The sequence below is a fragment of the Salipiger sp. PrR002 genome, from assembly GCF_010500775.1.
Classification (GTDB): Bacteria; Pseudomonadota; Alphaproteobacteria; order Rhodobacterales; family Rhodobacteraceae; genus Salipiger.
On record NZ_JAAGOU010000010.1, the window covers coordinates 1 to 54,927 of the forward strand.

The following is a 54,927-nucleotide window of genomic DNA, read 5'->3' on the forward strand; positions in this document are numbered from 1 at the left end:
ATCCTATCGGATTTCCGGCTTCGTGGGTGGACCACTTCAAAGGGGCTGGCTCAATTGTGCTTGGTGTCTCGAGCCGCACCACCGCGGCCATCACCGGGGCCACGTCTTACGAGGTCGGCATCGTCGGCGAGACGTCAAAATTCGGCGGCTCGCTCGGTGTGTCTCTGGGCTCTACCAACCTCGGCGTGATCGGGCCGCAGGCGTTCTATGCCGATACGCCCATCCGGCTGACTGCCTTGGGGTCCGATTTCACCGGCGGCTCTGTTCGGCTTGCCATTCACTATCTGACCGTGGGGGTACCGTCATGAGCCATGAGCCAAACCTGTTTAGCGAAATCTTCAACGAGCGCGGCGCCCTGCTCGCCCTCTTCGGCGCGCTGGGCGGCACGGTGCGCTCTGCCGCGCTCAAGACCACATGGCGTGAGGGTCTGCGCGTTACCTTCATTGGCAGCTGCACCAGCTTCGGCGTCGGCGCCCTCGCGCCCACGCTGCTGAAGCCTTGGATTGGCGAATTGCCCGAGGAGATGTCAGGCGCGCTGGGCACGCTTTGTGCCGCGGCGTTTCTGGTCGGGCTCGTCTCGGTGACCATCATCGAGCGGTTCATCGAAGAGCAAAAATCCGAAAGGGATAGCGAATGAAGAAGACCAAGATTTGCCGGCGCCCGAAGCGATCACCCTGTGAGGACTTCTGGTACATGATCAAGCTCGGCGCTGTGTTGTTCGGGGCCTTGCTCGTCATCCTGCCCCCGGTTTTCGTACTGGTGCGCTGACACCCTTCTCCTTGCCGCTCCCGGCCCGCCCCTCGAGGCGGGCTTTTTCGTTTTCACAGGAGGCTACCCCCCATGAAGATCTCCACTCGGGACTTGCAGGCGCGCGTCGCCGCTCTCGGCTTCTCGCCGGGCCCTATCGACGGGCTTTGGGGCCCGCGCACCCAGCAGGCGCAGCGCGCGGCCATGGCGGCGCGCAAGGTCGGCTCCGTTGCGGAGCTCTTCCACTGCTCCGGCCTGCACCGCATCCATCTGCATTGGACCGCCGGTGCTTCGGGGGTGATCGAGCTTGAGCGGCAGCACTATCATCTGCTGATCGGGCAGGATGCCCGCGCCTATGCTGGCGCTCTGAAGCCCGAGGCCAATGCGGATTGCACCGATGGGGTCTATGCCGCGCATACCCGGGCGATGAACACCGGCGCCATCGGCGTCGCGCTCGACGCCATGGCGGGCGCGCTCGAGACGCCCTTCCATCCGGGGCCCTATCCCGTCACCCCCGAGCAGGTCGCCTTGCTTGCCGATGAGGTCGCCGATCTGTGCCTGACCTACGACATTCCGGTCACGCCCTTCTCGGTGCTGACCCATGCCGAGGTGCAGCCCACCCTCGGTGTCTGGCAGCGCCGGAAATGGGACATAACGTGGCTGCCGGGCATGAAGGCGCCCGGCAAACCGCGTGAGGTCGGCGACTCCCTCCGCGCCCGCATTTCCTCCGCCCTCGAGGCGCGGGCCGCATGATCCGCTCCGCGCTCCGGCTCGCGCTCTGCGCCATCGTCGCCTGCGGCCTTTGGTGGTTCGCGCGGCAGGTCAAAGCGCGGGCCGATCTCGAGGCGGAGTTGCGGGTCTCGAGAGCCGAGCTCGTCGGGGCGCGCACGGCACTGTCGCAGGCGCAGGAGGCGGCGCGGGTTCACCGCGTCTACCTCGAGCGCGCCGAGCGCGACCGCGAGCGCTGGACCGCGCTCGAGCACGAGTTGCAAACAATGGAGGGCCGCGATGCGCCTCTTTCCGATCTTCTGCGCGCTACTGCTGGGCGGCTGTATGGGCCGTGATGAGCTTGTGGTTGTCGCCCCGCCACCGGCGGTTCCTGCCGACCTTCTTCTGCCTTGCCCGGGGTATCCCGGGCCCGCTCCCGCCACCGAGGGGGAGCTTTCCGACGCATTGATCGCCGAGGCGCGCGGGCGCACCTGTGCCAATCGCAAACTCGAAACCATCAACGAGGTCTTGGCGCCCGAGTGACGCGGCGCCTTTCATCCACAGGGGGATGCACCCATGCCCAAGTTCCACAGCACGTCCGATTTCCCGACCATGCTCAGTCTCGACGCTGCCCTGATGGCGGCTGCCGCGGCCACCGCCACCGGGCCGTTCAAACTGGCGATTTGGGGCCAGTCGGAGGACGATCTGATGATGGCTGCCTTCTACGATCAGCTGGCTGCGGAGCCGCTGGTGGCCCAAGACAGGGTGACTTTCTGGCGCCATGACCGCACCAACGGCGGCGCGGCTGGGGTCGAGAGCCTTGCGGTCAACGACGCGGCGGTCACCGCCGGGACCGTCACCGGGCCGATGGTCGCCCTGGCGAATGTCTTCATGCGCCATCTTCCGGGGCGCGAGATCATCCTCGTCATGCACACGCAGGCCGGCACCGGCGTGCAGGAGCTCATGGACGACAGCTATGCCGGCTTCGGGCGTCTCTGGGCCGACGATCTGGCGCTGCATGAGGCCGCCACCGCCGATGGCGTGCCGGTGCAATACCTCTGGCACTCATGGTTCGCCGCGCCCGGCAGCTATGCCGAGGCCTATGGCGAGGCCTTTGCCGCCTTCCTCTTCGGGCGCGATCTGACCGGGGCGGCGCTGAGCTATTCCGAGGCCGCGCCCTTCGTGCTCGGTGATATCGCCATTTCCCACACCCTGCGCGATCTCTACGGCGATGCGATCACCGTGGTGCCCTGTGCCGGGGCGCATCGCTTTTCGCCCGCGGTGGATCTGCAAAGCGCCACGCTCGATGCCGCGGGCAATGCCTATGTCAGCTACTCGAGCAAGCAAGCCTGCACCACAAGCTGGCGCGCGCTGGTCGCCAGCAGCGCCTTCGCCGGGCGGTTCGCGGCGCTGACCTTCAACCTCAACGCCTATGCCAATGGCTATGACGATGGCGCCGGCGGCTGGACCGACAGCGCCCATCCGGCGCGTGATGTCGAGGGCGGGATGATCAACCGCGCGCGGATGATCGGCCATGCGGTGCTGCGCGGCATTGGCGTCACCTCCTGGGCGATCCCCGCCTTCGACATGTGCGCGTGGCAGAGCGATGGCTCTTATGTCGAGGTCTGGTCCACGGCGGGCGAGATCACCACCACGCGGATTGCCCGCGGCGAGGCCGCCCTCGATGAGAGTTTTGCCCATTGGACCGAGGTCATGGGCTGGCAGATCGACGGCGCCCCGGCGCAGCGCGCCGAGATCGTCGCGGGCCGGGTGCGGATCTACCCCAATGATGGCGGCAGCTTCACCGATGCCACGCTGCTGGGCTTTGGCGAGGGCGGTGCCAGCGGCATGCTGGAAAACCCCGAGGACTACCAAAACGAGATCTGGAAGAATTTCCCCATCGTCGACGTGGGGCTGAGCGATCTGCTCGGCGTGCCGCTGCGGCATCTGCCGGATCCGGCGGTGCTGGCCAGCACCATCCCCGGCAACCCGAGCTTCACCACCACCGATGCGGGCCCGTCTTTCCTCGATCCCGCGATGATCGGCAGCGGCGTCACAGGCTTTACCGCGCATCTTGTCGGCGCGCCGGATTTTTCCGGCAGCAACGGCTCGCCGCTGCTGGTCTCGGTCTCGGACGGGGTGTTGACGGTGGAATATTTCACCTCGAGCGGGCTCTTGCGCATCGGGCTGCGCGACGCCGACGGCAGCTATCCGGCGCTGGCCAGCACCACCGCGCCGGCGGGCACGCTCTCGGATGGGGTGGAGGCGGCGATCACCGTCTCGCTCGATCACGTGGCGGAGCTTCTGCGCGTCTGGGTGGATGACGTGCTGGTCTTCGACGAGAGCTTCGTCTCGGTCTCCGGCGTACTCAACGAAACCCGGTTCATCGGCTTCCTCGACGATGCGGTCGGCACTTGGAAAGAGCTCACCGCGTGGAAGGAGGCCACCTCCGATGGCACCCTGCCGAGCGGCGATCCTTACGTGCAGATCACCGGCCCGGCGGCTACCGCCAACGCTCACCCGTGGAAAACGGGCGACGACGCGGCAGCCTGACGCTGCCCCGCCACCGCGCTAGGGATGGCGGAGGGGTGACGGCGTGTCACCCCGCACCGCGCCATATTTTTCTGGGGTGTCCGCAAACCGCGTTGGTCCGCTATGCGAGACTTTCAGCCGTTCGCCGCATGTGCTCGATTTACGCTGCGCCACGAAGTCAGGAGGGAGAAAGGGCGGGGAGCGGTCGTTCGCTGCATCTTGGACGAACGGCAGGAATGCGCAGTAACCGGACCTTGCCGAGCACGGTTCACACCTCGAAAGCTGCCGTTCAGGCGGAGTGCAGCGATCGGCCCCTCCGAGCCCAAACTGACCGAGATTGAGCCGGAGCTTCGCTGCGGGTGCATTCGTCCGCTCCCAGCCCCTTTGCAGACGCATGTGCCCGCGCCCTGCTCAGGGCCAAAGCTGTCAGTCCCCTTGAATTGCCAAACCAGAGGTAGTGGACCTGTGCGCGCCTAGACCCAATTGACTGCCTTCCGGTCATTTGCTCGTAGTCGGATGAAGACCGCCAAGGAACGGACTTAGTGCAGCTACTGCTGGATTGAGGCCAAGTAGTAAACGAGAGACAGGATACGGCCTCTGGCGACCATCTCTGAGGTTTCACCACGCTGGCTGGTGGCTGAAGCCTGGAATCGCTCGCCCCATACCGGCATCGGCTCACCATGAGCCCTAACGCCGTCGCGGCCGTCGATGGTCGCTAGAACCGCTTCGAAGGGAAATGTCCCGTTGTTTGCCTGAGCAAGCTGCAGCAGGCCCGGAGTTGAGATGTTCAAGAGGCCCGCAAGCGGCCCATCGCCCATCGCGCTTTCTCCATGGCAACCCGCGCAAGCAACGAGATATTCCCTCTCGCCCGCTTCATCCGCTAGAGCCGGTGCGGAACCTCCGAACGTCACAAGACCAGCTCCGAAGACGGCAAAGAATGCAATTTGGTTGGTGCTCAACATGACGATCCCTCTCCTGGCGAGCAATCAGTGCCCAGGTGGCGATCATAGTGTGCGTATACTCAGTCCGTGTCATTGACGATGAACAAGAAGAATCCTTTGGGCTCACGGTACCAAGAGGTTTACGCGGCTTTAACTGACATAGCGTGGAGCTCTGAAAATGCACTTGCGCGGAATATTTCAGGCGATCATCGTTAGCTATATATCTGACCTATATTTTGCATATCCCCTGTCCGCTGAGCCAGCGCGTAACTTGAGTTTACCCATTGCGGAATTGCGAGACTCCCATTCTCCTTATACCTCGTACTGCATCCGGAATCCCAAACATTGCGACCTGTCAGGACCGCACGAGATCTCCTATCTGCCAGATACCATCTTGCTCCTTGAGGCCGCTAATGAAGCAGCGAGGCGGGCCATAGACTGCAGCGTGACAGACTTAGAACTCTACGGGGTCGAGGAATACTGGGCTTTCCCCGCAGCCGGCTTCGGTGATTGCGAGGATATTTCCTTATACAAAAGAGAATGGCTCGTTCAGCAGGGCCTTCCCCGTGGAGCGATGACTATCGCAATTGTACAACATCGTCGCACTTTAAGCTCCCACGCCGTGCTTCTTGTAGAAACGACCTACGGGACATACCTCTTGGATACGCTCGAAAATGAAGTCGATGTTTGGCATTCGTCCCCTTATAATTTTGAGAGTAGAGAGCGCCCTGATGGCAAATGGGAAAGGTATGACCAGGGGATTTGGAGTTATGATTAAATTGAAAGATGGTTGTAAGGTGGAACGGGGAAGGTCGGTTATCCCGCACCATGGCTTTCATGCGACGTGCGACTGGAAGTGAGCCCAAGCGGCTCGATCAGTGCTCCTGCCGGCCGGCCAGGCAACGCACAAGTCCGGAGTCAGCTCAAAGGTCACCATTGAGTCATCCAGCGGGTTTAAGTGAAGCCGACCTTCGCCACGCGACTCCGCTCGACCAGTTCGCCCGACGAAGTGGAGCTTCGTCGTAGGTACTGGTGTCGTGCCTTTATGATCTACAATTTGGGGAGCGACCTCTTGTACCAATTGCGAGTTACCGAAGGGATCGGCGGACGCCGACCCCTTCCCATCGCACATGCCCAAAACTTGTGTCGCAGTCGGAAGGCCCTTCACGGCGTGCATTCGTCAGAAAATGAAATCGTCGACGCTGAGATCAGCGGCCACGACGTCAAGGAGAAGGACTTGCATCTCCGCAGGGTGGTCCCCTTCGAGACTTCCGTTCGTGTCGACGTAAAGCATCGTGTTCGAGCCCTGCTGCACTGCCCAGACGGCGCCCTCCTGCGGTCCTTCCGAAAAGGAAGCTACGGTTCCTATCGCACTGAAATCGAAGACGTCTGTCCCGACGTGGAAATCCGTGATCGTTTCGGGAGATCCGTCGTCGCTGTCCTCTTCCTCTTCGTGATTGCCGTGGCCCGAAGCTTCACTTGCGGAACGGTAAACGAAAACATCGCGGCCAGGGCCTCCTGTTAAAACGTCGGCAGCGGCACCGCCGATGATCGTATCGTTTCCCCGTCCGCCGTCTATGGTGTCTGGGCCGCCGCCTCCATCGATGAAGTCATTACCATTCCCGCCCCAGACCTTGTCCGGACCGCCTTCGGCGAATACCTCATCATCGCCGTTTCCAGCTTCGATGATGTCAGGCCCGCCGCCAGCCCGAATGGTGTCCCTGCCGTTGCCGGCAAGGATAAACTGCGGTCCGCCGCCTGTGATTATCTCGTCTCGATGGTTGGTTCCCTCAACGAGAAGCGGCTCTTCGTCGTGTCCATCGTCATGTCCGAACGGCACAATTTTGTTTCGAGAATTCATAGGGTATTCCTCCCTCCCGGGACATGTCCGTGAAGACGCGGCACCGGCTTAGGCGCCGCGTCGTTCCAGAGCTTCAGGCGATCTCAAGTGCGAAAGCATTGTACTCGTGCATGAAGAAAATGACGGCGCGGGCATCGTCAGCAGCCTGAGCGAAATCATTCGCGCCCGAGCCAGTGGCATCCTCTTCGGTGAAGGACTGGCCGCCATCGGCCAAGACAAGATAGTTGTCGTCCCACCCTTCGCCGCCGAACACGAGGTCCATGATGAACCCTTCTTGGTACTCAAGATCGGGATCGTCATCGATGTTCATGTAATAGCCGACCTCAACTCCGTCATACCGAGCGTTCCGGTCATAGTTGTAGGTTTCCCCGCCCGCATCGCTGAATTCGAAATAGTCGATGTCGACTCCTGACTGCGATTGCGAAACTGCGTTTACTCCCAGAACGCTGTTCTCATAGAGCATCCCGTCCAGAGTCACCTCACCCTCCTTGGAGAAGGCCGCACCCAGCAGGCTAGACGGATCCCATGCCGGGTTTTCTGGATCATCACCGACAAGAGCCTGCAGAGGCTCGGGCCACGCGGTGATCAAGTCAATTGACCATCCTCCGGCGTCGCTTCCATCAGCATCTTGAGTCATCAGGTATCTGTAGAGCGCGAGGTTCTCCACTGGCGAGTCTATGGTCGCCTCGGTCCCGTCGATTTCATAGGTAATGCGCCCCGCCAAGTCGGTTCCGACACTTCCGGGATCTGCCGTCGCGATCTTTTCGAGGGCGGCGTCCAAGGCTTTTTCCATGACCTTGTCCGGTGCTCGCGCAACGTTGGCGCGCTCCAGTTCGACCTCCAGGGTGAAGGCTTCCCGGTCAGGATCGAGAATCCAGTCAGGATTGGCCGGGTCTTCAGAAGCCGGGTCGGCGACGTAGAAGATCGGATCGCCATCCGAACCCACCAGAATAGGGTTACCATTACCGTCGAGTACGGGCTCGCCGTTTCCTCCATCCCCATCGGTCGGATCAAGGTCCCTCAGCAGGACATACATGTCACCAAAGAGTTCGCCCTTTTTGACCCCGGCCCCGGTTGGCCGACCTCCACCGTTGCCGCCACCGACACCAGCTCCATTTCCGCTTCCACCTCTTGCCATCGTCTCATCCTCCATGATGACGAAAATCGGATAGCCCCAAACATACTAGTTTTGGAATGCGTATGCCTTGACGTGCGTCAAGGCATAGTTGGGTTTCGAACGCCGCATTTGCGCTCAGAGGGGCCGATCGCTGCGCCCGCCTGAAAGGCAGCTTCCGGTGGGTTAATCGAGCTCTGAAAGGACCGCTTCCTGCACATTGCCGCCGCTGCTCGCGACCAACGTTGCGCATGCAGCGAACGGCAGGAAGGTCCGCTCCTTGGTCGCCCCGGCCTTTCTGGACGGAGGTCCGCTTCGCCAGAAGGGCACCGCAAGGCTGACGGCGAGTTTGGGCTGGGACCGGTCATCCGCTGCGCCTGGCGCGAATGACCGGAATGGGCCGGTAGGGATGGGCGCGCCCATGCCGCAGGTGCGAAATCCCCTGCGAGCAACGCGGTCAGATAGGGGCTCGAAGCGGACCTCTGCCATGTCACCGGATTTACGATGCCTGGACAAGCTCCGCAGGTCGCATCCCCGCCAGCCGCACCTCCATCCAGCGGATGTAGCCGCTGAAGTTCTTCGCGGCTGGTCCGCAGAAGGGCTTGATGAAGCTCTTGTACCGGGCGTGGAGCGAGTTCACGTTCTGGATGTAATAGCAGCCTGAGGTCACGCGCGTGTTTGGCTTGCTGCCGACAACGGAGTGCTCGAAACCGGCTGCCGCTGCGAGGTTCTTGCAGCCGTTGGCACCGTCGGAGAAGAGCACGGCATCATCCGGCACCAGAGGCGTCATGGCGCGCTCCGCTGTGGCACACTTGCGGTTCGGTAGCCGCCGCAAGAGGCGAGAACTGAACCGCCACGGTCGGCGACCGTGAGGATGGAGAGTTGCCATTTAAAGAGACCCTGCTTCATCTTCATCCCTTGCGTCGTGAAGTCTTCCCAGCGAGGTCGCGGCGGCCGCGGGACACTCTGTGGATCGGCGAAGTGGCGGACCAATTCTCGCGCTCCCTTCCGCGACTCTCGCTTCTAGGTCTCATCCGCCTCGATGATCCCGGAGAAACTCGGCGATGACCTCCTGCTCCCGATGATCAAAAACACTAGCATCCGCCGGCGTCAGACCATGTATCTGTTGGGCCCGAGCCGTCTCGCGAGCTTGCGCACCGACTGCGGTGCAGTGGTGTCCAGCACATCCCGTAGCGCCACCATTAACAGGTCTGGGCGATGGATGCGGCCGATGGCGCTGCCGGTTCGGCCCGAATAGGTCTTCTGGCAGCCGGTGCAGCGGTAGCGCTAGACCTTGGTCCGCGTGCGGCCCCACTTCTGGCGGCTCTCCTCGCCGCAGAAGGGGCTCTTGTGATCTTGGTTTGCCCGTGCTTCGACCGCCGGGATCGTTTCCGTCTTTTGTCGGAGATCTTGCATCTTCGTCTGGGCGCCTTCGATTTGGGCCGGGTTAAGGGCGTCGAGGGCGTCGAGGGCGTCGAGGGCGTCGAGGGCGTCGAGGGCGTCGAGAAAGCGGCGAAAGCGTTGGTGTAGCAAGGGCGTCCTCAGAAGGAAAAGCTAAGCAATATAGGCCCTTCAGCGAAATGACGAAGCGCACATACACGGTATGCGGACATCCCTATTTTATCTGGGTGGCACAGCCCCGGCGTTTGGAATCCGGTCGCTGCCACCCTGCCACCCCTGCCCCCGATTGCACGCTGACCTTGGCTGAAATGGTCAGCCTGCAATCTGGTGTTTACCCATGTCTGAAATCGCTAAATGCGCCGCAAAGCGCTTCCGCTCGGAGCGCGGCTATGGCTTCGTCACTCTGCCCGAGGGCGACGATATCTTCCTCCACCTCTCCATCCTGCGCGAGTGTGGCTTCGAAGCGCCGCCGCAGGGCGCCACTGTCGAGGTCGAGTATCGCCCCTCGCCAAAGGGCCTCGAGGCCATCCGGGTGCTCTCCATTGAGGGCGGCACGCCCGAGCCGGAGGTGCCCATTCCCGACCACATCGTCGCCGCTCGGGTGAAGCTCTTCGACTTCCGCCGCGGCTTCGGCTTTGCCATACCCTTCGGCTATCCGGGGCGCGATGTCTTCTTCTCCATGGACGCGCTGGACGCTCTGCCGACCGCGCCTGCGCCCGGCGAGGCGGTCGTGCTCGTGCTCGAACCCGGGCCGCGCCCGCGCGCCGCGCGCGTCCTGCGCTGGGATCAGGCCACACATAGTGGGGAGGCACTCGATGTCGCTTCCTGATCCCATGACGCCCGAGCAGGTGCAGGCGCTGGCGCGCTCGCTCTCGCGCATCGGCGAGATCGACACCTCGATCAACAAGTTGGGCAAGCTGCTCTCCGACTCTCCGGTGCTGCCCGACGAACTCGGCTCAAAGTTGCGCGCGATCGTCGGGGCGCGGGTGATGCCGCATTTCACCGACGAGCGGCTCGGGCAGGTCATTCTTGCCGCCGTGATCAATGCGCTGCTGCATGAGCGTGGGCTCATCGAGGCGGTCGCGAAGGGCTTTGCGCTCGTGCCCGACGCACCCTGCCCCCGCCAAGAACTCGAGGCTATCTGGGAGACGCATGAATGCGGAACGACCAACCTGTGACCGAGGCGAGCATCGATTTTGGCTGCGGCTGCACCAAGTGCCGCGCCCTCGCCCTGCTACAAACCGCCCGGGTGATCGCGCCTGAAAGCCACGAGGAGGCCCGGCTGCTTCTGCTGATGGCAGCCGCGCTCGATACCGAGGGCACCGCCGGGTGGCTTGCCGCCACCGCGCAGGCGTTCTCGATCTCGCGCCGCATCCTTCGGGACGCGCCACCGCCGCGGAGGATGCACTGATGGCGGTCTGGATCGCGCCGCCCTGGTGGCTCGGCGATGAGGCGCATGCCTATGCCGACACCGCGCTCGAGGCGGAGCGCGCCTCCATCTCGCGCGTGCTGGGCCCGGATGGCTGCCCCTTGCCCTATGAGGCGCGCCCCACCCTCGGCTTCGATCTGCGCCCGCAGGAGCGGCGTCATGGCTGATCTGCACCGCAACCCGCGCCCGTCTCGTGCGGCGATGAAACACGCGGCGCATCGCCAGCTGTGGCGGCTCGTCGAGGGCGCGGTGACCGACGCCTTCCGCAGCCATCCTGATTATCTCACCGACCGGGGCAGCCGCCTTGCGGTCGAGAGCGTTACCAAGCGCGTTGTCGGCACCCTTGTCGGCCACGCCATCCAGACCCGCGAGGGTGGTCGCTTCGGCGGCTCTCGTCGCGCGGCCTCGCTAACAGGCCGCGCAGGCTCCGGCGATTAACGGAGCCAATCCGGGGCGACTTCCTGCGCCCCGTAGCCCGCTCGGCATGCAGGTGCCGGGCGGGCTTTTTCGTGCCCGGCGCCGGGGGTGGCAAGCCTCCGGCGTTTGGATTCCGGTCGCTGCCACCCTGCCACCCCTGCCCGCCGTTTCAGGGTGTTGCATGTCATCGCAACGAGGAGTTTCCAAAATGACCGCATCAATCAAGCCGCTCTACGTCCGTCTGGCGCAGGCTCAGGAGGTTTTCGGCATCCACCGGGTGACCTTCTACCGATGGGCGGCCGCGGGCCAGATTCGCATCCATAAGAAGGGTGCGATGTCGCTGCTCAAAGTCTCGGAGGTCGAGGCGTTCCTCGAAAACCGTACCGAAGCGTTGCAAGACGTTGCGTCGTAATGCGCGTGCGCTTGGGGGGCTACTTGGGGGGCCGCCGTAGCGGCCACCTTTCACTTTCCTGTCTTTTCAAACACTTAGGCAGGAAAAGTGGTGCCCCCACACGGACTCGAACCGCGGACCTACTGATTACAAATCAGTTGCTCTACCAGCTGAGCTATAGGGGCACCGTGGGCGCAGGGATATGCCAGCTTGGCCACCGGGTGCAAGGGGGATTTCACCGATTTGCCTTTGCCAGAAGTCCAACCGCCGCCAGACCGACGCCGATCACCAGCACTGCGGCGGGGGCGGCGCCTCCGAGGTTCTCCAGCGATGCCTGATCATGCACGCGGGTTGCCAGCGTCTCGTAGTTGAACGGGCGCAGGAGCAGCGTTGCGGGAAGCTCTTTCACGCAATCGACGAAGACCAGCAGCAGCGCCGAGGCGACCGAGCCGCGCATCAGCGGCACATAGACCTCGCGCAGGGTCTGGCCTTGTGTGCGACCGAGCGACCGGGCTGCTCGTGCGAGGTTGGGCGAGACCCGGCCCATTGCGGCGTCCGCCGCGCCTTGGGCGATGGCGAAGAAGCGCACGAAGTAGGAGAGCACCAGCGCAAAGGCCGAGCCGGTCAGCACGAGGCCGATGTCCACGCCGGTGAGCGCCTCGACGCCGTCGGCGAGCATGTGATCCACCGCGGCGAGCGGGATCAGGATGCCGACGCCCAGCACGGCGCCGGGTGCCGCGTAGCCGATGGTGCTGACCGGCAGCAGCAGCCGCGGCAGTTGCCGCCCCGACAGGCGCACGCCATAGACCAGAAACACCCCGCCCAGCACGGTCAGCACCGCAGCGATGCCGCCAACGCTGAGCGTGTTCGCTCCGGCGCGCCAGAGATCCGGGTCCGACCAAGCGCCCGCGTTGTCGAGCGCGTGCCCGAGGATCACCCATGCCGGCAGCACAAAGCCCATGGCAAAGGGAATGACGCAGGCCAGCGCGGCCCCCCATGCCCAGCCCCCCGCGAGCCGCGTACGCGGCACCGGGCGGTGGCGCGACGAGAGGTTGAAGAACCGCATCTTCCGGCGCGAGCCCTTCTCCAGCAGCACCAGCAGGATCACCAGCGCCAGCACCGTCCCGGCGATCTGCGCCGCGCCGCCCGCGTTGTTGCTCTGCAGCCAGACGCTGAAAATGCCGGTGGTCAGCGTCTGCACCGAGAAGTAATCGACCGTGCCGAAATCATTCACCGCTTCCATCATCGCGATCGCCATGCCCGCGGCGATCGCGGGCCTCGCCAGCGGCAGCCCCACCCGCCAGAACCGGGCAAAGGCGCCCTGCCCCAGCGAGCGCGCCACCTCATCGGCGCTGCCCGGCTGCTCGCGGAAGGCGTTGCGTGCGAGCAGGTAGACATAGGGGTAAAGCGCCGCAGAGAGCACGAGGATCGCCGCGCCCATGGATCGGATCTCGGGGAACCAATAGTCGCGCGAGGTCTGCCAGCCAAAGATCTGCCGCAGCCCGGTCTGCACCGGCCCGGCGTATTCCAGAAAATCCACCAGCGCATAGGCGCCCACATAGGCCGGGATCGCCAGTGGCAGCAGCAGCAGCCATTCGAGCCAGCGCCGTCCGGGGAACTCGTAGCGCGCGATCAGCCATGCGGCCCCCGATCCGGCGGCCCCGGCCAGCAGGCCAACCCCAGCCATCAGTTTCAGCGTATTGCCGAAATAGCGCGGCAGCGTCGTCGACACGAGATGCGGCCAGATGTTCTCGCTTGGAAAGAGCGCGATCCAGAGCACCGCGAGGATCGGCGCCACCACCACAGACGCGATCAGCGCCGCCCCCAGCGACCACGGGCTCGGCCAGCGCGCGCGAAAGCGGCGGGGGGCGCTGTTGTCGGCAAGGCTCATGGCGGCTCCTTCGTGGATCCCTCTGGGTCGCGCGCGGTTTCGCTCGGGCGCAAAGCGCTTATAGTGCGCCCTAAAGGCAATCGAAAGAGCAGGCGGAACCACAGGGCCATGCAGGTCATTCTTCACATCGGCGTCCATTGCACGGACGAGGACCGGCTGCTCAAGGGACTGCTGCGCAACGCCTGCGATTTTCACCGCGAAGGCATCTCCATTCCCGGCCCCTCGCGCTATCGCATGTTGCTCTCGGAAGTGGTCAGCCAGCTTGGCGCGGGAGCCCCGGCGCCCGAGGCGCGCGAGGTGATGCTCGACGCGATCCTCAGCGAGGATCCGGCGCTGGTGAAACGGGTGATCCTCAGCCACGAGACGCTTTTGTCGGTGCCCAAACTGGCGCTCGAAGGCGGCGAGATTTACCGCAAGGCCGAGCGGCGGCTGCAGGCGGTGGCCAAGATCTTCGATGGCGATGATCTGCAAATCCTCATCGGTCTGCGCGATTTCGCCACGTGGATCCCGGCGATGCTGCGCGCGACGCCGCATGAGACCCCCGAAAGCTTTCTGGCCGGGGCCGACCCGATGCAGCTGCGCTGGTCCGACCTTATCGCCCGGATCCGGCAGGCGTTGCCGGATGTGCCGCTGCTGCTGTGGTGCAACGAGGATACGCCGCTTCTCTGGGGGCAAATCCTGCGCGAAGCCGCCGGGATCGAGGCCGAGCGCAAGATCATCGGCAGCTTCGATCTCTTCTCCGAGCTTGTCAGCCCCGAGGCGATGCAGCGGTTCCGCGGCTTCCTGCGTGAGAACCCGCAGGTGAGCGAGGCTCAGAAGCGCCGGGTGATGGCGGCCTTCTTGGAAAAATACGCGCTGCCCGAGGCGATGGAAGAAGAGCTCGACATGCCCGGCTGGGACGCGGCCTATGTGGATATGCTCACCGAGCTATACGACGAAGATGTCTGGCAAATCTCGCAGATGGATGGCGTGCGGGTGTTGGCTCCCTGAGGGCCGGTGACCACGCGCGGCGCGCGCAAATATCCGTGTTAGGACCTAGACGCGCTGCGCACCCGCCCGGAATCAAGGCCGAAGGCCGCCGGGTGAGTGCCTGCCCGTCCCGGCGGGCTGGCGCTTTTCATCGTAGCACTGCGCTCGGAAATCACTCGGACGTGGCTGGGGTAAAGCGCCCACCTCCAAACTCGCAGCGCCACCCCACGGGCAGGCGCTCGCCCGGCTAACGCCTCGCCAATGCAAACCGCGCAAGGATCAGCCGCCGCGCAACGCGCCTCTTGGCGCAGCGGCGCGGCAAGGCTACACCAGCCTTCCCGAAGACCGCCGAACCACCCCGCCGAAAGACCCCAAGGAGGCCGCCCCGTGGACACCCAGACCCGCATCGCCAGCACCATCGCGCGTGAAATTCAGGCCAGCCCGAAGCAGGTGACGGCGGCGGTTGAACTGCTCGACGGTGGCGCCACGGTGCCCTTCGTGGCGCGCTACCGCAAGGAAGTCACCGGCGGGCTCGACGATACGCAACTGCGCAACCTGTCGGAACGGCTCACCTATCTGCGCGAGATGGAAGCCCGCCGCCGCGCCATCCACGACTCGATCAAGGAACAGGGCAAGCTGACGGACGCGCTGGAGAAATCCATCGCAGGCGCCGAGACCAAGGCCGCGCTCGAAGACATCTACCTGCCCTATAAGCCCAAGCGCCGCACCCGCGCGATGATCGCCCGCGAGAACGGGCTCGAGCCGCTGCTGCGCGCCATCGAAGAGAACCGCAACGCCGATCCGGCCAAGCTGGCCGAGGGCTACCTCGGCGAGAACGTCGCCGATGTGAAGACCGCGCTCGACGGTGCACGCGACATCCTTGGCGAAGAGCTGACCGAGAACGCCGCGCTGCTCGGCACCCTGCGCGAGTTCATGCGCGCCGAGGCCTTCATCACCGCCAAGGTCGCCCCGGGCAAGGAGCAGGAAGGCGCCAAGTTTTCGGACTATTTCGACCACCGCGAGAAATGGTCCGATATTCCCTCGCACCGCGCGCTGGCGATCCTGCGCGCCTCGAAGGAAGAGGTGGTCACCGTCGATATCGCCCCCGACCCCGAGGTCTCGACCCGCCGCGGCGAGGACATCGTGGCTGCGGCCATCGGCATCCGCGGCGACGGCGCTGGCGACAAATGGCTGCGCGGCGTGGCCGATTGGACGTGGCGGGTGAAGCTGAGCCTGTCGATGTATGTGGACCTGATGACCGAGCTGCGGCGCCGCGCGCATGAAGAGGCCATCGCGGTCTTTGCGCGCAACCTCAAGGACTTGCTGCTGGCCGCCCCCGCCGGGTCCAAGGCGACGCTGGGCCTCGATCCCGGCATCCGCACTGGGGTAAAATGCGCCGTGGTGGATGCCACCGGCAAGGTGCTCGACACCGCGACGATCTATCCCTTCCAGCCCAAGAACGACACGCGCGGCGCCACCGCCACGCTGATGGAGCTGATCGCGCGCCATAAGATCGAGCTCATCGCCATCGGCAATGGCACCGCCAGCCGCGAGACCGAACGGCTTGTGGGCGACGTGCTGAAGCTGCTGCCCGCGAGCGTGACGAAGCCGACCAAGGTTGTGGTCTCCGAAGCCGGGGCCTCAGTCTATTCCGCCTCGGAAACGGCGGCCAAGGAATTCCCCGATCTCGACGTCTCGCTGCGCGGCGCGGTGTCCATCGCCCGCCGCCTGCAGGACCCGCTGGCCGAACTGGTGAAGATCACGCCCCAAAGCATCGGCGTCGGCCAATATCAGCACGACGTCGACCAGCGCAAACTGGCGCAGACGCTCGAGGCGGTGGTCGAAGACGCGGTGAACGCCGTGGGCGTCGATCTCAACACTGCCTCGGCGCCGCTCTTGGCGCATGTGGCGGGCCTCGGCCCGTCGCTGGCACAATCCATCGTCAGCCACCGCGACAGCACTGGCGCCTTCCCCTCGCGCAAGGCGCTGCTGAAGGTGGCGGGGCTGGGGCCGAAAGCCTTCGAGCAATGCGCGGGATTCCTGCGTATCCGCGACGGGGCCGAGCCGCTGGACGCCTCCTCGGTCCACCCCGAGGCCTACGGCGTGGCGCGCAAGATCGTCGCCGCCTGCGGGCGCGACATCCGCCAGATCATGGGCCAGCCACAGGCGCTCAAGGGGCTGCGCGCCGAAGAGTTCGTCGACGGCGCTTTCGGCCTGCCCACGGTGCGCGACATTCTCTCGGAGTTGGAAAAGCCCGGCCGCGACCCGCGCCCCGACTTCGTCACCGCCAGTTTCACCGATGGCGTGGAAGAGATCACCGACCTGCGCCCCGGCATGATGCTTGAGGGGACGGTGACCAACGTCGCGGCCTTTGGGGCATTCGTCGACATCGGCGTGCATCAGGACGGTCTGGTGCATGTGAGCCAGCTGGCAGACCGGTTCGTGAAGGACCCGCATGAGGTGGTGAAGGCGGGCGACGTGGTGAAGGTCCGCGTCACCGAGGTGGACGTGCCGCGCAAGCGCATCGGGCTTTCGATGCGCAAGGATGGCAGCGGTCGCGAGGCGGCGCAGGACCGGCGCGCCCAGCCCGACAAAGGGCGCGGCGGCGCACCGCGCGGCAAGGGCGGCCCCGGCAAGGGCCCGCGCGGGCCGATGAGCAGCGGGCCCAAAGGTGCCTCCAAGGGCGGCTCTGGCGGTGGTCAGGGCGCGCTTGGCGCGGCGCTGATGGACGCGATGAAGAAGAAGCGCTGAGCCTCGCGCTGCGTTAAGGCTGCCGGTGACAATTTATCCCCGGCAGCCTTTCGCGGATTAGAGATAGCTCTGCAGCATCTCCATATCGGCCTCGGTCAGCGCGACGCCCTTTTGCTCGGCTTCGGCGCGCACCACTGCGCGGCGGTCGCCCGGCAGGCGCTCCTGCCCCGCCGCACGCACCGTGTCTGACAGCGCGGCGACACGGGTCGCAAAGCCGTGGCTGCCGCCGTGCTCGGGGTCCATCACCAGCAGGAACTGACCGGTGAGCGGGATCTTCGCCCCTTCGTGCTGCGACCAGTCCACCTCGGTCGAGAAGGCCCCGCCGGTGAAGGCGGCGGCGAGGATCTCGATGGTCATGGCAATCGACGCGCCTTTATGGCCGCCGAAGGGCAGCAGCGCGCCACCGTTCAGGATGACATTCGGATCATTGGTCGGCTGGCCCTCGGCATCGACGCCGGTCCCGGGCCTCAGCTCATGCCCCTCGCGCGCGGCGATCTGCACGTCGCCATGCGCCAGAGCGCTGGCCGCCTGATCCCAGACATAGGGCGCCTGCCCCGCGCGCGGCGCGGCAAAGGCCATCGGGTTGGTGCCGAAGACCGGCGTCTTGCCGCCCGGCGGCACCACCACGGCCATCGAGTTGACCACGCTCAGCGCCACCAGCCCCTCTTCGGCAAAGGGCTCCACATCCGGCCAGAGCGCGCTGAAGTGCTGCGAGTTGCGGATCGCCAGCGCCGCGACGCCCTCGGCCCGCGCTTTCGCCACCAGACGCGCGCGCGCCTCGGCCAGCGCCACCTGTGCAAAGCCGCCCCGCGCATCGACCCGGATCAGCGTGCCGCCGTCCTCGTCGATCACCGGCATGGCGCTGGGATTGCCCCAGCCGCTCTGCAGCGTCGAGACATAGCCCGGAATACGGAACACCCCGTGGCTCAGCCCGCCGTCACGCTGGCAGGTGGCGCAATTGGTCGCCAGCACCTGCGCCACGCGCGGCGGCAGACCCTGACCTTCAAAGATCCGCGTCAGCAGACCGACCAACTCGTCAAACGGAAGTCTCACCTCGCTCATGCCGCAAGCTCCCGTGCGACCAGTTCGACCCAATAGCGCATACCGGGCAGGATCGCCTCGTCGTTGAAGTTATACGAGGGGTTGTGCAGCTCGGCGCTGTCGCCATTGCCGTACCAGACGATGGCACCCGGGCGCTGCTCCAGCATGTAGGAGAAATCCTCCGAGCCCATCATCCGGTCGCAATTGTCATCGACATTCTCGGGCCCCGCCACAGCCGCCGCCGCGCCGACGGCCACGGCGGCTTTGCCGGCATCGTTGGCGGTGACCGGATAGCCCGGACGCCAGTCAAGCTCGGCCTCGCAGCCGAACTGTTCGGCCCCGGCGTTGAGAAGGCGGCGCAGATGGCCCTCGATCTCGGCCCTTGTCTCGGAATTCATCGTGCGGATCGTGCCGCCGAACGTGGCGGTGTCGGGGATCACGTTGAGCGCCCTGCCCGACCCGGCCTCGAGGTAGGTGATCGAAACCACCACCTGATCGAAGGGATCGGAAAACCGCGACACCAGCGTCTGCGCCGAGGCGATGAGATGCGCCGCCGCGACCACCGGGTCGATCGACATGGTGGGTGCCGAGGCATGGCCGCCGCGCCCGGTCACCGTCACCACAAAGCGGTCCCCCGCCGCCATCAGCGGGCCGGCGCGCGTGGCGAACTGGCCCACCGGCAGTCCCGGCTTGTTGTGCATCGCATAGACGCTTTCGATGCCGAAGCGTTCCAGCAGCCCTTCCTCGATCATCGTGCGTGCGCCCGCGCCACCCTCTTCGGCGGGCTGGAAGATCAGCGCCACGGTGCCCGCGAAGTCGCGCGTCTCGCAAAGATATTGCGCGGCAGCGAGCAGCGTCGCCGTATGCCCGTCATGGCCGCAGGCGTGCATCATGCCGGGGATCTTCGAGGCGTAGGGAAGGTTTGTCTTCTCGTCCATCGGCAGCGCATCCATATCGGCGCGCAGCCCGATCACCGGGCCCTCGCCCTTGGCCCCCTTGATCAGCGCCACGATGCCGGTCTTGGCGATGCCGGGAACGATCTCATCGACGCCAAAGCCCTTCAGCTTTTCTTCGACAAAGGCGGCGGTGATGGGCAGATCGTAAAGAAGTTCGGGCTGTTCGTGGATGCTGCGGCGCCAGCTTTTCGCCGTTTCGGCGATGCGGGCCATGTCGTCTGCGTGGGTCACGCGGGTCTCTCCTGTTGTCTCGACCCGGCAGCGCGGGGCGCATTGCGGCGCGGCCATGCCGGATCATTTGCATATGGTTGCAGATGCAGGCGGGAAGGCCAAGGCGATCAGAGGGAGTCTTCGACCCGAAAGCCCTCAGGGATCTCGTCCCGCCCTTCGAGCAGCAGATCGGCCATGACCTGCGCCACCTTGGGGGCCATGCCGAAGCCGATCTTGAAGCCGCCGTTGGCGATGAACGCACCCTCGCGCCCCGGCCAGCCGCCCAGCATCGGCGCGCGGCTGCGCGCGCGCGGGCGCACCCCGGCCCAGCGTTCGATCACCTCGGCGCCATGCAGCGCGGGCACCGCCAGCGCGGCACGGGCGACCAGATCGTCGCATTGCGCGTCGGTGGCGGTTGGATCGTCAAACTCGCGCTCGGAGGTCGAGCCGATGGCCACCGTGCCGTCGCTGTGCGGCACCACATGCAGCCCGCCCGCAAAGAGTTGCGGCACATCGCCCGCATCGAAGCGCAGGCTCACCGACTGGCCCTTCACCCCGGTGCCGACCCTCTTGCCAAGCGCCTGCGACAGATCCTCGAGCCCGCGCCAGCCCGCAGCCCAAAGCACCTGCCCGGCGTCCTCGGCCTCTGGCTGCACCTCCACGCCGCGCACCGCCAAGGCCGCGACCAGCGCAGCGCAGGCGCGGCGCGGGTTCATCCGTGCGGTCAGCGTGTCATGCACCAGCAGCCCGGTGGGAGAGACCGGCGCCCAATCCCCCGCCTCTTCTGCCTTGATCACCCGCCAGACCGCGTGATCGCCCCAAAGCTGCCGCGCTGTCTCTTCGCGCCCGCGCGCCAGATCCACCGCCTTGTCGTCGGCCAGCGGCTGCAAACGCCCCAGACGGCCATAGCCCGCCGAGACGCCGCCGGTCTCCTCCACAGCGGCCCAGAATCCCGCCGCCATCAGCAGGCTTTCCAGTTGGAACGCCTTCTTGGGGTTCCAGTTCTCGGGCACATGCGGCGCCAGCGCCCCCACCTGCCCGCCGCTCGATCCGCTGCCCGCGCCGAAGGGATCGACCACCTGCACCCGCGCGCCGCGCTGCACGCAGGCCCATGCGATCGACAGGCCGAAAATCCCCGCCCCGCGCACCGTCACATCCACGCCATTCTGCCCGCTTGCCATTCCGACCACTCCGCTTCATGTAGGATCACAGTTCTAGGACAGGTGCGCAGAATGAGCCAGCCCGACACCCCCCGGCCCGATCCCCTGCTGCCCCCCGATACCCCGGAGTGGCGGGACGGAGACGTGCCGGTCTCACCGCGCTTCGACGATCCCTATTATTCGCTCGAGAACGGGCTTGCCGAAACCCGCCACACGTTCCACGCGGGCAATGATCTGCCAGCGCGGCTGGTGGATGGGTTTCATGTGGCCGAACTGGGCTTCGGCACCGGGCTGAACCTTCTGGCGACGCTGGCGCTCTGGCGTGCAGAGGGCATCCCCGGCACCCTGCGTTTCACCACCTTCGAAGCCTTCCCCCTCGCCGCCGAGGACATGCTGCGCGCGCAGGCCGCCTTTCCCGAGCTTTCGGATATCGCCGCGGAACTTGCGCCCTTCTGGCAGCAGAACGCCCGCGCCTTTTCGCTGCCCGACCTGCGGTTCACCATGGTTGAGGGCGACGCGCGGCAGACCCTTGCCGCATGGGACCAGCAGGCCGATGCGTGGTTCCTCGACGGGTTTTCGCCCGCCAAGAACCCCGAGCTTTGGGGCGCCGATCTGATGGCCGAGGTCGCCCGCCACACCGCCCCGGGCGGCAGCGCCGCCACCTATACCGCCGCAGGCCATGTGCGCCGCGCGCTCGCCGAGGCCGGGTTCGACGTCACCCGCCAGCCCGGCCATGGCCGCAAGCGCCATATGACCGTCGCGAACATGCCCCTCGCAAGGACGCCCTGAATGGCCCAGCAGAACACCCGCCTCGGCATCTGGCTGATGGTGCTGACCACCTTCATCTTCTCGGTGCAGGACGGTCTGTCGCGGCATCTGTCCGAGGCCACCAACGTTTATATGGTGACGATGGTGCGCTACTGGTTCTTCGCGCTTTTCGTGCTGACACTGGCCGCGCGCCACAAGGGCGGGCTGCGCGCCGCCGCCAAAAGCGGCCAGCCGCTGCTGCAGGCCTTCCGCGGCGTGCTCTTGGTGCTCGAGATCTGCGTGATGGTCTCGGCCTTCGTCTATCTCGGCCTCGTGGAAAGCCACGCGGTCTTTGCCTGCTACCCGCTGCTCATCGCGGCGCTCTCGGGGCCGGTGCTGGGCGAAAAGGTCGGCTGGCGCCGCTGGAGTGCGATCGGCATCGGCTTTCTTGGCATCCTGATCATCCTGCAGCCTTCGGGCGGGGTGTTCTCGCCGCTCGCCGCGATCCCGCTGCTGGCGGCGCTGATGTTCGCCCTTTACGGGCTGCTGACCCGCCGCGTGGCGCGCACCGACAGCGCCGCCACCTCGTTCTTCTGGACCGGCACCGTGGGCGTCGCCACCGCCACGCTCATCGGCATGTGGTTCTGGGAGCCGATGAGTGCCTCTGACTGGGCGATGATGGCAGCGCTCTGCGTCACCGGCGCGACCGGGCATTTCACCCTGATCAAATGCTATGAGGTGGCCGAAGCTTCGGCGGTGCAGCCCTTCGCCTATCTGCAACTGGTCTTCGCCTCGGCCCTCGGCATGCTGGCCTTTGGCGAGACGCTGCGGCCCAATGTGGCGCTTGGCGCGGCGATCATCACCTGCGCGGGCATCTTCACACTGATCCGCGCCCGAAAGGCGGCGCAGGGCTAAGCCGCAGCAAACTCAGGCCGCAGCAAACTCAGACAGGGCGCGCCGCCTCAGCCGCGCGCCCCCTGCTTCTTCTCTTCAAAAATACGCAGATCCGGCGCGGCCACCCGCGCCGCGCCGCTCAGACGCGCAGCGCCGGCAACCCCACCCCGGTCGACTGAAAGCCGCCATCCGAGGCGATGGTCTGCCCGGTGACATAGCTCGCCCGGTCCGAGCACAGGAAGACGATCACCGAAGCGATCTCATCCTCCGAATCATAGCGGTTGAGCGGGATCGCATCGTGATAGGCGGCGATGATCTCGGGCGAATGCACCGCCATCGCCAGTTTCGTGCGCACCGGGCCGGGCGCCACGCAATTGGCGCGGATGCCGTATTCGCCCAGTTCCGCCGCCTGCTGCTGGGTGAGTTGGATCACCCCGGCCTTGGAGGTGCCATAGGCCACCCGCAGCGTCGAGGCGCGCAGCCCCGAGATCGAGGCGATGTTGACGATGGCGCCCTGCACCTGCTTCAGATGCGGCACCGCCGCTTGCGAGCACAGGAACACCCCGTCGAGATTGGTGGCCATCACGGTGCGCCAACGCTCGAATGTGGTGTCCTCGATGGGGCCGAAATCGGCGACCCCGGCGTTGTTCACCAGCGCGTCGATCCGCCCAAAGGCCCCGGCCACCTCATCGACCATCGCCGCCACCTGATCGGGCTGCGAGACGTCGCAGACCACCGGCAGCACACCCTCGAGCTGCCCGGCCTCTTCCATCAGCGCCTCGGCGTCGCGGTCGATCATCGCCACCTTGCGGCCCTCGGCGAGGAACTGCTTGGTGGTGGCAAGCCCGATGCCGCGCGCGGCGCCGGTGACAATCGCGGTCTTGGGGGCTGTCTTCTGGGTCATGGCAAACTCCTCAATTGGCGGGCCCGAGCAGGGCAAGGGAAAGCTGCGGCACCAGCCCGATCACCGCCAGCCCGATGACGCAGACCAGCAGGAAGGGCAGCGCGCCGCGCGCAACGCGTTCGATCGGCAGGCGGGTGACATTGGCGGCGACGTAAAGGTTGATGCCCACCGGCGGGGTGATCAGCCCGATGGCGAGATTGACCATGACCAGCACGCCGAACCAGACCGGATCCCAGCCCAGTTCGCGCACCACCGGCATGAAGATCGGCAGGCAGATGAACATCACCGTCACCGCGTCCATGAACATGCCCGCGATCAGCAGGATCAGCATAATCACCAGCAAGATCACGCCCTCATTGCCGGAAAGTCCCAGCAGCGCGCCCGAATAGCTGCCGACCAGATCCTCCACCGTGACCACCCAGCCGAAAAGGCTGGCATAGGCGACGACGAGCATCACCGTGGCCGAAGACGCGGCCGCATTGGACAGCGAATGGTAAAGACCGTCCAAAGTCAGCGTGCGGTAGATCAGCCCGCCCACCAGCAGCGCGTAGACCGTGGCGACCAAAGCGGCCTCGGTGGGGGTGAAGATGCCCGAGTAAATGCCGCCCAGAATGACCACCGGTGTCATCAACCCCCAGAAGCTTTCCTTGAACGACAGCCATAGCCGCGCGCCATAGGATTTCTCGGCATGCGGCATGGGGCTCAGCTTTTCCAGCGAGGCCGCGTGCCCGGCCTTCGGCTTGGCGAAGGGCAGCGTCAGCAGCATCATCGCCCCCATGAAGAGGCCCGGCAGGATCGCGGCAAGGAAGAGATGCGAGATCGAGGTCTCGGCGATCACCCCATAGATCACCAGCCCGATCGACGGCGGGATGACGATCGACAGCGCCGCGCCGGTGCAGACGAGGCCCGCCGCATAGGGCTTGGGGTAGCCGTCTTCTTCCATGCCCTTGATGATCATCGGCCCGATGGCGGCGACCGAGGCCGGGCCCGAGCCGCTCACCGCGCCCCAGAACAGGCACACGGTGGTACCGACCACGCCCATACCGCCGGGGGTGCCGCCGATCAGCACGCGGAAGAAGCGGATCATCCGCTCGGCGATCCCGAGCGAGCCCATCAGCGTGCCCGCGAGGATGAAGAAGGGGATGGCCAGCAGCGAGAATTTGGTGATCCCCGTGGCGATGAGATCGCCCGCCAGTTCGAGGCCAAAGCCGATCTGCCACATGGCGTAGATCGCCGAGAGCCCCAGCGAGAAGGCCACCGGCACGCGCAGCGCCAGCAGGATGAAGAACAGGATCACCATCTCGGTGCCTGCGGGAAGTCCGGGGATCAGGTCATACATCGGGGATGACCTCGTGATCCTCGCCGGTGCGCCAGACCACCCATGCGTGCTGCAGGTAGCGGATCAGCACCAGCGCAAAGCCGAAGGGCACGGCGGCCTGATAATACCACGCGGGGATCTGCAGCCCGTAAGAGCGCATGCCGTTGCCCATCATGTTGGTCATCGCCTGCCAGGAGAACCACGCCGAGAGCACCAGCAGCAGCGCCGAGGCCAGCACCGAGAGCGCAAAGACCACCCGCCGCGCCGGGCGCGGCAGCAGGTCATGCACCAGCCCCACCGCCAGATGCTCGCCGCGGCGCGCGGCGATGGCGGCGCCGAAGATGGTCAGCAGCAGAAAGCCATTGGTCAGCAGCTCTTCGGTGGCGGCCAGCGAGTAATGCGTGCCGTAGCGCACCACGACATTGGCAAAGCCGAGAAAGGTCATGGCCAAAAAGAGCACCGCGCAGATGATCTTCTCGGCCTCGCGCAGGATGAAGGCCATTGCCCCTCCCTTGGATCAGCAGGCGAGTGTCTTGGGGACGAAAGACGTGTCCCCGCGGGGACACGCCGTTTTTCGGGGGTTACTTCGCGCCGTCGATGGCGGTCTGGAAGCTCTGCACCAGCTCGGGGCCGACCTTGTCTGCCCATTCGTCAAAGGCGGGCTGGGTGGCGTCCTTGAAGGCGGCGAGTTCCTCGGCCGACGGCTCATAGACCTCCATGCCCTTCTCGCGCAGGAAATCGATGCCCGAGGCGGTGGCCTCGCGGCTGATCTCGCGCTGGTAGCTCATCGCCTCGGTCGCGGCGGCCTGCAGCTTGGCCTGCGTGTCGGCGTCATAGCTGTCCCATTTCTTCTGGCTGATGCCGATGAAGATCGGGTCGTAGGAATAATGCCATGTGGTCAGGTACTTCTGCACCTCATAGACCTGCTGCGGGATGATCACCGCGCCAATCGGGTTTTCCTGACCGTCGACAACGCCCTGCTGCAGCGCGGTCATCGTCTCGCCCCACTGCATCTGCTGCGGGTTGGCGCCAAGCGCGTTCATCACGTCGATATACATCGGGCCCGCGACGCGCATGTTGAGGCCCTTCATGTCCTCGGGGGTCTTCACCGGGCGGGTGTTGTTGGTCACCTCGCGGAAGCCGTTCTCGCCCCATGCCAGAACGATGATGCCCTTGCCCTTGAGGATCTCGGCCAGCTTCGCGCCGGGCTCGCCCTGCGTGGTGGCATCAACCTGCGCGTAATCGGCATAGAGATAGGGCAGCGAGAAGGCCGCCATCTCGGGCACCAGCGGGGTCACATTGATCGCCGAGGTTACCACGAGATCGAGCGCACCGCGGCCGACCATCTCGGCCTGACGCATCTGGTCGCCACCGGCAAGCTGCGCATTGGGGAAGACACGCACCGACAGATCGCCGCCGGTCGCCTCGGAGAGCAGTTCGGCGAATTTCTCGGACCCTTTGTGCCAGGTCGTGGTGTCGCCGGTGTTGTGCGACAGGCGCAGGGTTTCTGCGGCAGCCGCGCCGACCATCATCGCGCCCGCAAGCACGGTTGCCAGGGCAGTGCTGCCCAGTTTCGCAAATGTCATTCTGTCCTCCCAGAGTTCGGACCGGCACCGGCCCCCGCCCCGCACGGCCTCCCTGCCCTGCGTTGCGATCCACATCATGGAACAGTTTCATTGCCACGGACAAGAAGAACTTGCAATATTGTGAAAGGAACAAAATATTGCGGGGCAACTTTGCGAAGTCTCGCGGGAGGAGGCGGACCAAAACAGGTCCACATTATGGAACAGGTGAAGGCAGATACCGGCGCACTCGCAGGCAGCCAAAGCGTTGACCGCGCGCTGGCGCTGCTCGGCATGGTCGGACGTCGCCCGCTCGACGGCGCGAGCCTTGGCGAGCTGGTCGCGGAGTCGGGGCTCAACAAGCCCACCGTGCGGCGGCTGATGCTGGCGCTGATCCGCAACGGCATGGTCGAGCAGAACGAGGAGAGCCGCCGCTACTTCCTCGGCGAAGAATCCTATATTCTCGGGACCTTCGCCGCGCATCGCCACGGGTTGCTGGAGCTGTCGTTCGAAACCCTCGCGCGGCTGGCGCAAGAGACCGGGGACGCTGCCTTCCTGTCGATCCGGCGCGGCTTTTCTTCTCTCTGCCTGCACCGCGAAGAGGGCACCTATCCGATCCGCACCTACGCGCTGATGACCGGGCGGCTGCACCCTCTAGGCGTTGGCGCGGGCTCGCTAGCGATGCTGGCCTCGCTGCCCGATGCCGAGGTCGAGGCGGCGCTGGCCGCCAATGCCGCGCGGCTCGAGGAAGACTACCCCGGCCTGCCGCCGGAGCAGATTCGCGCCCGAGTCGCCGAGACACGGGCCAAGGGCTACGCGCTGAACCCCGGTCTGGTGTTCCCCGACTCATGGGGCATGGGCGTCGCCCTGCGCCGCCCGGACGGTGCATTGGCTGGCGCGCTGTCGCTGGCCGCCATCGAAAGCCGCATGCAGCAGCCGCGCCGAGAGGAGCTTGTGGCGCAGCTCAAGGCGGCGGCGCAGGAGATAGAAGGCACGCTCGCGCAGCTCTACGCCGCGCGCACCCGCATTTGAGGAGGACAACATGCGAGACCCACAGATCGTCGGTTGGGGCCACACGCCCTTCGGCAAATCCGAGCACCCCGACACCGAAAGCCTGATGGCCGCCGCCGTCAGCGAGGCGCTGGAGCACGCCGGGATCACCCCCGAGGACGTCGACGGCATTTTCACCGGCGTGTTCAACAACGGCTTTTCGCAGCAGGATTTTCAGGGCGCGCTGGTGGCCATGGGCGACGCGCGTTTCGCCCACACCCCCGCCACCCGCTACGAGAACGCCTGCGCCACCGGCTCGGCGGCGCTGCATGGCGCGATGGATTTCATCGCCGCCGGTCGCGGCCGCATCGCGCTGGTGGTGGGCGCCGAGAAGATGACCGCCACCCCCACGGCAGAGGTCGGCGATATCCTTCTGGGCGCCAGCTATTGCAAGGAAGAGGCGGACATCAGCGGCGGCTTCGCCGGGCTCTTCGGGCAGATCGCGGGCAGCTATTTCCAGCGCTACGGCGACAAGAGCGAAGAGCTGGCGATGATCGCCGCCAAGAACCATTCGAACGGCATGGCCAACCCGCTGGCGCATATGCGCAAGGATTTTGGCACCGCCTTTTGCAACACGGTGTCGGACAAGAACCCGATCGTTGCGGGGCCGCTGCGGCGCACCGACTGCTCGCTGGTCTCGGACGGGGCGGCGGTGCTGGTGCTCGCCGATGCCGAAACTGCGGCAGAGATGCAGCGCGCCATCGCCTTCCGCGCCCGCAGCCACGTCAACGAGATCATGGCGCTGTCGCGCCGCGACGTGCTGGAGTTTGCCGGTGCCCGCCGCGCATGGGCGCAGGCCTTCGAGACCTCGGGGCTGAGCCTCGACGATCTGTCGCTGGTCGAGACCCACGATTGTTTCACCATCGCCGAGATGCTGGAGTATGAGGCGATGGGCCTTGCCGAGCGCGGCGACGGCGGGCGGGTGATCCGCGAGGGCATTACCGCCAAGGACGGCAAGCTGCCGGTCAACGCCTCGGGCGGGCTGAAGTCCAAGGGCCATCCCATCGGCGCCACCGGCGTGTCGCTGCACGTGATGGCGGCAATGCAGCTTGCCGGGGACGCGGGCGAGATGCAGATCCCCGGCGCCGAGATCGCGGGCGTGTTCAACATGGGCGGCGCGGCGGTGACCAACTACGTGTCGATCCTGGAGCGGGTGAAATGAGCGCCGCCGCCATCGACCTCTCTGGCGGACTGCCCCCCGTCTCGACGCGGGTGATGAACCTTGCCAACTTCCTCACCGAAAGCGCCCGGCGCCACCCGCAGGACGTGGGCTTCGTCTGGGGCGCGCAGACATGGACATGGGCCGAGATGGAGGCGCGCTCAGCCGCCTTCGCCGCGGCGCTGCAGGGCAAGTTCGGCCTGAAGAAGGGCGACCGGCTGCTGGTGCAATCGGCCAACAACAACCAGATGTTCGAGGCGATGTTCGCCTGCTGGCGCATCGGCGCGGTCTGGGTGCCCGCCAACTTCCGCCAGTCGCCCGAGGATATCGCCTTTCTTGCGCAAAGCTCGCAGGCCAAGGGCATGCTCTGCGAGGCCAGCTTCCCCGAGCATGCGGCGGCCTGCGCGGGCCTTGGCTTTACCATCGGCATTGGGGAGGGTCTCGGCGAGGATTATGAGACGCTGGTCGCCGACCACCTCGGCCAGCGCCCGCCGCAGGCGGAGGTGCAGCGCGACGATCCGTGCTGGTTCTTCTTCACCTCCGGCACCACCGGGCGGCCCAAGGCGGCGGTGCTAACCCACGGCCAGATGGCGTTTGTCGTCACCAACCACCTGTGCGACCTGATGCCCGGCACCGGGCCCGAGGATGCCTCGATCGTCGTGGCGCCGCTGTCGCATGGCGCGGGCATCCACCAGCTCGCGCAGGTGGCGCATGGGGTGAAGACCATCCTGCCCGCAGGGGCCAAGTTCGACCCCGATGAGATCTGGGGGCTGGTGGCCAAATGGAAGGTGACCAACCTCTTCACCGTGCCGACCATCGTCAAGCTGCTGGTCGAGCACCCGTCGGTGCACGACCATGATCATTCGAGCCTGCGCTACATGATCTACGCGGGCGCGCCGATGTATCGCGCCGATCAGGTCCGCGCGCTAGAGGTGTTGGGGCCGAAGCTGGTGCAATATTTCGGGCTCGGCGAGGTCACCGGCAATATCACCGTGCTGCCGCCCGCGCATCACACGGTGGACGATGCCGCGATGCGCATTGGCTCCTGCGGCTTTGCCCGCACCGGCATGCAGGTGCAAATACAGGACGCCGAGGGGAATGAGGTCGCACCCGGCGAGACCGGCGAGATCGCCGTGATCGGCCCTGCGGTCTTTGCGGGCTATTTCGACAACCCCGAGGCCAACGCCAAGAGCTTTCGGGGCGGCTGGTTCCTCACTGGCGATCTGGGCCATATGGATGCCGAGGGCTTCGTTTATCTGACCGGCCGCGCCTCGGACATGTATATCTCGGGCGGATCCAACATCTATCCGCGCGAGATCGAAGAGAAGATCCTGCTGCACCCCGAGATATCCGAGGTGGCCGTGCTCGGCATGCCCGACCCGGTGTGGGGCGAGATCGGCGTCGCGGTCTGCGTGGCGCGCGGCGCGGGCGTGGCGCCCGAGGCGCTGCTCGACTGGCTGGGGCCGAAGATCGCCCGCTACAAGCTGCCGCGCCATGTGGTGTTCTGGCAGGAGATGCCGAAGAGCGCCTATGGCAAGATCACCAAGAAGATGATCCGCGAAGAGCTGCTCGCGCGCGGCGATCTGCCCGGTTACGAGCCTGGGCACGAGCCTGAGCCAGAGCCCCGGAAGGCTTCGGCACGATGAGCACGCTGCAACTTCTCAGCCATCCCGGCCCGCGCGCCGAGGCGCGTTTTGCCGCGCTGCCCTGTCGCGCGCAGCCGGTGGAGATCCGGCTCGCGGCGGGGCAGAGCTTTGAGCGGGCGGTGGTGCAGGGCTTTGCCGAGGCCGGGTTCTCGGCGGGCTATCTGCGGCTTGCGGACATCGCGTTCGAGCGGCTGACCTATGTGATCCCCGCCCCCGCGCCCGGCGACGGGCGGGCGGCGTGGTACAGCAAGACCTATGTGCTGGAGCGCGCCGAGATCGCAGAGGCCGGGCTGCATCTGGGCATGAAAGACGGCGCGCCCTTCCTCCATTGCCACGGGCTGTGGTCCGGCGCGGGTGGCCCGCTGCGCATGGGCCATCTTCTGGCGGCGGAGTCGGCACTGACAGAGGCGGTGACGATGAGCGGCTGGGGCTTCACCGGCGCGGCGCTGGAGGTGACGCCGGACGCCGAGACCGGCTTTGATCTGTTTGCGCCGCGCGCGGTGGCTGAGGCAGGCAGCGGGCACCCGGCCCTGCTGTGCACCCTGCGCCCCAATGAGGATCCGCACAGCCTGCTTCCGCAACTTGCGGGCGGGATGGAGCGGGCGCGGATCGAAGGGATCGGCAGTCTGGTGAACACACGGTTCGAGACCGGCACGCTGGAGAGTTACGCCACCGAGATGCTGCTGCGTGCCGGGCGGCTGACCGGCGAGAGCGCCATTCTCAACGCCGCTTCGGTGGGGTTTGACGGCACGCCAATGAGCGGCGTGCTGCGCCCGCATGAGAACCGCATCTGCATCACCGCCGAGCTGTTGCTGATCGAAGACCCCGCCACTTGACGCGAAAAGGGCCCCGCCGTGGCGGAGCCCTTTCCTGTCGAGCGAAAATGCAGGGTTACTGCTGCGCCGGGATCTGCTGCACGAGGCCGCGCTTGAGCTCGCGGTCGAAGGTCTTGGCAGTGGTGGCGACAACCGCTTCGGGGGTCTCTTTGTCGAGCCACATCGCCTCGACGTCCTTGACCAGCACATCGGTGGTCTTGGCGGGGAAGAAGGTCTGCACCTTGTAGCCGAAACGACCGTCGGCCACGGCGCCCGACACGGCGGTTGCCGCGTCGAAATAGGCTTTCACAACGCCGGTCGCCTCGGGGGCGCTGGGGAAGTCCTGCAGCGGGATCGACCAGTAGCCCGGCCAGACCGTGGCGATATCGGCGGCGAAACGCTTGGACATGATCATGTCGAGCACCTCTGCCGCGCCGTCGATCACATCCGAGTTGGCGTTGACCGACAGCGCGAAGGCCGCGCCGACCGAGTAGTTCGGGTAAGCCACGGCGTCCGACAGCTGCGGGAAGGCGGCCCAACCGATGTCATCGGCCTTGTCGCCGGTGAAATAGCTCATCGCCCATTGGAACGCGAAGGAGGGCGCGAAGAAGAACGGCGTCTTCTCTTCGGCCAGCGCCGAGATCGAGCTGTCGAAGTTGAGCGAGAAATAGTCGTCGCCGCCCAGATAGCCCGCTTTGTAGTAGCGGTTCAGCTCTTCCATCGCCGCCAGCATCTCGGGGCTGTCGAAGCTGGCCTCGCCGGTGAGCATCTTTTCAAGCTCGGCGGGCGGCACGAACTGGTTGATGAAGGTCGAGGAATAGTTCTCGTTGATCGGCTGCCAGCCATTGTTGCCGACGGCAGAGGCATACATGCCCTTTTCCTGCGCGGCCTTCATGATCTCTTCGAGCTCTGCGCCGGTCTTGGGAACCTCCCAGCCGTTCTCTTCGAGCACTTTGGCGTTGTAGAACATGCCGTCCGAGACCAGCGACGGCGTCATGCAATAAAGGCCGCCCTGCTGGGTGCAGGCCTGCATCGACGGCGCGACGATACGGTCGTTCCAGCCGAATTTCTCGGCGTAGTCGCTGAGGTCGGCAAGCTTGCCCGCTTTGGCCAGCGGCGAGACCCACGACGGACCCGAGGTGTAGACGATGTCCGGCCCTTCGCCCGCCATGACCGAAACGCGCACATCATTGTCGACGTCGTTCTTGTATTCGATCACCAGATCATAGGTGTCCTGCGCGTCGTGGAAGGGCTGGACCAGCGTGGTTTCCAGCGCCTCGCGGTACTCGGGGGACGCGCCCCAGAACCAGAGCGTGACGGTCTCGCGCGCCGCCGCCTGCAGCGGCAGCAGGGCGACGGTCGTGGCCAGAAGGGCAAAACGGGTGGAGCGGGTCATAGGAGGGGTCCTGTTGGGAGGTTAGGTGTTGGGAGGAGGTTATTGCGGGTGCCGCAGGCGCTGGCCTTGGGCATCGAAGCAAAGGCACTGCGCGGGTTCTGCCGAGAGGCGCAGCCTGTCGCCCGGCGCGGGCCGCGCGCCACGGGTTTCGACGCAAAGACGGGTGCCGCCCGCGTCGAGATAGGAAAAGCCAAGGTTGCCGAGATCCTCGGTGAAGAGCACCTCCGCCTCGATCGGCCCCTCGGGGTCGATGCGCAGATGTTCGGGACGGATGCCGATCTGCGCGGCGGCCTCGGGCGCTTGCGGCAGCGGCAGGCGGCCAGTCTCCACGAGGTTGATCTTGGGCGAGCCGATGAAGCCCGCGACAAAGGCATTGGCCGGATCGTTGTAAAGCTCGAGCGGACGGCCCACCTGCTCGATCCGCCCGCCGTTCAGCACCACGATGCGGTCGGCCAGCGTCATCGCCTCGGTCTGATCATGGGTGACATAGATCATCGTATTGCCAAGCTCGCGGTGCAGCCGGGCGATCTCGATGCGCATCTCGACGCGCAGTTCCGCGTCGAGGTTCGACAGCGGCTCGTCAAAGAGGAAGATCTCGGGGCTGCGGGCCAAGGCGCGCCCGATGGCGACGCGCTGCCGCTGTCCGCCCGAAAGTGCGGCGGGGCGGCGGTCGAGATAGGGCTCGAGCCGCAGCAGGCGGGCAATCTCTTCGGCGCGGGCGCGGCGCTGCGGCTTTGGCACATTGCGGATCTTCAGCCCGAAAGCGATGTTCTCGGCCACCGTCAGATGCGGGTAGAGCGCGTAGCCCTGAAACACCATGGCCACGTTGCGCTCGACCGGCGGCAGGCGCGTGGCGTCGCGCCCGGCGATCTCGATGCGGCCGGTGTCGATGCCCTCAAGCCCGGCGATGGTGCGCAGCAGCGTGGACTTGCCACAGCCCGAAGGGCCGACGAAGACAATGAATTCGCCCGCCTCGACGGCGAGATCGAGGCCGCGGATCACTTCCGTCTCGCCATAGGATTTGCGGATCTCGGAGAGCGTCAGCTGCGACATATGGGGCGGGTCATCCCTTGACGGCGCCGCGGGTGACCCCGTCGACGAACAGGCGTTGCATGAGAAGGAAGAAGATGAGCAGCGGCGCGATGACGATCACCGCCCCCGCCATCATCAGCGATTTATCCGAGGCGATTTCGCTGTTCATCGACAGGAAGGCGAGCATGACGGTGTAGCTCGACTGGCTTTGCTGGAAGGTCTGAGTGATCAGATATTCGTTCCACGCGTTAAAGCCGGTGAGGATCGCCACGGTGACAAGGCCCGGGCGCATCAGCGGCAGGATCACCAGCCTAAACACCTGCCAGTTGCCCGCGCCCTCCATATAGGCCGCCTCGTCCAGCGCCGCGGGGATCGACAGCGCGAAGCTGCGCAGCAGCAGGATCGCCACCGGCAAGTTCACCGCCGAGAGGATCACCGCCGTCGCCACCGGGTTCGAGACGAGGCCAAGCTTGGCGTAGACGAAGAACAGCGGAAACAGGAACAGCTGGATCGGCACCGCCACCGTGGCGAGGAAATAGAGCATGATGATCCGCCAGCCGCGCACCGCCTTGCGCGCCAGCGGCCATGCCGCCATGGCGGCGGTGCCGGTGGTCAGCGCGACGGTGACGGCGGTGATGATCACCGAGTTGATGAGCGCGTGGCCGAACTGGCCAGTGCTCCATGCGCGGGCGAAAGCGTCGAGGCTGGGGCTCTGCGGCAGCGCCAACGGATTGCTGACCACTTCGGCATGGGTTTTCAGCGCGTTGAGCGCCATCAGCGCCAGCGGAAAGAGCACCGCCGCCACCAGCAGCAGCAGGATCACGGTCCCTGCGAGCCGCCCGGCACGGCCCGGCATATGGGGGTGCGCGGCGCTCATTTCAGCGCCTCCCGGCTGACGAAGATGTAGGCGAAAGAGGCAAGGATGCCGAAACCGCTCATCACCACCGCCACGGCTGCCGCCTTGCCGACCTCGAAGGTGCGGAAGGCAAAACCATAAGCCAGCGTCGAGAGCATCTCGGTCGAGCCCGCCGGGCCGCCGCCGGTCATCAGGAACACGTAGTCGAAGTTCAGAAAGCTGAGGATGGTCACCAGCGCCAGCAGCAGCGCCACGGTCGGCAGGATGTTGGGCAGCGTCACCTCGCGGAAGATCTGCCAGCCGTTCGCGCCCTCGAGATAGGCCGCTTCGAGCTGGTCTTCGGGCGTCTGCCGCATGGCGGCAAAGAGGATCACCGCCAGATAGCCCCAGAAGCTCCAGATATTCACCGCCGCGACGGTATAGAGCGCGGTATCCGGATCGCCGAGCGGGTAGCCGACGGGCGTGATGTTGCGGTCGATCCAGCCCAGCAGCCCGGCGTTGTTGTCGAGGATCACATTCATCCAGATGCCGACATTGGCGACCGGAGAGATCACAAAGGGCAGCAGAAAGATCGCCTGATAGACCGCCGCCGCCTTGCGCCGCGTGGTCAGCAGCGCCGAGACGAACAGCGCCAGCGCCATGGGGATGGTCAGAAAGATGATCAGCCAGCGGCCATTGTTGACCATCGTGCTCCAGAAGGCGCGGTCGGCGAAAAGGTCCTGATAGTTCTCAAAGCCGATGTACCAAGGCTCGGACACGCCATCCCAGTCGGTCAGCGACATGGCATAGGTCGCGATGGCCGGCAGCGCGATCACCGAAACCGACAGGAGCAGCGCGGGCAGGCAGAACCAGAAGAGGCTGGAATGATGTCTCGGACTGGCGCGCATGATGCGTCCCGGCTCTCCTGTCGTGTGAATCCGTGAGTGCGGCTTTTGGTGAGGTATTACTATTAATACCCCTTGGCCCTTGTCAACGCCCTGACGGCAGCTTTCCTGTGTCAGCCCTGCCCCATGGGCGCCGAGTTCAGCGTCAGCCGCACCGCATCGCCCCAGACGAGGCGCGACAGTTCGATCGGGCGCTCCTGCTGGTCGAAGGTGATCGATTCCATCTCGATCCCCTGCGAGCCAAGCGGGCGTTGCAGCAGAACCGCCTGATCGTTGGAAAGCTGGATCATCCCCACGCGGTTGCGCGAGCGCGAGGGCGTCAGCTTGAACGCCTCCGACAGCGTGCTCCAGACCGAATTGTTAAGCAGCGCGTGCGGATCGAAACCCGGCATCAGCGCGGCAGGCAGCCAGCTTGTGTTGATCACCAAGGGCCGGATGTCCGCCGAGACGAGACGCACCAGCCGAAAGCCCTGCGCGCCTTCGGGCTGCCCGAGCGCCATGGCAACGGACGCGGGCAAAGCACAGGATTCGCGGGAAAGGAAGGAGATCACGCTGCGCTCGCCCTGCGCCTGTATCTGCTGCCAGATCGGCTGCATCAGCGTCAGGTCGATCTCCAGCGGCGCGGGCTGCGCCTTCACGATGGTGCCGCGCCCGTGCACCCGTTCGATAAAGCCCGCCTCTTCCAGCCGCCGCAGCGCATTGCGCAGGGTGACGCGGCTGACGCCATAGGCCTCGGCCAGTTCGATCTCGCGCGGCAGCCGCGTGCCCTCGGGGGCCATGGCGCCTTGGATCGAGCGCCGCAGATCATCCTCCACCTGCAGATAGGCGGGGACCGGAGAGTCGGGGTTCACCGGTTGGAACTCGAGCGCGGGATCGGGTCGGCTTTGCATGAGGGCTCCTTGTGCTGCGGCCACAGTATTGCGTCCCGAGGAAAATGAAAATATGAGGTATTACGTTTAATACCTATTGGAGCTCACATGCGTCCCCTTCTGATCGACTGCGACCCCGGCATCGACGATTCCGTCGCCATCGCCTATGCGCTGCGCTCGGGTGCCTTCGACCTGAAGGCCATCACCACGGTGTCGGGCAATCTCACCGCCGACGTCTGTTCGCGCAATGCGCGCCAACTGCTTGACCTGATCGACGCGCCGGGCATTCCCGTGGCGCAGGGCCCGCTCAAGCCGCTGACCCGCCCCTACCCGCGCGATCCCTTCTCGCACGGCTCGGACGGTCTGGCCGAGATGGCGCTGCCCGTCAGCAGCCGCCCGCTCGACCCGCGCTTTGCCGCCGATCTGATCATCGAGATAGCCAACGCCCACCCCGGCGAGCTTGAGATTGCCGCGCTGGGGCCGATGACCAATATCGCGCTGGCGCTGATCAAGGACCCGGACCTGCCGAAGAAGGTGAAAAGCCTGACCGCGATCTTTGGCGCTTTCGGCCTGCACGCCTCGGGCACCGAGCGCGCCACCGGTGACAACCCCGCCAGCGAGTGGAACGTCTATGTCGATCCCGAAGCGGCGCGGCTGGTTCTGGAAGCGGGCTTCAACTTCACCGCCTGCGGGCTCGACGTGACCACGCGGCGCGAGCTGCATCTCACCGAGGCGCATCGCGCGCGCCTCGCCGCCTCGCCCCGCCCCGAGGCGCGGCTGCTGCGCGAGGTCACGGATTTTGTCGAGCGGCGCGGCCATGGCACCTATTGCGGGCTGATCGATTCCGTCGCCATCGCCACCGTGCTGCACCCGGAATGGACGCGCATCACGCCGCTGCGCGTGCTGATCGAATGCATGAGCCCGATCACCCTTGGGCAGACCATCGTCGAACGGCGCGAGAACTTCAGCTGGGACGGTCTGTCGGTGCTGGATGTGGTCGAGGATTTTGATTTCATTGCCTTCATGGACGAGATCGTCGACGCCTTCTGCTGAGGCGCGCCGCAAACTCCCAAAGGCCAGCCGGTGCATTCCGCCATGGCCTTTGCGCCCCGCCTGAGGATAAATCAGACGGGCGCGCAAAATTGGGAGAGCTGCGATCGACACCTCAGCACGACTTCTCAGCAAGCTCCGCTTTCGGCAGGTCCGCTGCTTCATCGAGGTTGCCCAGAACGGCAGCTTCATGGCGGCGGCCGACGTGCTGGGGCTGACGCAACCGGCGGTCTCGCGCTCGATCCGCGAGCTTGAGGCGACGCTGGATGTGGTACTTTTTGACCGCTCGCAGCGCGGCGCGGTGCTGACTGTGCATGGGCGCAAGCTGTTCGACGCTGCCGAAGCGGCGATGGCGCTGCTGACCGAAGGGCTACAGGCGACGCAGGATATGGGCGGGGCGCGCGAGCTCTTGCGCATCGGCGCGCTGCCCAACGTCTGCGGCCTGACCCTGCCTGCGATCATCGAGGACTTTCAGGAGATTTATCCGCGCACCACGGTGCGGGTCGTCTCTGGCTCCAACGCCGATCTGCTGGCCCGGTTGCGGCAGGGCGCGCTTGATTTGGTGATCGGACGGCTGTCGAATTCCACCGCGATGCATGGGCTGAGCTTTCAGCATCTCTACGACGAGTCGATCGTCTTTGCCGTGGGCACAGAGCATCCGCTGGCGCAAAGCGATGCGCGGGCCGATCTGCGGACGCTGCTCGAGCAGCCGATGCTGGCGCCGATCCCCGGCACGATTATCCGGCAGGAACTGGAGCGCTTTTTGTTCAAGAGCGGGTTCGTCGCCCCGGATTTCGACATTGAATCGATCGACGCGGGCTTCATCAACAAGACCATCCGCGCCTCGCGCCATGTGGTGGTGACCGTCGAGGCGCTGGTGGCCGATGCACGCGCCGCAGGCGAGGTGGTGGTTCTGCCGATCCGCGATGCCGCGCTCAACGGTCCCGTGGGGCTGACCACCCTGCCCGGCGTGCAGGACGGCGCGGCGATGCGGCTGTTGCAGACCATGTTCCGCGAGCGCCTGTCCCGCGCCCCCCTTCATACCAATAATGATATGATCGAGGCCGAGAAGGAATAGGTCATCCCTGCGCGCATGATATATTGTCAGCGCTCAGAGGAGAGAATTCCGAACCGGAGGAGAGCGGATGTTCCACACCCTTAAATACATGACGGCCGCGGTTGTGCTGGCGAGCGCCAGCCTTCCCGCGAGCGCCGAAACGCTGAGCATTGAGGGTGGCGGCAGCGCGTCGCTCACCGGCATCGTGCCGCAGACATGGGCGCAGTTCACCAGCGGCGCGGGCTATGATCTGCAGGTCTCGCTCGGTCAGGCGCTGACGCGCTCGGCGATGAAGGTCGGCGCCGGTCAACTTGATCTGGCGGTGGTGCCGCCGCCCGCCTATGGCGCGATGACGCGCGGCGCCGGGCCTTATGCAAACGCCGCCGATCAGGCCAAGGCCTTTTCTGGCAACATGCGGCTGCTGTTCACCTTCCCCGGCGGCTCGTTCCATCCCATCGTCTGGGCCGACAGCGGCATCGAAAGCTGGGACGACATCAAGGGCAAGCGCGTCTACGTCGGCCCGCCCGCCGGAGCCGCGGCCAATCAGGCCCGCGGCATGGTGCGCGAGGCCAGCGGCGGTTTCGAGGATGGCACCGATTACGAAGGCATCCGCCTGCCGTGGGAAGCCTCGAGCCAAGCCTTTCAGGATGGCCAGTTTGACATGTACATCATGTCCGCCGCCGTTGGTCAGCAGTCGGTTCAGGAGTTGAGCCTGCAGCGCGAGATCCGCATTCTCGGCGTCGCCGACGACATCGTATCGGGCGACGGCTGGGCCGACTACCTCGTCGATCAGGCGGTGCGCACCGATGTGGTTCCCGCGGGCACCTATCAGGGCCAGGTCAATGGTGACGAGGACCAGAACATCATGGTCACCGTGATGATGATGGGCGCCAACAAGGACCTGTCGGACGAGGCGGCCTATGCGCTCACCAAGTCGTTCTTCGACAATCTCGATGCGATGAAATCGGCCAACGCGCTACTGACGCGGCTGAACACCGACGCGCCCTTCGCGGGTGCCAATATGCCGGTCCACCCCGGCGCGGCGCGTTTTTACGAAGAGCAAGGCATCACCATTCCGGACGCGCTGAAGGCAGAGTGATCCGGGCCCCGGCAGACCGCCGGAGCAGATGAACCGCACCCGGCCCCCATATGGGCCGGGGCACCGCCGCCGCCGCGGCGCAGGGCCCACGCCGGGCCGGGAGGAAACCTCATGACATCTTCGATCGAACGCAGGGTGAAGGCCTTGCACTGGGCAGGTCTTGCCGTTGGTCTTGTCATCGCCCTCGCCGGGCTTGCCAACGTGATGCCCACCTATGGCGTGCTGCCGCGTGTCGGGCCGTTCGAGCTCGACTGGTTCCGGCCGCTGTTCTATTGGCTCTGCTTCCTGAGCTTCCTGATCTGGGACGCCCTGCGGCTGACCCGCGACGGCAAGCTCACCGTCTTCCACCTGATCGGCTACGCCATCGCGCTGGCGCTGATGAGCTGGGTGTCGTGGGACTACTATCAGGTCTCGATGGTGCTGAAGGACAGCTTCATGTTCTTCTCGGCCCGCGAGGCATGGATGGCCGCGATCCCCGCCGTGCTGTCGATCATCGCCTGCTGGCGGCTCTGGGGCGCGCCCATCGCCATCCTCGGCGCCGTGGTCTTTGCCTATCTCGCCACCGGCCCCTACTGGCCCGGCGTCTTCCAGACCATCGTCGGCGACATGAATGAATTCATCGCCCAGAACATCTGGTACGACGCCAGCCAAGGCATCTTGGGCAATATCATGGGCATCGTGCTCTCGACTGTGCTGCCCTTCATCATCCTCGGCGCGGTGCTTGAAGGTTGCGGCGCGGGCGGCTCGATGATCCGCATCTCGTTCCACCTGATGCGCCGCTTCCGTGGTGGCCCGGCCTATGCGGCGATCTCTGCCTCGGCGCTCTTCGGCACCGTCTCGGGCAGCGCCGTCGCCAATGTCGTGGGCACCGGCGTAGTCACCATCCCGATGATCCGCCGCCGCGGCTTTTCCGGCAACTTCGCGGGCGCGGTCGAAGCCGCCGCCTCCACCGGCGGGCAGATCCTGCCGCCGATCATGGGCGCTGCCGCGCTGGTCATGGCCGATATCGTCGGCGTCAGCTACCTCGCGGTGATCCTTGCTGTGCTGATCCCCGCCATCGCCTATTACGTCAGCCTGTTCCTCGCGGTCTTCTTCGAGGCCGAGAAGCTGGGCATCACCGCGCGCGAAGAAGACGAGGCGGTCGAGCCGCCCGCCGGACAGGACTGGATCAACCTCGCGCTGGTCTTCGGCCCGATCGCGCTGATCGTCTGGCTGCTGGTCTCGGGCCTGTCGCCCGCCGGGGCCTCCATCGCGGCGATCTTCCTGCTGATCCCGATGAGCTTCATCAACCCCGAGATCCGCCGCGCGCCGTGGAAGCTGCTGGAATCGCTGGCCGAGGGCGGCAAGACCGTCGCGCAGCTGGCCATCGCCATGGTGGGCATCGTGGTCTCGACGCTGAACGCCACCGGCATCCCGACCAAATTTGCCGTGCTGCTGGCCAATGCCGCGAGCAGCTCGCTGATGGCCGCCCTGCTGATCGCCGCCGCGGGCTGCATCGTGCTGGGCATGGGGATGCCGACGCTGCCGGCCTATATCGCCATCGTCGCCGTCATGGGCCCCACGCTCACCGGCTTTGGCGTCGAGCTGCTGACCGCGCATATGTTCGTGTTCTTCTTCGGCGTCGCGTCGGTGATCACCCCGCCGGTGGCCATCGCGGCCTATGCCGCGGCGTCGATCTCGAAGGGCAAGCCCATCGGCACGGCGGTCGAGGCGACGCGGATCGGCGCGATGATCTTTCTCGTGCCCTTCGCCTTCGTCTACAACCCGGCGCTGCTGCTGGGCACCGAGGCCGCGGCCAGTGCCTCGCTCGGCTTCGTCGCCTTCTCGCTGCTGACGCTGGCGGCCTCGCTCTATCTCGCCTCAAGCGCGCTCATCGGCTTTGACAAGCAGCGCCTGCCGGTCTGGGAGCGCCTGCTGCGCCTCGCCTGCGCCGCCACCCTTCTGTCGCCCTATGTGCTCGCCGGTGCTGCCGCGCTCGCCTTGGGCATCGCGCTCGCCGTCTGGCGCCGCACCGCGAAACTTCAAACCGCCGAGGCCCTCTGATGTCCGACCGTCCCAGCTTCATCCTGTTCATCACGGACCAGCACCGCGCCGATTTCCTTGGCTGCTACGGCCACCCGATCGTGCGCACGCCGAACATCGACGCCATGGCCGCGCGCGGCACCGCCTTCGACCGCTTCTATGTGGCGAGCCCGGTCTGCATGCCCAACCGCGCCAGCCTGATGACCGGGCGCATGCCCTCGGGCCACGGGGTGCGCTTCAACGGCATCCCGCTGTCGCAGCGCAATGTGACCTTTGTCGAGTTGCTGCGCGACGCGGGCTATGACACGGCGCTGATCGGCAAAAGCCACCTGCAGACCTTCACCGGCATCGCCCCGGTGCTGACCCCGCCCGAGGCGCGCCCCGGCTACTACAAAGCCAACGGAGAGCTGAGCGAGGCGGTGCGCAATGATTTCGCCGCGCCGGTCTATCACGTCGAAGAGCCCGACTTTTGGTCGGGCGAGATGCCCGCGGTACCGGTGCCCTTCTACGGCTTCAACCACGTGGAACTGGTCACCGGACACGGCGATCACGTGGGCGGCGATTACACCCGCTGGGCGCTGGAGCGCGATCCCGACATCGGGGCCAAGATGGGCGCAAAGAACCAACTGCCGCATGACTACACCTGCCCGCAGGCGGTGCGCACCGCGGTCCCGTCCGAGCTTTATTCCACCTCCTACATCGCCGAGCGCGCCAGCGCGTGGCTGGAGGCGCGCAAGGACAGCGACAAGCCGTTTTTCCTGATGGTCAGCTGGCCCGACCCGCATCATCCGTTCAACCCGCCCGGCGACTATTGGGACATGTACAAGCCCGAAGACAGGCCGGCGCCCGAAGCTTTCACCTCAAACGACTGGACGCCGCCGCCGCATGTGGCGGGCGTGCTGGGCGCGCGCGAGGACGGCAAGGCCAACCTTCAGGGCATGAACGCCATCGGCTGCTCGGCCCGCGAAGCGCAGGAGGCGCAGGCGCTGACCTGCGGCATGATCACCATGATCGACGACGCGGTCGGCCGGGTGCAAGGCGCGCTGGCGGCCAGCGGGCGCGGCGATGAGACCGTCACCATCTTCACCTCGGATCATGGCGATCACCTCGGCGATCACCGGCTGCTGTTCAAAGGCTCCGAGCAATACGAGCAGATCACCCGCGTGCCCTTCGTCTGGGCCGACCCGCAGGGCGATCAGGGCACACGCAGCGACCGGCTCGGCCAGACGCTGGACATCGGGGCGACGATCCTCGAACGAGCGAAGATCGAACAGGCTTGGGGCATGCAGGGGCGCGATCTGATGTCCGAGACCTCCGCCCCCGAGGGCGTGCTGATCCAATACGCGCATCAGGCGCAGATGGATGGGCTGGGCGTCTGCCCCAATGTGCACAGCCTGCGCGACGCGCGCTACCGGCTCTCGGTGTTCCAAGGGCTGGGCTGGGGCGAGCTCTATGATCTTGAGGCCGACCCGAACGAGCTGCGCAACCTTTGGGACACGCCCGAGGCCGCGCCGGTGAAGGCACGTCTGCTGGAGCAGCTGATGCAGGCGGAACTGGCGCATACGGAAACCGCCCCTGCGCCTGTCGCCCGCGCCTAAGTCTGAGCCTGATCCGATGACCCGCGAAAGCCCCTCCCCGCGCGCCCTCCAGGCGCGCGCCGCCGCTTTGGTTCCCGATTGGTTCGGGCTGACCACCAAGGCCACGCTGCGCGCCGACCTGATGGCCGGCCTCACCGGCGCGACGCTGGTCCTGCCGCAAGGCGTCGCCTTTGCCGCCATCGCCGGGCTGCCCGCAGAATACGGGTTCTACACCGCGATGGTTTCGACCCTCGTGGCGGCGCTGCTCGGCTCCAGCTGGCACGCGGTGTCGGGGCCGACCACGGCGCTGTCGATCATGCTCTTCGCGACGCTCTCGGAGAGCTACCTGCCGGGCTCGCCCGAGTATGTCACCGCCGCGATCACCCTGTGCCTGATGGTGGGGCTGATCCAGCTAGCCTTTGCCGTGGCGCGGCTCGGGGCGCTGGTGGATTTCGTGTCGCATTCGGTGATGACCGGCTTTGTCACCGGGGCCGCGATCCTCATCGCGCTGAGCCAGCTGCGCCACGTGCTGGGCGCGCCGCTGCCCTCGACCAGCGATCTCGGCGCCTTCGTCAGCGCCATCCCCGAGGCCGCGCTCGCCACCGATTGGCACGCGCTCATCGTGGCGCTCTCGGCCTTTGTCGTCGGGCTGGCGATCAAGATCTGGCGTCCGCTCTGGCCCAACTATCTGGCCGCGCTGATCGTTGCCACGGGCCTCAGCCTCACGCTTGGCGGCGCCGAGGCGGGCATCGCCACCATTGGCCCGCTGGGAGAAATCCTGCCGAGCATGGACGTGCCCGACCTCTCGCTCGGCGATCTGCGCGAGTTCGGCGGCGGTGCCATGGCCATCGCCATCGTCGGCCTGCTCGAAGCGCTGTCGGTGTCGCGGGCGCTGGCGCTGCGCTCGGGGCAGATGATCGACGGCAACCGCGAGTTCCTCGCGCAGGGCCTGTCCAACGTCACCGGCAGCCTGTTCCGCTGCTACCCCAGTTCGGCCTCCTTCACCCGCTCGGGCATCAACTACGACGCAGGGGCGCGCACGCCGCTGTCGGCGATCTTCTCTTCGGTCTTCCTGTTCGGCATTCTGCTGCTGGTCGCCCCGGCCTTTGCCGTGGTGCCGATCCCCGGCATCGCCGGGGTGATCATGCTGGTGGCGTGGCGCTTGATCGACTTTCGCGAGATCCGGCACCTTGTCACCTCCTCCTCGACCGAGACAATCATCGCCGGGGTCACCTTCGCCACGGTTCTGCTGGTCAACCTTGAGACGGCGATCTACGTCGGCGTCCTGCTGTCGCTGGGGTTCTTCCTGCGCGGTGCCGCACGGCCCTTCCTCGGACAGGGCGCGCCCGATCCCTCGACGCCCGGCCGAGTGTTCAAACACGCCGCGCCGAACGGGCTGGAGGAATGCCCGCAACTCATGGTCTGCCGCCTCGACGGGCCGCTGTTCTTTGGCTCGGTGGAATATCTGCGGCGCGAGTTCCGGCGGCTCGAGCGCGAGCGTCCCTTGCAGCGCACCATGCTGTTCATCGTCAAGGGCGGCGGCGACGTCGATCTCGCCGGGGCCGATCTCATCCTTGATGAAGCGCGGCGGCGCGAGCGCATGGGCGGCGCGCTGCACCTGCAGGTCAAGACGCCGCGCACGCTGACGAAACTGGCGCGCTTCAAAGTGGTCCGCGAGCTTGGCAGAGAGCGGCTGCACCTGTCGAAAGGCGACGCCATCGCGCTGATCGTGCCCAAGCTCGACGGCGACATCTGCGCCACCTGCAGCAAGCGCATCTTCCACGAATGCGCGCGCCAGCCGGGACCGCCTGCCAAATAACGGCGGAGTGAGTACAGGTTGCGGGGATGCGCTTGCCCGCACTGCGCGAGCCGCTATGCTCTGACCTCTGGTTCCAAAGCAACGGGAGAGAGCCATGACCCCGCTCAAGACCGCCGCCGCGCTTCTGGCGCTTGCGGCCCCGACAGCGCTTTACGCGGCGCATGGGCCGGATGTATTTCAGGAACCGGGGGACGCGGCCCCCGCGGCGCAAGACCAAGCAGAGCCCTCTGGCCCGCTGCTTGCGATGAGCATCGGCAAGCCCGTCACCCTGACCCAAGGCGAGCAGCAGACGCTGCGCACGCTGGTGCCCGGCCTCGATCCCGAAACGGTGCCGCCTGCCAAAGTGGGCAAGCTGCGCGCCATCCTTTACGGCCAAGGCAATGACGCCGAAAAGCGTGGCCGTATCGAGCGTCTGCTCAACTGAGCCGCCACCCGCGCTGCCGCAGAAGGACAAACCGGATGACCCCGCCCTCCAGTGCCGCGCCGCGGCTGATCTCCGCACGGCATCTGTGGAGCGCTGGCAGGCTGCTTGCAGAGCAGGAACTCGAGGTCGCCGAGGGCCGGATCACCGCCATCCGTCCGCGCGGCGACGCCCCGGCGCAGGAGGTGCATCTGGCCGCGCCGCTGCTGACCGACCTGCAGGTGAACGGCGGCGGCGGCACGATGGTCAACGGCGATCCCAGCCCCGAGGGGCTGGCGCGCATCGCGCAGGCGCACCGCCGCCTTGGCACCGGAGACATCCTGCCCACGGTGATCACCGACCGGCCCGAGGTGATCGAAGCCGCCGCCGAGGCCGCGCTGGCCTGCTATGGCGCAACCGGCATTCTTGGCCTGCATATCGAAGGGCCGCATTTCTCACCCGCGCGGCGCGGCACCCATGCCGCACAATATCTGCGCCCGCTCGATCGCCGGACGGTGACGCTGGTCGAACGGCTGCGCGCTGCCGGGATGCCGGTGATGATCACCCTCGCCCCCGAACGCGCCGACCCGGCGCTTCTGGATGCGCTGATCGCCAGCGGTGCCGTGGTCTGCGCCGGGCACAGCAGCGCCAGTGCCGCCGAGGCGCGGGCCGCCTTCGCGCGCGGGGTGTCCTGTGTGACCCATCTTTACAACGCGATGGACCAGATGAGTTCGCGCGCGCCGGGGCTGCTTGGCGCGGCCATCGACTCCGAGGTGATGTGCGGGCTGATCTGCGACGGCGTTCATGTCTCGTGGGAGATGCTGCGCATCGCGCTGCGCGCACGCCCCCTGCCGGGCCGCTGCTTTGCGGTGAGCGATGCCATGGCCACGGTCGGCGGGCCCGATCATTTCAGCCTCTATGGGCAGGACATCCGCGTGCAGGACGGCCGTCTGGTCAATGCCGAGGGCGCGCTGGCCGGGGCGCATGTGGACCAGCGCGGCAATCTGGCCAATCTGGTGCAGCACGTGGGCCTGCCGCTTGAGGCTGCGCTGCCGATGGTCACCGATATTCCGCGCGCGGTGATGGGCCTCGCCCCGCGCGAGATCTGCGTCGGCACGCCGGTGGCGGAACTGCTGCTGGATGCGGCGCTCGGCCCGGTCGCATAACCGGGCCAACACGTGGCGCATGCTGTCGCCGGGCGGCCAATCCGGGCATCGCGCAGCCCGCGTCAGACCACCTCGATCCAGTTGGTCATCCCCGAGGCCGCATGGCCCAGCATATGGCAATGCAGCAGCCATTTTCCGGGGTTGTCGGCGACGAAGGCGATCTCGGCGCTCTGCTGCGGCATCACCAGAAGCGTGTCGCGCATCGGCCCTGCGGCGCCCTCGCTCAACTGGCGGAAATGCATGCCGTGCAGATGCATGGCGTGCGGAAAGACCGTGTCGTTGACAAAGGTGATGCGCGCCGTCTCGCCAAGCCTATAGCGGGCAAAGGGATCTGCGCCCCGCCCCACCTGTCCGGCCAGCGCCCAGAACTGGCCGCGCTGGATGAGCTCTTGAAAGTCCATCTGCTGGCCCTCGAAACGCCCCGAGGCCATGCCGCGCATCGCGCCGCCCTCCATGCGCATTTCGCGCCGTGTTGCCTCCTCAAGGCCCCCGATCTGCATACGCGGGTTGGGCGGCAGCGGCTGCGGCGCGGATCGGCGCGCGCCGGAGGCTCTCCCACTGACCTCCAGTTCCACCAGCGCCTGCCAGCTGTCGTCATCCGCCGCGTAGAGCAGACCTGCGGGCGTGCCCGCTTCGGCGGTGACATCGACGATCAGATCCACGCGCTGCGCCGGAGCGAGAATGATCTCTTCGACCAGCGGTTCGGGCGACGCCAGCGGCATGCCGTCAAGCGCCACCGTCCAGCCCTCCATCCCCTGCAGCCGCAGCACAAAGATGCGGGCGTTGGCCGCGTTGATCAGCCGCAGCCGCAGCCGCGCGTTCTGTCCGGCCTTCAGCCGGTGATCAAAGCGCCCGTTGACCCCGATCAGATTGCCCATCCGCCCGGCATGGCTGCGCATCATCGGGGCGGTGAAATCTGCGTAGAACTGCGCGCTGTCTGGATCGATCAGCCAGTCGTCCAGCATCAGGATCTCATCCGCGTCCACATCCGGCGGCGTCGCCTCCTCGACGATCAGAGCGCCCGAGAGCCCGCGCGCCACCTGCTCCATCGAGTTGGTGTGGGCGTGGTACCAATAGGTGCCCGCGTCCGGCAGCGCGAAGTCATAGTCGAAACTTCCGCCGGGCGGCACCGCCTCTTGCGTGAGCCCCGCCACGCCGTCCATGGCGTTGTCGATGCGGATGCCGTGCCAGTGCACCGATGTCGGCACCGCCAGCTCGTTGACCAGCCGCCGCGACAGCCGCCCGCCCTGCGCCGCGCGCAGCACCGGGCCGGGCAAACTGCCGTCGTAGCTCCAGACCTTGGTCATGCCGTAGCCCGGCGGCGCCAGTTGCACCGACGCGGTGCGCGCGGTGAGCGGAGCGGGCGCGCTGGCCGCCGCTCTGCCGGGGCGGATCAATGGCGCCGCGAGAAGGCCCGCGCAGACAGCGCGGCGAGACATCATCAGTGTCATGTCATTCGATCCCATTGGCGCGCTGCAATTCGCGGACATAGGCGATGATCGCCGTCACGTCGCCCGCTGTCACCCCGTCCTGCGGAGGCATATTGCCGAACCGCCAGTGATGCGCCCGGACGCCCTGCGCGGCGGCGACCTGAAAGGCGGCATCGCCGTGGTGCGAGGGCTCGTAAATCTTATGCACCAGAGGCGGGCCGAAGCCCTGCTTGCCCGCGGCGTTCTCGCCATGACAGGCGGCGCAGACCGCGTCGAAGGCGGTTTTGCCCAAGCTTGCGGTCTCGGACAAACGTGCAGGCAGCGTCACGTCGGCGATCGGAGCGCCCTCGGCGGGCGCGGTCTGCGCCGCCGCGTCCGGCGCTGTCTTTTGCGGTACAAAAACGGCCCATCCCGCAACTGCGGCAAGGGCGACGGCCGCGAGGCCGATGAGGGGTTTGGTCTTCATTGAAGCTATCCTGACTGGGATCGTCCCTGCTCATCGGGCGATCCGGAAAATGGTGGCGCCGGACGAGTCCGGCAGCGATCATTTTCGTCAGGCGCGCGGAGGGGGCGGATCGGTGGCGACGCTATGGGCCCGCAGGACGCGCGGTGTGGGCACGCCGTGGCCGGGCAGCCCGACGGCCACCACGCGCGGGGCAGCGGCCTGCCACGCCTCAAGCATCGCGCAACAGGGCGAGGCGCCCGCGCAGGGGGGCTCGTCGTGATGCGCATTGGTGCCCGCGCGTCCGTCCGGATGGGCGCACTCGCTGCAGGCGGAGGAATGGCTCATGGTCACGCCCATCGCCTGCGCGGCAACCGGCGCCAAAAGGACGGTCATCCATCCCACGAGCAACATGATGCAAAGCTGGCGCATCGGACCTCCTTGGCCCGACATATCGCCAGACAGCACGCCCATGGTCAACAGCGCCCCGCTCACGGCTACGCCATCTTCGCTGCGTCAGAAAATCCCGATGCGATGCGCCAGCCGCTTCCAGTCGCGCATCCGCTGGTCCATGTCCGCGCCCGAGGCCGTCGCCGTGGCGTGCACCAAAAGGCTCGTCGCGGCGTTGAGCCCGAGGATGGATTCGAGGAACAGCCCGGTCTTCGAAGGCGTGTTGATCACCGCGTCGGTCACCTCATGCGCCCAATGGCAATATTCGTCGGTGATCACCACCACCGAGCGCCCCTGCTCGCGCGCCATCCGCGCCAGCGTCTCGCATTCGGCGGCATAGGGGATGACGTCGATGATCAGCAGGCAACTGCCCCCCGGCGCGGGCGGGTCGAGCCATTCCGAGAGCATGCTGTCGTGGCCCGACAGGAAACGCACCCGAGGCCGCGCCAGCGCCAGCCGCCGCGCGGTGTCTTCGGCCAGTCCGCGCACGGTCTGGAACCCGGTGACATAGACCTCCTCCGCCTCTCGCAGATAGCGCTCTGCCGCCGCAAAGGCGGGCGTGTTGATCTTGGCGTAGACGGTGCTGACCGCGCGCAGCTCGGCGTTCATCTGATCCTGCCAATCCTCGGGCAGCTCGCCGCTGTCATCGGCGAGGCTCTCGCCGGTGACCGAATAGCGGTGGCGCAGCATCGCCTTGAACTCTTTCATCCCCGCGCAGCCAAAGCGGCGCAGCATGCGCCCTACGGTGATCTCGGCCACACCCGCCTTTTGCGCGATGGATTTGCCCGTCTCGAAGGAGATCGAATTCAGGTTGAGCAAAAAGTACTGCGCAACCTTTGCCTCCTGCTTGGGCAGAGTCGGCAGACCTTCCTCCATCCTGCTTACAAATTCATCGACCGGCGCTTCGGCATAGGAGGCGAACCCGTGAGACATGGCGATTTCCCTGACGACAGAAAACTAACATTTGACGAAAATGACAGTATCGAACCATTTTGGCGACTCAAGGCAAAACCGAAAAACAGCCTGACAGGGAGTCCTCCAACCATGAAAAAGATGCATCTTGCCGCAACAACGGCGCTGATCCTCGCACCGCTCGCCGCCTCCGCCGAGACGTTGTCGCTCTACAACTGGGGCGATTACATCAACCCCGCCGTGCTCGAAGCTTTCACCGAAGAGACCGGGATCGAGGTCACGCTCGACAGCTACGGCTCGAACGAAGAGATGCTGGCGAAGATTCAGGCCGGCGCGACGGGCTATGACATCGTCTTCCCCTCGGTGCACATGCACGACATCATGTTCCAGCTTGGCCTGCTGGCCAAAACCGACATCGGCTCGACCCCGGGGTTCGAGAACATCGACCCGCAGTTCATCCGTGCCAAGACCGACCCCGACGCCGAATATTGCCTGCCCTACGCATGGGGCAACGTCGGCATCGTCTACAACAAAGAGCTCGCCGGCGACATCAAGAGCTGGGAAGACTTCTTCGCCCTCGGCGCGAGCGGCAAGAAGGTCACCCTGCTGGACGATCTGCGCGAGACCATTGGCATCGGCCTGATCATGAACGGCAATTCGGTGAACTCCACCGATCCGGCAGAGGTCGAGGCGGCGGCGGATTACATCATCGAGCATCTCGATGGCGTCACCGCCTTTACCTATGACTCGGTGCCGCAGGTGATCTCGGGCGACGTGGCGGCGGCGCATTGGTACGTCGGCGCGAACCTTTACGTGTCGGAGAACCCGGACACCATCGGCTATATCATCCCCGAAGAGGGCGCGACGCTCTATCAAGAAGACATCTGCGTGCTGGAATCCGCGCCGAACAAGGACGCGGCGAAGAAGTTCCTCGAGTTCTACCTGCGTCCCGAGATGGCCGCGCTGAACGTCGAGCAGCAGATGAACGGCACGCCGAACCTTCCCGCGCAGAAGCTGATCCCCGAGGCGATCGCCGGAAACGCGACGATCTACCCGCCGCAAGAGGTGATGGACAAGCTGCAGATCTTCGAGGATCTGGGCCGCGACCTGCAGCTCTACAACTCCGAGTGGACGCGCATCAAGACCGCGCAATGACACCCTTTGACACCTCTCCGGCGGGGGGCATCCCCGCCGGCGCGCAGGACCGGACCACCATGCCCTCTCCTCTTGAAATCATCAACGCGCGCAAGGCGTTCCGCACCCCAGAAGGCGGCACGATGACCGCGCTCGACGGCATCTCGCTGAAGCTCGCCAGCGCCGAGTTTGTCACACTTCTCGGCCCCTCCGGCTGCGGCAAGACCACGCTTCTGCGCACCATCAGCGGCTTTGAGACGCTGGACGCGGGCGATGTGCTGATCGACGGCACCGCCGTCACGCAGATGCCTGCGCACCGCCGCCCGGTGAACACCGTGTTCCAGCGCTACGCCCTCTTTGGCCACATGAGCGTGGCGCGCAACGTTGGCTACGCGCTGGAGATTGCGGGCCGCGACAAGCGCGAGATCCGCGCGCGTGTAGGTGAGATGCTGGAACTGGTCGGGCTTGCGGGGATGGAGAAACGCTCGATCCAGCAGTTGTCCGGCGGCCAGCAGCAGCGTGTCGCCTTGGCGCGCGCGCTGGCGGCACGGCCCAAGCTCTTGCTGCTCGACGAGCCGCTCTCGGCGCTCGACAAGAACCTGCGCCAGAAGATGCAGCAGGAACTGAAGGCGCTGCAGCGCGAGCTGGGCATCGGCTTTATCTTCGTGACCCACGATCAGGAAGAGGCGCTGACCATGTCCGACCGCATCGCGGTGCTGGCGCATGGCCGGATCCAGCAGATCGGCGCGCCGACCGAGCTTTACCAGACCCCGGCCAACCTCTTCACCGCCGACTTCCTTGGTGAGAGCAACCTGCTGCCCGTGAAGATCGAGGCGGGCCGGGCCGGCCTGCCCGACGGTCAGAGCTTTGCCACCGCCCACGCCCCCGGCACTGCGACGCTGCTCTTGCGTCCCGAGGCGCTTTCGGCGACGCCGCCCGAGGGCCATGCGCTGAGCTTCACCGGCACGATCCGCGAGACCTACTACACCGGCACCGATCACCAGATCGCGCTGGACACAGCCGCACATGGCACGATCACCGCCCTGCTGCGCAGCAACAGCCCCCTGCCCGGCCTCGGCAGCACGCTGACGCTGCACGCTCCGGCACAGGGGCTGCACCTCATTGACGAGGTCAAGCCATGACCCTCGCCCGCCGCAAGTTCCTGCATCTCGTCGGGCTGCTTGGTGCGCCGACGGTGTTCTTGCTGTTCTTCTTCTTCGGCCCGCTGCTGATCATGCTGGTCTACAGCTTCCTCACGCCGGGCCTCTACGGCGGCGTCGACTGGATCTTCTCGCATCTCAACTACGGGCGCATTCTTGGCTGGGCCGACACGCGCTATGAGAAATTCGATCCGGTCTATATCGCCATCTTCCTGCGCTCGCTGCGGCTGGCGGCGCTGACGGTTCTTGCCAGCCTTCTGATCAGCTACCCTGCCGCGTTCTGGATCAGCCGGATGCGCCCCGGTCTGCGCGATTTCTCGATCTTTCTCGTCACGCTGCCGTTCTTCGTCAGCCTGATCGTGCGGCTTTTCGCTTGGGTGCTGATCCTGAGGCCCACGGGCTTTCTCAATCAGGGGCTGATGGCGATTGGTCTGACCTCGGAGCCGATCGAGTTTCTCTACACCGATTTCGCGGTGATCCTCGGGATGACCTATGTGTTCATCCCCTTCATGTTCCTGCCGCTCTACGGCTCGATCGAGAAACTCGACATGGCGCAGATCGAAGCCTCTTCGGACCTCGGCGCCACCCGCATTCAGACCTTCCGCAAAGTGATCCTGCCCGCCACGCTGCCCGGCATCATCGGCGGCTCGGTGATCACCTTCATCCCGGCCTTGGGCAACTTCATCGTGCCCTCGGTGCTGGGCGGGGCAAAGGTTCTGATGATCGGCAACCTGATCGAGCAGCAGTTCCTCTCGGCCCGCAACTGGCCCTTCGGCTCGGCCTTGGCGATGATGGTGATGTGCGCGGTTCTGGTGCTTTTGGTGATGCAGTTGCGCCTCGCGCGCCGGGAGGCCGAGGCATGATCCTGCGCCGCATTCTGAACCTCTATGGCCTGCTCTTCTTCGCCTTCATCTACGCGCCGATCCTGCTGGTGGTGATCTATTCGTTCAACGCCAACACCGTGAACATGATGATCTGGGACGGCTTCACGCTGGACTGGTACCGGCAAATCTTTGGCATGGAGACCGCGATCACCGACAGCACCACCTATGTGGATAGCTCCGACCAGCTTTACGGCGCGGTGCGCACCAGCCTGATCGTCGCGCTCTCGACCTCTGTGCTCTCCACCGTCTTCGGCACGGCACTGGCGCTGGCGGTGGCGCGCTACCGCTTTCGTCTGGCGCGCTTTTACCGGACGCTGCTGATGATGCCGATGATCATGCCCGACATCGTGCTGGGGATCGCGCTGCTGATCTTCTTCATCACCATCGGGATGAACCTGTCGCTGCTGAGCATCATCATCGGCCAATCGACCTTCCTGATCTCCTACGTCTTCGTGACGGTCTCTGCCCGGCTCGCCGAGTTCGACACCAGCGTCGAGGAAGCCTCGGCAGACCTTGGCGCCACCCCGGCGCAGACCTTCCGCAAAGTCACCCTGCCGGGCATCGCGCCGGGCATTCTGGGCGGCTGGCTGCTGGCGTTCATCATCTCGATGGATGATCTGGTGATCACCTATTTCATCGCCGGGACCGGCAACACCACGCTGCCGATCCACATCTGGGGCCTGCTTCGCCGCGGCATCAAGCCCGAGATCAACGCCATTGCCACGCTGATGCTGCTGTTCACCCTGCTGATCGCCGCCATCGGCCTCTACTTCAGATCGAGACGACAGAAATGACCGTGACGACCAAGCCGCGCGCGCGCGAACTGGGCATTCCCCTGCCCGGCACTCCCGGACCGCTCAACGCCATCACCGATGTGCCGGGGATCGAAGTGGGCACCACCGAGCTGCTGTCGTCGCGCGATCCGTCGCTCGCCACCCGCGGCATTCAGGTGCAGACCGGCGTGACCGCGATCCTGCCGCGTGGCCGCGACCCCGAGCCAAAGCCGGTCTGGGCCGGACAGTTCAGCCTCAACGGCAACGGCGAGATGACCGGCGCGCATTGGGTGCGCGACGGTGGCTGGCTGGCCGGGCCGATCATGATCTCCAACTCCCACGCCATCGGCCCCTGCCACACGGCGGCGGTGCGCTGGATGATCGAGACCTACGGCAGCACGTGGGAGGACAACCATCTCTGGGCAATGCCGGTGGTGGCCGAGACCTATGACGGCGTGCTCAACGACATCAACGGGCTGCATGTGACCGAGGCGCTGGCGCGGCAGGCGCTGGATGCGGCGAAACCCGGCCCGCTGCGCGAAGGCAACTCCGGCGGCGGTGCGGGGATGATCTGCTACGAGTTCAAGGGCGGCACCGGCACCGCCTCGCGCACGCTGGAGGTGGATGGCGCGAGCTTCACCATGGGCGCGCTGGTTCAGGCCAACCACGGGCTGCGGCCCTGGCTCACCGTGGCGGGCCGCCGCGTCGGCGCGCAGATGACCGAGCATCGGATCATGGACATGATGACCGAGCGCGGCTCGATCATCGTGATCCTCGCCACCGACCTGCCGCTCTCGCCCAGCCAACTCGAGCGCCTGTCGCGCCGCGCCGCCATCGGCATCGGCCGCGCAGGCTCTCCGGGAGGCAACAACTCGGGCGACATCTTCCTCGCTTTCTCGACCGCCAATGAGATGCCGCTGCCGCAGCTCTCGGGCCCGTGGCGGCAGATGACCTGCCTGAACGACGAGCTTCTCGACCCGGTCTATATGGCCGCCGTTGAAGCGGTGGACGAAGCGGTTCTCAACGCGCTCTGCGCCGCCGAGGACGTGCCCATGGCCCGGCCCGCGGTTGGCACTTGCCGCGCGATGGATACACAAAAGCTCATGGCGCTGCTGCAGGGCTGAGCCACGGAGGTAGGTACGGCGGCGGCGCTTGCCGAGGGCCGCCCGGCGGGGAATACTTGCCCCTCAACCGACGAGGAGCCTCATGCCCCCTGCCGCCACACCGTCCGCCCCTGCTTTGGGCCGCCCCTTCGTTCGTGCCACCGCGCTCGTGCCGGTGCTGCGCCATTTCGAGGCGCAGCACGAGGCGCTGGCGGAGATCGTCGGGGCCGAGGGGCTCGATCTTGCGGCGCTGCGCGATCCCTATGAAGAGATCCCGCTGTCGGCCTATCTGACGTTATTTGAAGGCGCCGCACGTGCCGCCAAGGACCCGGTGCTGGGGGCCCGGCTGGGCCGCGCCATCACCCCGGCGGACCTTGGCCCGACCGGGCTGTTGCTGGCGCAATCGGCCACCATCCGGCGCGGGCTGCACCGCTTCATGGGGGCGCTGGCGGCCTTGCAGAGCGCCACCGAGATGACGCTGACGCAGGCCAAGGACGACACCGGCTGGCACAGCATCAGCTACCAGATCCGCAGCCACACCGGCGCCCCCGGCGCGCAGGACGCAGAGTTCTCGCTGTCCTGCCTGTGCCAGTTGCTGCGTCTTTCGTTCGACCGGCATTGGGCACCCGAAGAGGTGCATTTCACCCACGCCCCCTCGCGCCGCCCGGATCTTCTGGAACGGCTCTTTGACGCCCCCGTGCGTTTCGAGCAAAGCGCCAACAGGATCCTCTTCGACACGACCGGCCTCGACACGCCGCATCGGACCGAGGACGCCGGGCTGATCGCTGTGATCGAGCG

55 protein-coding genes, 1 tRNA gene and 1 pseudogene (1 of these 57 only partly in view) are annotated in these 54,927 nt (G+C 66.0%); 35 read left to right on the forward strand and 22 right to left on the reverse strand.

The window, feature by feature from the left end; translation table 11 throughout:
- The 6 genes and pseudogenes from G0A00_RS12140 to G0A00_RS12160 form a co-directional block, all read left to right on the forward strand.
- Positions 1–308: pseudogene (locus tag G0A00_RS12140) on the forward strand (hypothetical protein); the annotation flags it as partial.
- Positions 305–637, forward strand: a complete 333-nt coding sequence (locus tag G0A00_RS12145) for a hypothetical protein (protein ID WP_164181512.1) — start codon at positions 305–307, stop codon at positions 635–637. The pseudogene G0A00_RS12140 and the gene G0A00_RS12145, both read left to right, overlap by 4 nt.
- Positions 634–768 carry a hypothetical protein gene (locus G0A00_RS26750; protein ID WP_255455346.1) on the forward strand — a complete coding sequence of 45 codons (135 nt, stop codon included), beginning with the start codon at positions 634–636 and terminating at the stop codon, positions 766–768. Before G0A00_RS12145 ends, G0A00_RS26750 begins: the two co-directional genes overlap by 4 nt.
- 72 nt (positions 769–840) lie before the next feature.
- A complete protein-coding gene (locus G0A00_RS12150) occupies positions 841–1,500 on the forward strand; it encodes an N-acetylmuramoyl-L-alanine amidase (RefSeq protein ID WP_164181511.1) in 660 nt (219 codons plus the stop codon).
- A complete protein-coding gene (locus tag G0A00_RS12155; RefSeq protein WP_164181509.1) occupies positions 1,497–1,811 on the forward strand; it encodes a hypothetical protein in 315 nt (104 codons plus the stop codon). Before G0A00_RS12150 ends, G0A00_RS12155 begins: the two co-directional genes overlap by 4 nt.
- A 220-nt stretch (positions 1,812–2,031) precedes the next feature.
- Positions 2,032–4,008 carry a hypothetical protein gene (locus G0A00_RS12160; protein WP_164181505.1) on the forward strand — a complete coding sequence of 659 codons (1,977 nt, stop codon included), beginning with the start codon at positions 2,032–2,034 and terminating at the stop codon, positions 4,006–4,008.
- 527 nt (positions 4,009–4,535) lie between these two features.
- On the opposite strand, the gene G0A00_RS12165 is transcribed toward G0A00_RS12160, so the two are convergent.
- Positions 4,536–4,949 carry a cytochrome c gene (locus tag G0A00_RS12165; protein WP_203595359.1) on the reverse strand — a complete coding sequence of 138 codons (414 nt, stop codon included), beginning with the start codon at positions 4,947–4,949 and terminating at the stop codon, positions 4,536–4,538.
- Positions 4,950–5,106: 157 nt separating this feature from the next.
- On the opposite strand from G0A00_RS12165, the gene G0A00_RS26865 reads away from it, so the two are divergent.
- Entirely contained in the window at positions 5,107–5,706 is a 600-nt protein-coding gene (locus tag G0A00_RS26865; RefSeq protein ID WP_164181503.1) for a transglutaminase-like cysteine peptidase, read from the forward strand.
- 402 nt (positions 5,707–6,108) lie between these two features.
- On the opposite strand, the gene G0A00_RS26755 is transcribed toward G0A00_RS26865, so the two are convergent.
- The 3 genes from G0A00_RS26755 to G0A00_RS12185 all read right to left on the reverse strand — a co-directional run bounded on the left by G0A00_RS26755 (position 6,109) and on the right by G0A00_RS12185 (position 8,693).
- Positions 6,109–6,789, reverse strand: a complete 681-nt coding sequence (locus G0A00_RS26755) for a calcium-binding protein (RefSeq protein WP_164181501.1) — start codon at positions 6,787–6,789, stop codon at positions 6,109–6,111.
- Between the two features lie 73 nt (positions 6,790–6,862).
- Positions 6,863–7,927 (reverse strand): hypothetical protein, encoded by a 1,065-nt coding sequence (locus G0A00_RS12180; RefSeq protein WP_164181499.1) that lies wholly within the window; start codon positions 7,925–7,927, stop codon positions 6,863–6,865.
- Between the two features lie 475 nt (positions 7,928–8,402).
- Positions 8,403–8,693, reverse strand: coding sequence for a hypothetical protein (locus G0A00_RS12185; protein ID WP_164181497.1), 291 nt, complete (start codon positions 8,691–8,693; stop codon positions 8,403–8,405).
- Between the two features lie 948 nt (positions 8,694–9,641).
- Here G0A00_RS12185 and G0A00_RS12190 point away from each other — a divergent pair.
- The 6 genes from G0A00_RS12190 (at position 9,642) to G0A00_RS12215 (ending at position 11,562) form a co-directional block, all read left to right on the forward strand.
- Positions 9,642–10,133, forward strand: a complete 492-nt coding sequence (locus tag G0A00_RS12190) for a cold-shock protein (RefSeq protein WP_164181495.1) — start codon at positions 9,642–9,644, stop codon at positions 10,131–10,133.
- A complete protein-coding gene (locus G0A00_RS12195; RefSeq protein WP_164181493.1) occupies positions 10,120–10,482 on the forward strand; it encodes a hypothetical protein in 363 nt (120 codons plus the stop codon). The genes G0A00_RS12190 and G0A00_RS12195 overlap by 14 nt, the downstream gene beginning before the upstream one ends.
- Positions 10,461–10,715 (forward strand): hypothetical protein, encoded by a 255-nt coding sequence (locus G0A00_RS12200; RefSeq protein WP_164181491.1) that lies wholly within the window; start codon positions 10,461–10,463, stop codon positions 10,713–10,715. Before G0A00_RS12195 ends, G0A00_RS12200 begins: the two co-directional genes overlap by 22 nt.
- Positions 10,715–10,900, forward strand: a complete 186-nt coding sequence (locus G0A00_RS12205; RefSeq protein ID WP_164181489.1) for a hypothetical protein — start codon at positions 10,715–10,717, stop codon at positions 10,898–10,900. Before G0A00_RS12200 ends, G0A00_RS12205 begins: the two co-directional genes overlap by 1 nt.
- Positions 10,893–11,171 (forward strand): hypothetical protein, encoded by a 279-nt coding sequence (locus G0A00_RS12210; protein ID WP_164181488.1) that lies wholly within the window; start codon positions 10,893–10,895, stop codon positions 11,169–11,171. The genes G0A00_RS12205 and G0A00_RS12210 overlap by 8 nt, the downstream gene beginning before the upstream one ends.
- Before the next feature lie 187 nt (positions 11,172–11,358).
- Positions 11,359–11,562 carry a helix-turn-helix domain-containing protein gene (locus tag G0A00_RS12215; RefSeq protein WP_164181486.1) on the forward strand — a complete coding sequence of 68 codons (204 nt, stop codon included), beginning with the start codon at positions 11,359–11,361 and terminating at the stop codon, positions 11,560–11,562.
- Between the two features lie 88 nt (positions 11,563–11,650).
- On the opposite strand, the gene G0A00_RS12220 is transcribed toward G0A00_RS12215, so the two are convergent.
- Positions 11,651–11,726 (reverse strand) — tRNA-Thr (locus tag G0A00_RS12220).
- Between the two features lie 50 nt (positions 11,727–11,776).
- A complete protein-coding gene (locus tag G0A00_RS12225) occupies positions 11,777–13,432 on the reverse strand; it encodes an iron ABC transporter permease (protein WP_164181484.1) in 1,656 nt (551 codons plus the stop codon).
- A gap of 108 nt (positions 13,433–13,540) precedes the next feature.
- Here G0A00_RS12225 and G0A00_RS12230 point away from each other — a divergent pair, with 108 nt between their 5' ends.
- On the forward strand, positions 13,541–14,422 hold the full coding sequence (locus G0A00_RS12230) for a hypothetical protein (RefSeq protein ID WP_164181482.1): 882 nt from the start codon (positions 13,541–13,543) through the stop codon (positions 14,420–14,422).
- A 366-nt stretch (positions 14,423–14,788) separates the two neighbouring features.
- Positions 14,789–17,152 carry a Tex family protein gene (locus G0A00_RS12235; RefSeq protein ID WP_164181480.1) on the forward strand — a complete coding sequence of 788 codons (2,364 nt, stop codon included), beginning with the start codon at positions 14,789–14,791 and terminating at the stop codon, positions 17,150–17,152.
- Between the two features lie 57 nt (positions 17,153–17,209).
- Here the strand turns inward: G0A00_RS12235 and G0A00_RS12240 are convergent, their stop codons facing one another.
- From G0A00_RS12240 to G0A00_RS12250, 3 genes are all read right to left on the reverse strand, one after another.
- Positions 17,210–18,214: an Ldh family oxidoreductase gene (locus tag G0A00_RS12240; protein ID WP_164181478.1), complete on the reverse strand. Its 1,005-nt coding sequence runs from the start codon at positions 18,212–18,214 to the stop codon at positions 17,210–17,212.
- Positions 18,211–19,380, reverse strand: a complete 1,170-nt coding sequence (locus tag G0A00_RS12245) for a M20 aminoacylase family protein (protein ID WP_368667696.1) — start codon at positions 19,378–19,380, stop codon at positions 18,211–18,213. Before G0A00_RS12245 ends, G0A00_RS12240 begins: the two co-directional genes overlap by 4 nt.
- A gap of 107 nt (positions 19,381–19,487) precedes the next feature.
- Positions 19,488–20,540 (reverse strand): FAD-binding oxidoreductase, encoded by a 1,053-nt coding sequence (locus G0A00_RS12250; protein ID WP_164181476.1) that lies wholly within the window; start codon positions 20,538–20,540, stop codon positions 19,488–19,490.
- A gap of 51 nt (positions 20,541–20,591) precedes the next feature.
- Here G0A00_RS12250 and mnmD point away from each other — a divergent pair, with 51 nt between their 5' ends.
- Entirely contained in the window at positions 20,592–21,308 is a 717-nt protein-coding gene (gene mnmD / locus G0A00_RS12255; protein WP_164181474.1) for a tRNA (5-methylaminomethyl-2-thiouridine)(34)-methyltransferase MnmD, read from the forward strand.
- Positions 21,309–22,181: a DMT family transporter gene (locus tag G0A00_RS12260; protein WP_164181472.1), complete on the forward strand. Its 873-nt coding sequence runs from the start codon at positions 21,309–21,311 to the stop codon at positions 22,179–22,181.
- Between the two features lie 118 nt (positions 22,182–22,299).
- Here G0A00_RS12260 and G0A00_RS12265 read toward each other — a convergent pair whose 3' ends face one another.
- The 4 genes from G0A00_RS12265 to G0A00_RS12280 all read right to left on the reverse strand — a co-directional run bounded on the left by G0A00_RS12265 (position 22,300) and on the right by G0A00_RS12280 (position 25,968).
- Positions 22,300–23,064: an SDR family NAD(P)-dependent oxidoreductase gene (locus G0A00_RS12265; RefSeq protein WP_164181470.1), complete on the reverse strand. Its 765-nt coding sequence runs from the start codon at positions 23,062–23,064 to the stop codon at positions 22,300–22,302.
- Between the two features lie 10 nt (positions 23,065–23,074).
- A complete protein-coding gene (locus G0A00_RS12270) occupies positions 23,075–24,403 on the reverse strand; it encodes a TRAP transporter large permease (protein WP_164181468.1) in 1,329 nt (442 codons plus the stop codon).
- Entirely contained in the window at positions 24,396–24,884 is a 489-nt protein-coding gene (locus tag G0A00_RS12275) for a TRAP transporter small permease (protein ID WP_164181466.1), read from the reverse strand. Before G0A00_RS12275 ends, G0A00_RS12270 begins: the two co-directional genes overlap by 8 nt.
- A gap of 79 nt (positions 24,885–24,963) precedes the next feature.
- Entirely contained in the window at positions 24,964–25,968 is a 1,005-nt protein-coding gene (locus G0A00_RS12280) for a DctP family TRAP transporter solute-binding subunit (RefSeq protein WP_164181464.1), read from the reverse strand.
- 195 nt (positions 25,969–26,163) lie between these two features.
- On the opposite strand from G0A00_RS12280, the gene G0A00_RS12285 reads away from it, so the two are divergent.
- Genes G0A00_RS12285 through G0A00_RS12300 form a run of 4 tightly spaced genes read left to right on the forward strand, consistent with a single transcriptional unit; the run spans position 26,164 to position 30,635 of the window.
- Positions 26,164–26,976, forward strand: a complete 813-nt coding sequence (locus G0A00_RS12285; protein ID WP_164181462.1) for an IclR family transcriptional regulator — start codon at positions 26,164–26,166, stop codon at positions 26,974–26,976.
- 10 nt (positions 26,977–26,986) lie between these two features.
- On the forward strand, positions 26,987–28,156 hold the full coding sequence (locus G0A00_RS12290; protein WP_164181459.1) for an acetyl-CoA acetyltransferase: 1,170 nt from the start codon (positions 26,987–26,989) through the stop codon (positions 28,154–28,156).
- Positions 28,153–29,799, forward strand: a complete 1,647-nt coding sequence (locus G0A00_RS12295) for an acyl-CoA synthetase (RefSeq protein ID WP_164181457.1) — start codon at positions 28,153–28,155, stop codon at positions 29,797–29,799. Before G0A00_RS12290 ends, G0A00_RS12295 begins: the two co-directional genes overlap by 4 nt.
- A complete protein-coding gene (locus tag G0A00_RS12300) occupies positions 29,796–30,635 on the forward strand; it encodes a DUF296 domain-containing protein (protein ID WP_164181456.1) in 840 nt (279 codons plus the stop codon). The genes G0A00_RS12295 and G0A00_RS12300 overlap by 4 nt, the downstream gene beginning before the upstream one ends.
- 55 nt (positions 30,636–30,690) lie before the next feature.
- Here G0A00_RS12300 and G0A00_RS12305 read toward each other — a convergent pair whose 3' ends face one another.
- The 5 genes from G0A00_RS12305 to G0A00_RS12325 form a co-directional block, all read right to left on the reverse strand.
- Positions 30,691–32,010, reverse strand: a complete 1,320-nt coding sequence (locus G0A00_RS12305; protein WP_164181454.1) for an ABC transporter substrate-binding protein — start codon at positions 32,008–32,010, stop codon at positions 30,691–30,693.
- A gap of 39 nt (positions 32,011–32,049) precedes the next feature.
- Positions 32,050–33,063 carry an ABC transporter ATP-binding protein gene (locus G0A00_RS12310; protein ID WP_164181452.1) on the reverse strand — a complete coding sequence of 338 codons (1,014 nt, stop codon included), beginning with the start codon at positions 33,061–33,063 and terminating at the stop codon, positions 32,050–32,052.
- A 10-nt stretch (positions 33,064–33,073) separates the two neighbouring features.
- Positions 33,074–33,919: a carbohydrate ABC transporter permease gene (locus G0A00_RS12315; protein WP_164181450.1), complete on the reverse strand. Its 846-nt coding sequence runs from the start codon at positions 33,917–33,919 to the stop codon at positions 33,074–33,076.
- Entirely contained in the window at positions 33,916–34,785 is an 870-nt protein-coding gene (locus G0A00_RS12320) for a carbohydrate ABC transporter permease (RefSeq protein WP_164181448.1), read from the reverse strand. The genes G0A00_RS12315 and G0A00_RS12320 overlap by 4 nt, the downstream gene beginning before the upstream one ends.
- A gap of 110 nt (positions 34,786–34,895) precedes the next feature.
- The gene (locus G0A00_RS12325; protein WP_164181446.1) at positions 34,896–35,672 is read right to left on the reverse strand and encodes a GntR family transcriptional regulator; all 777 of its coding nucleotides are present in this window, start codon (positions 35,670–35,672) and stop codon (positions 34,896–34,898) included.
- Between the two features lie 87 nt (positions 35,673–35,759).
- On the opposite strand from G0A00_RS12325, the gene G0A00_RS12330 reads away from it, so the two are divergent.
- From G0A00_RS12330 to G0A00_RS12365, 8 genes are all read left to right on the forward strand, one after another.
- Positions 35,760–36,704: a nucleoside hydrolase gene (locus G0A00_RS12330; protein WP_164181444.1), complete on the forward strand. Its 945-nt coding sequence runs from the start codon at positions 35,760–35,762 to the stop codon at positions 36,702–36,704.
- 103 nt (positions 36,705–36,807) lie between these two features.
- Positions 36,808–37,779, forward strand: a complete 972-nt coding sequence (locus G0A00_RS12335) for a LysR substrate-binding domain-containing protein (protein WP_368667699.1) — start codon at positions 36,808–36,810, stop codon at positions 37,777–37,779.
- A 67-nt stretch (positions 37,780–37,846) separates the two neighbouring features.
- On the forward strand, positions 37,847–38,857 hold the full coding sequence (locus G0A00_RS12340; protein ID WP_203595361.1) for a TAXI family TRAP transporter solute-binding subunit: 1,011 nt from the start codon (positions 37,847–37,849) through the stop codon (positions 38,855–38,857).
- 111 nt (positions 38,858–38,968) lie between these two features.
- Positions 38,969–40,900, forward strand: a complete 1,932-nt coding sequence (locus G0A00_RS12345; RefSeq protein ID WP_164181440.1) for a TRAP transporter fused permease subunit — start codon at positions 38,969–38,971, stop codon at positions 40,898–40,900.
- Positions 40,900–42,477, forward strand: a complete 1,578-nt coding sequence (locus G0A00_RS12350; protein WP_164181438.1) for a sulfatase — start codon at positions 40,900–40,902, stop codon at positions 42,475–42,477. The genes G0A00_RS12345 and G0A00_RS12350 overlap by 1 nt, the downstream gene beginning before the upstream one ends.
- Positions 42,478–42,493: 16 nt before the next feature.
- Positions 42,494–44,275, forward strand: coding sequence for a SulP family inorganic anion transporter (locus G0A00_RS12355; protein ID WP_164181436.1), 1,782 nt, complete (start codon positions 42,494–42,496; stop codon positions 44,273–44,275).
- A gap of 94 nt (positions 44,276–44,369) precedes the next feature.
- Positions 44,370–44,699 carry a hypothetical protein gene (locus G0A00_RS12360; protein WP_164181434.1) on the forward strand — a complete coding sequence of 110 codons (330 nt, stop codon included), beginning with the start codon at positions 44,370–44,372 and terminating at the stop codon, positions 44,697–44,699.
- Positions 44,700–44,734: 35 nt separating this feature from the next.
- The gene (locus tag G0A00_RS12365; protein WP_164181432.1) at positions 44,735–45,841 is read left to right on the forward strand and encodes an N-acetylglucosamine-6-phosphate deacetylase; all 1,107 of its coding nucleotides are present in this window, start codon (positions 44,735–44,737) and stop codon (positions 45,839–45,841) included.
- Between the two features lie 62 nt (positions 45,842–45,903).
- Here the strand turns inward: G0A00_RS12365 and G0A00_RS12370 are convergent, their stop codons facing one another.
- From G0A00_RS12370 to G0A00_RS12385, 4 genes are all read right to left on the reverse strand, one after another.
- Positions 45,904–47,292, reverse strand: coding sequence for a multicopper oxidase family protein (locus G0A00_RS12370; protein ID WP_235953032.1), 1,389 nt, complete (start codon positions 47,290–47,292; stop codon positions 45,904–45,906).
- A 1-nt stretch (position 47,293) separates the two neighbouring features.
- Entirely contained in the window at positions 47,294–47,737 is a 444-nt protein-coding gene (locus tag G0A00_RS12375) for a cytochrome c (protein ID WP_164181430.1), read from the reverse strand.
- An 87-nt stretch (positions 47,738–47,824) separates the two neighbouring features.
- The gene (locus tag G0A00_RS12380) at positions 47,825–48,208 is read right to left on the reverse strand and encodes a hypothetical protein (RefSeq protein ID WP_164181428.1); all 384 of its coding nucleotides are present in this window, start codon (positions 48,206–48,208) and stop codon (positions 47,825–47,827) included.
- 21 nt (positions 48,209–48,229) lie between these two features.
- Positions 48,230–49,096, reverse strand: a complete 867-nt coding sequence (locus G0A00_RS12385; RefSeq protein WP_164181426.1) for a MurR/RpiR family transcriptional regulator — start codon at positions 49,094–49,096, stop codon at positions 48,230–48,232.
- A gap of 111 nt (positions 49,097–49,207) precedes the next feature.
- On the opposite strand from G0A00_RS12385, the gene G0A00_RS12390 reads away from it, so the two are divergent.
- From G0A00_RS12390 to G0A00_RS12415, 6 genes are all read left to right on the forward strand, one after another.
- A complete protein-coding gene (locus G0A00_RS12390; RefSeq protein WP_164181424.1) occupies positions 49,208–50,230 on the forward strand; it encodes a PotD/PotF family extracellular solute-binding protein in 1,023 nt (340 codons plus the stop codon).
- Between the two features lie 59 nt (positions 50,231–50,289).
- Positions 50,290–51,351, forward strand: coding sequence for an ABC transporter ATP-binding protein (locus tag G0A00_RS12395; protein WP_235953035.1), 1,062 nt, complete (start codon positions 50,290–50,292; stop codon positions 51,349–51,351).
- Entirely contained in the window at positions 51,348–52,232 is an 885-nt protein-coding gene (locus G0A00_RS12400; RefSeq protein ID WP_164181420.1) for an ABC transporter permease, read from the forward strand. Before G0A00_RS12395 ends, G0A00_RS12400 begins: the two co-directional genes overlap by 4 nt.
- Entirely contained in the window at positions 52,229–53,047 is an 819-nt protein-coding gene (locus G0A00_RS12405; RefSeq protein ID WP_164181418.1) for an ABC transporter permease, read from the forward strand. The genes G0A00_RS12400 and G0A00_RS12405 overlap by 4 nt, the downstream gene beginning before the upstream one ends.
- Complete coding sequence (locus tag G0A00_RS12410; RefSeq protein ID WP_164181416.1) at positions 53,044–54,150, forward strand: P1 family peptidase; 1,107 nt, start codon at positions 53,044–53,046, stop codon at positions 54,148–54,150. The genes G0A00_RS12405 and G0A00_RS12410 overlap by 4 nt, the downstream gene beginning before the upstream one ends.
- 82 nt (positions 54,151–54,232) lie before the next feature.
- Positions 54,233–54,927, forward strand: the 5' portion of a protein-coding gene (locus G0A00_RS12415) for an AraC family transcriptional regulator (RefSeq protein WP_164181415.1). 346 nt of this gene lie beyond the right edge of the window; only the first 695 of its 1,041 coding nucleotides appear in the window; it begins with the start codon at positions 54,233–54,235; its stop codon lies beyond the right edge, outside the window.

Excerpts from the sequence above, each read along its gene's own strand:
- G0A00_RS12285 (WP_164181462.1), top strand. The coding sequence starts at position 26,164 with ATGGAACAGGTGAAGGCAGATACCGGCGCACTCGCAGGCAGCCAAAGC.
- G0A00_RS12330 (WP_164181444.1), top strand. The coding sequence starts at position 35,760 with ATGCGTCCCCTTCTGATCGACTGCGACCCCGGCATCGACGATTCCGTC.
- G0A00_RS12160 (WP_164181505.1), top strand. The coding sequence starts at position 2,032 with ATGCCCAAGTTCCACAGCACGTCCGATTTCCCGACCATGCTCAGTCTC.
- G0A00_RS12145 (WP_164181512.1), top strand. The coding sequence starts at position 305 with ATGAGCCATGAGCCAAACCTGTTTAGCGAAATCTTCAACGAGCGCGGC.
- G0A00_RS12260 (WP_164181472.1), top strand. The coding sequence starts at position 21,309 with ATGGCCCAGCAGAACACCCGCCTCGGCATCTGGCTGATGGTGCTGACC.
- G0A00_RS26755 (WP_164181501.1), bottom strand. The coding sequence starts at position 6,789 with ATGAATTCTCGAAACAAAATTGTGCCGTTCGGACATGACGATGGACAC.
- G0A00_RS26750 (WP_255455346.1), top strand. The coding sequence starts at position 634 with ATGAAGAAGACCAAGATTTGCCGGCGCCCGAAGCGATCACCCTGTGAG.
- G0A00_RS12385 (WP_164181426.1), bottom strand. The coding sequence starts at position 49,096 with ATGTCTCACGGGTTCGCCTCCTATGCCGAAGCGCCGGTCGATGAATTT.
- G0A00_RS12390 (WP_164181424.1), top strand. The coding sequence starts at position 49,208 with ATGAAAAAGATGCATCTTGCCGCAACAACGGCGCTGATCCTCGCACCG.
- G0A00_RS12155 (WP_164181509.1), top strand. The coding sequence starts at position 1,497 with ATGATCCGCTCCGCGCTCCGGCTCGCGCTCTGCGCCATCGTCGCCTGC.
- G0A00_RS12410 (WP_164181416.1), top strand. The coding sequence starts at position 53,044 with ATGACCGTGACGACCAAGCCGCGCGCGCGCGAACTGGGCATTCCCCTG.
- G0A00_RS12355 (WP_164181436.1), top strand. The coding sequence starts at position 42,494 with ATGACCCGCGAAAGCCCCTCCCCGCGCGCCCTCCAGGCGCGCGCCGCC.
- G0A00_RS12360 (WP_164181434.1), top strand. The coding sequence starts at position 44,370 with ATGACCCCGCTCAAGACCGCCGCCGCGCTTCTGGCGCTTGCGGCCCCG.
- G0A00_RS12295 (WP_164181457.1), top strand. The coding sequence starts at position 28,153 with ATGAGCGCCGCCGCCATCGACCTCTCTGGCGGACTGCCCCCCGTCTCG.
- G0A00_RS12200 (WP_164181491.1), top strand. The coding sequence starts at position 10,461 with ATGCGGAACGACCAACCTGTGACCGAGGCGAGCATCGATTTTGGCTGC.
- G0A00_RS12325 (WP_164181446.1), bottom strand. The coding sequence starts at position 35,672 with ATGCAAAGCCGACCCGATCCCGCGCTCGAGTTCCAACCGGTGAACCCC.
- G0A00_RS12250 (WP_164181476.1), bottom strand. The coding sequence starts at position 20,540 with ATGGCAAGCGGGCAGAATGGCGTGGATGTGACGGTGCGCGGGGCGGGG.
- G0A00_RS12280 (WP_164181464.1), bottom strand. The coding sequence starts at position 25,968 with ATGACATTTGCGAAACTGGGCAGCACTGCCCTGGCAACCGTGCTTGCG.
- G0A00_RS12225 (WP_164181484.1), bottom strand. The coding sequence starts at position 13,432 with ATGAGCCTTGCCGACAACAGCGCCCCCCGCCGCTTTCGCGCGCGCTGG.
- G0A00_RS12375 (WP_164181430.1), bottom strand. The coding sequence starts at position 47,737 with ATGAAGACCAAACCCCTCATCGGCCTCGCGGCCGTCGCCCTTGCCGCA.
- G0A00_RS12185 (WP_164181497.1), bottom strand. The coding sequence starts at position 8,693 with ATGACGCCTCTGGTGCCGGATGATGCCGTGCTCTTCTCCGACGGTGCC.
- G0A00_RS12195 (WP_164181493.1), top strand. The coding sequence starts at position 10,120 with ATGTCGCTTCCTGATCCCATGACGCCCGAGCAGGTGCAGGCGCTGGCG.
- G0A00_RS12150 (WP_164181511.1), top strand. The coding sequence starts at position 841 with ATGAAGATCTCCACTCGGGACTTGCAGGCGCGCGTCGCCGCTCTCGGC.
- G0A00_RS12310 (WP_164181452.1), bottom strand. The coding sequence starts at position 33,063 with ATGTCGCAGCTGACGCTCTCCGAGATCCGCAAATCCTATGGCGAGACG.
- G0A00_RS12340 (WP_203595361.1), top strand. The coding sequence starts at position 37,847 with ATGTTCCACACCCTTAAATACATGACGGCCGCGGTTGTGCTGGCGAGC.
- G0A00_RS12215 (WP_164181486.1), top strand. The coding sequence starts at position 11,359 with ATGACCGCATCAATCAAGCCGCTCTACGTCCGTCTGGCGCAGGCTCAG.
- G0A00_RS12190 (WP_164181495.1), top strand. The coding sequence starts at position 9,642 with ATGTCTGAAATCGCTAAATGCGCCGCAAAGCGCTTCCGCTCGGAGCGC.
- G0A00_RS12395 (WP_235953035.1), top strand. The coding sequence starts at position 50,290 with ATGCCCTCTCCTCTTGAAATCATCAACGCGCGCAAGGCGTTCCGCACC.
- G0A00_RS12300 (WP_164181456.1), top strand. The coding sequence starts at position 29,796 with ATGAGCACGCTGCAACTTCTCAGCCATCCCGGCCCGCGCGCCGAGGCG.
- G0A00_RS12290 (WP_164181459.1), top strand. The coding sequence starts at position 26,987 with ATGCGAGACCCACAGATCGTCGGTTGGGGCCACACGCCCTTCGGCAAA.
- G0A00_RS12365 (WP_164181432.1), top strand. The coding sequence starts at position 44,735 with ATGACCCCGCCCTCCAGTGCCGCGCCGCGGCTGATCTCCGCACGGCAT.
- G0A00_RS12270 (WP_164181468.1), bottom strand. The coding sequence starts at position 24,403 with ATGTATGACCTGATCCCCGGACTTCCCGCAGGCACCGAGATGGTGATC.
- G0A00_RS12165 (WP_203595359.1), bottom strand. The coding sequence starts at position 4,949 with ATGTTGAGCACCAACCAAATTGCATTCTTTGCCGTCTTCGGAGCTGGT.
- G0A00_RS12265 (WP_164181470.1), bottom strand. The coding sequence starts at position 23,064 with ATGACCCAGAAGACAGCCCCCAAGACCGCGATTGTCACCGGCGCCGCG.
- mnmD (WP_164181474.1), top strand. The coding sequence starts at position 20,592 with ATGAGCCAGCCCGACACCCCCCGGCCCGATCCCCTGCTGCCCCCCGAT.
- G0A00_RS12320 (WP_164181448.1), bottom strand. The coding sequence starts at position 34,785 with ATGCGCGCCAGTCCGAGACATCATTCCAGCCTCTTCTGGTTCTGCCTG.
- G0A00_RS12205 (WP_164181489.1), top strand. The coding sequence starts at position 10,715 with ATGGCGGTCTGGATCGCGCCGCCCTGGTGGCTCGGCGATGAGGCGCAT.
- G0A00_RS12305 (WP_164181454.1), bottom strand. The coding sequence starts at position 32,010 with ATGACCCGCTCCACCCGTTTTGCCCTTCTGGCCACGACCGTCGCCCTG.
- G0A00_RS12345 (WP_164181440.1), top strand. The coding sequence starts at position 38,969 with ATGACATCTTCGATCGAACGCAGGGTGAAGGCCTTGCACTGGGCAGGT.
- G0A00_RS12210 (WP_164181488.1), top strand. The coding sequence starts at position 10,893 with ATGGCTGATCTGCACCGCAACCCGCGCCCGTCTCGTGCGGCGATGAAA.
- G0A00_RS12400 (WP_164181420.1), top strand. The coding sequence starts at position 51,348 with ATGACCCTCGCCCGCCGCAAGTTCCTGCATCTCGTCGGGCTGCTTGGT.
- G0A00_RS12405 (WP_164181418.1), top strand. The coding sequence starts at position 52,229 with ATGATCCTGCGCCGCATTCTGAACCTCTATGGCCTGCTCTTCTTCGCC.
- G0A00_RS12240 (WP_164181478.1), bottom strand. The coding sequence starts at position 18,214 with ATGAGCGAGGTGAGACTTCCGTTTGACGAGTTGGTCGGTCTGCTGACG.
- G0A00_RS26865 (WP_164181503.1), top strand. The coding sequence starts at position 5,107 with ATGCACTTGCGCGGAATATTTCAGGCGATCATCGTTAGCTATATATCT.
- G0A00_RS12180 (WP_164181499.1), bottom strand. The coding sequence starts at position 7,927 with ATGGCAAGAGGTGGAAGCGGAAATGGAGCTGGTGTCGGTGGCGGCAAC.
- G0A00_RS12275 (WP_164181466.1), bottom strand. The coding sequence starts at position 24,884 with ATGGCCTTCATCCTGCGCGAGGCCGAGAAGATCATCTGCGCGGTGCTC.
- G0A00_RS12230 (WP_164181482.1), top strand. The coding sequence starts at position 13,541 with ATGCAGGTCATTCTTCACATCGGCGTCCATTGCACGGACGAGGACCGG.
- G0A00_RS12370 (WP_235953032.1), bottom strand. The coding sequence starts at position 47,292 with ATGACACTGATGATGTCTCGCCGCGCTGTCTGCGCGGGCCTTCTCGCG.
- G0A00_RS12350 (WP_164181438.1), top strand. The coding sequence starts at position 40,900 with ATGTCCGACCGTCCCAGCTTCATCCTGTTCATCACGGACCAGCACCGC.
- G0A00_RS12315 (WP_164181450.1), bottom strand. The coding sequence starts at position 33,919 with ATGAGCGCCGCGCACCCCCATATGCCGGGCCGTGCCGGGCGGCTCGCA.